Source organism: Cyanobium sp. BA5m-21, from assembly GCF_024346235.1.
In the GTDB taxonomy this organism is placed as follows: domain Bacteria; phylum Cyanobacteriota; class Cyanobacteriia; order PCC-6307; family Cyanobiaceae; genus Cyanobium_A; species Cyanobium_A usitatum.
On the sequence record NZ_JAGQCO010000020.1, the window covers coordinates 1 to 44,360 of the forward strand.

49 protein-coding genes and 1 tRNA gene are annotated in these 44,360 nt (G+C 61.5%); 18 read left to right on the forward strand and 32 right to left on the reverse strand.

Translation table 11 applies throughout. The features are described from left to right. Positions 1-257 precede the first annotated feature (257 nt). A complete protein-coding gene (locus tag KBY72_RS07760) occupies positions 258-692 on the reverse strand; it encodes a MerR family transcriptional regulator (RefSeq protein ID WP_254993347.1) in 435 nt (144 codons plus the stop codon). A 43-nt stretch (positions 693-735) separates the two neighbouring features. Between KBY72_RS07760 and KBY72_RS07765 the strand changes: the two genes are divergently transcribed. The 7 genes from KBY72_RS07765 to chrA all read left to right on the forward strand — a co-directional run bounded on the left by KBY72_RS07765 (position 736) and on the right by chrA (position 6,514). After that, positions 736-1,431: a DUF305 domain-containing protein gene (locus KBY72_RS07765; RefSeq protein ID WP_254932080.1), complete on the forward strand. Its 696-nt coding sequence runs from the start codon at positions 736-738 to the stop codon at positions 1,429-1,431. A 56-nt stretch (positions 1,432-1,487) separates the two neighbouring features. Further along, positions 1,488-1,709, forward strand: coding sequence for a DUF3721 domain-containing protein (locus KBY72_RS07770; RefSeq protein ID WP_254932079.1), 222 nt, complete (start codon positions 1,488-1,490; stop codon positions 1,707-1,709). 6 nt (positions 1,710-1,715) lie between these two features. Beyond that, entirely contained in the window at positions 1,716-1,991 is a 276-nt protein-coding gene (locus KBY72_RS07775; RefSeq protein WP_254932078.1) for a hypothetical protein, read from the forward strand. 233 nt (positions 1,992-2,224) lie between these two features. Next, a complete protein-coding gene (locus KBY72_RS07780; RefSeq protein ID WP_254961150.1) occupies positions 2,225-4,327 on the forward strand; it encodes a copper-translocating P-type ATPase in 2,103 nt (700 codons plus the stop codon). After that, on the forward strand, positions 4,327-4,782 hold the full coding sequence (locus KBY72_RS07785; RefSeq protein ID WP_254932076.1) for a cupredoxin domain-containing protein: 456 nt from the start codon (positions 4,327-4,329) through the stop codon (positions 4,780-4,782). The genes KBY72_RS07780 and KBY72_RS07785 overlap by 1 nt, the downstream gene beginning before the upstream one ends. A gap of 88 nt (positions 4,783-4,870) precedes the next feature. Then, positions 4,871-4,996, forward strand: coding sequence for a DUF433 domain-containing protein (locus tag KBY72_RS07790; RefSeq protein ID WP_254961149.1), 126 nt, complete (start codon positions 4,871-4,873; stop codon positions 4,994-4,996). Positions 4,997-5,167: 171 nt separating this feature from the next. Then, positions 5,168-6,514 (forward strand): chromate efflux transporter, encoded by a 1,347-nt coding sequence (chrA, locus tag KBY72_RS07795; protein ID WP_254961148.1) that lies wholly within the window; start codon positions 5,168-5,170, stop codon positions 6,512-6,514. A gap of 87 nt (positions 6,515-6,601) precedes the next feature. On the opposite strand, the gene KBY72_RS07800 is transcribed toward chrA, so the two are convergent. Beyond that, positions 6,602-8,224: a mechanosensitive ion channel family protein gene (locus KBY72_RS07800; protein ID WP_254993348.1), complete on the reverse strand. Its 1,623-nt coding sequence runs from the start codon at positions 8,222-8,224 to the stop codon at positions 6,602-6,604. 594 nt (positions 8,225-8,818) lie between these two features. Here KBY72_RS07800 and KBY72_RS14520 point away from each other — a divergent pair. Together KBY72_RS14520 and KBY72_RS07810 are read left to right on the forward strand one after the other, a co-directional pair. After that, positions 8,819-9,469, forward strand: coding sequence for an SGNH/GDSL hydrolase family protein (locus KBY72_RS14520; protein ID WP_396121839.1), 651 nt, complete (start codon positions 8,819-8,821; stop codon positions 9,467-9,469). Positions 9,470-10,124: 655 nt separating this feature from the next. Further along, the gene (locus tag KBY72_RS07810) at positions 10,125-10,487 is read left to right on the forward strand and encodes an AbrB family transcriptional regulator (RefSeq protein WP_254930509.1); all 363 of its coding nucleotides are present in this window, start codon (positions 10,125-10,127) and stop codon (positions 10,485-10,487) included. 825 nt (positions 10,488-11,312) lie between these two features. Here the strand turns inward: KBY72_RS07810 and KBY72_RS07815 are convergent. Continuing rightward, a complete protein-coding gene (locus tag KBY72_RS07815; RefSeq protein WP_315859531.1) occupies positions 11,313-11,771 on the reverse strand; it encodes a hypothetical protein in 459 nt (152 codons plus the stop codon). A 299-nt stretch (positions 11,772-12,070) separates the two neighbouring features. On the opposite strand from KBY72_RS07815, the gene KBY72_RS07820 reads away from it, so the two are divergent. Then, positions 12,071-12,769 (forward strand): cupin domain-containing protein, encoded by a 699-nt coding sequence (locus tag KBY72_RS07820; RefSeq protein ID WP_254930508.1) that lies wholly within the window; start codon positions 12,071-12,073, stop codon positions 12,767-12,769. A 120-nt stretch (positions 12,770-12,889) separates the two neighbouring features. Next, the gene (locus tag KBY72_RS07825; RefSeq protein WP_254930507.1) at positions 12,890-13,333 is read left to right on the forward strand and encodes an EamA family transporter; all 444 of its coding nucleotides are present in this window, start codon (positions 12,890-12,892) and stop codon (positions 13,331-13,333) included. 125 nt (positions 13,334-13,458) lie between these two features. On the opposite strand, the gene KBY72_RS07830 is transcribed toward KBY72_RS07825, so the two are convergent. From KBY72_RS07830 to KBY72_RS07885, 13 genes are all read right to left on the reverse strand, one after another. Then, entirely contained in the window at positions 13,459-13,770 is a 312-nt protein-coding gene (locus KBY72_RS07830) for a hypothetical protein (protein ID WP_254961145.1), read from the reverse strand. A gap of 509 nt (positions 13,771-14,279) precedes the next feature. Then, complete coding sequence (locus tag KBY72_RS07835) at positions 14,280-14,786, reverse strand: Coq4 family protein (RefSeq protein WP_315859532.1); 507 nt, start codon at positions 14,784-14,786, stop codon at positions 14,280-14,282. After that, complete coding sequence (locus tag KBY72_RS14430; RefSeq protein ID WP_315859533.1) at positions 14,738-14,959, reverse strand: hypothetical protein; 222 nt, start codon at positions 14,957-14,959, stop codon at positions 14,738-14,740. The genes KBY72_RS07835 and KBY72_RS14430 overlap by 49 nt, the downstream gene beginning before the upstream one ends. A 275-nt stretch (positions 14,960-15,234) precedes the next feature. Then, positions 15,235-15,492, reverse strand: a complete 258-nt coding sequence (locus KBY72_RS07840; protein ID WP_254961144.1) for a hypothetical protein — start codon at positions 15,490-15,492, stop codon at positions 15,235-15,237. Positions 15,493-15,524: 32 nt separating this feature from the next. Next, on the reverse strand, positions 15,525-16,526 hold the full coding sequence (locus KBY72_RS07845) for a sensor histidine kinase (RefSeq protein ID WP_254993349.1): 1,002 nt from the start codon (positions 16,524-16,526) through the stop codon (positions 15,525-15,527). A 157-nt stretch (positions 16,527-16,683) separates the two neighbouring features. Next, a complete protein-coding gene (locus KBY72_RS07850; protein WP_254930511.1) occupies positions 16,684-17,376 on the reverse strand; it encodes a response regulator transcription factor in 693 nt (230 codons plus the stop codon). 43 nt (positions 17,377-17,419) lie between these two features. Continuing rightward, the gene (locus tag KBY72_RS07855) at positions 17,420-18,115 is read right to left on the reverse strand and encodes a winged helix-turn-helix domain-containing protein (protein ID WP_254930503.1); all 696 of its coding nucleotides are present in this window, start codon (positions 18,113-18,115) and stop codon (positions 17,420-17,422) included. Next, entirely contained in the window at positions 18,112-18,759 is a 648-nt protein-coding gene (locus KBY72_RS07860) for a Crp/Fnr family transcriptional regulator (RefSeq protein ID WP_106633013.1), read from the reverse strand. The genes KBY72_RS07855 and KBY72_RS07860 overlap by 4 nt, the downstream gene beginning before the upstream one ends. A 77-nt stretch (positions 18,760-18,836) precedes the next feature. Beyond that, positions 18,837-19,565, reverse strand: a complete 729-nt coding sequence (locus KBY72_RS07865) for a hypothetical protein (RefSeq protein WP_254993350.1) — start codon at positions 19,563-19,565, stop codon at positions 18,837-18,839. Positions 19,566-19,569: 4 nt separating this feature from the next. Next, the gene (locus KBY72_RS07870) at positions 19,570-19,932 is read right to left on the reverse strand and encodes an ExbD/TolR family protein (RefSeq protein WP_106633011.1); all 363 of its coding nucleotides are present in this window, start codon (positions 19,930-19,932) and stop codon (positions 19,570-19,572) included. Continuing rightward, positions 19,929-20,315 carry a hypothetical protein gene (locus KBY72_RS07875; RefSeq protein WP_254961140.1) on the reverse strand — a complete coding sequence of 129 codons (387 nt, stop codon included), beginning with the start codon at positions 20,313-20,315 and terminating at the stop codon, positions 19,929-19,931. Before KBY72_RS07875 ends, KBY72_RS07870 begins: the two co-directional genes overlap by 4 nt. Further along, positions 20,315-20,797, reverse strand: coding sequence for a MotA/TolQ/ExbB proton channel family protein (locus KBY72_RS07880; protein WP_254930500.1), 483 nt, complete (start codon positions 20,795-20,797; stop codon positions 20,315-20,317). Before KBY72_RS07880 ends, KBY72_RS07875 begins: the two co-directional genes overlap by 1 nt. 106 nt (positions 20,798-20,903) lie before the next feature. Further along, on the reverse strand, positions 20,904-22,580 hold the full coding sequence (locus tag KBY72_RS07885; protein WP_254930499.1) for a peptide chain release factor 3: 1,677 nt from the start codon (positions 22,578-22,580) through the stop codon (positions 20,904-20,906). 123 nt (positions 22,581-22,703) lie between these two features. Here KBY72_RS07885 and KBY72_RS07890 point away from each other — a divergent pair, with 123 nt between their 5' ends. Further along, entirely contained in the window at positions 22,704-23,666 is a 963-nt protein-coding gene (locus KBY72_RS07890) for an amino acid ABC transporter substrate-binding protein (RefSeq protein WP_254930498.1), read from the forward strand. A 242-nt stretch (positions 23,667-23,908) separates the two neighbouring features. Here the strand turns inward: KBY72_RS07890 and KBY72_RS07895 are convergent, their stop codons facing one another. Together KBY72_RS07895 and KBY72_RS07900 are read right to left on the reverse strand one after the other, a co-directional pair. Further along, positions 23,909-24,304, reverse strand: coding sequence for a PAS domain-containing protein (locus KBY72_RS07895; protein ID WP_254993351.1), 396 nt, complete (start codon positions 24,302-24,304; stop codon positions 23,909-23,911). A gap of 195 nt (positions 24,305-24,499) precedes the next feature. Next, on the reverse strand, positions 24,500-25,177 hold the full coding sequence (locus KBY72_RS07900) for a class I SAM-dependent methyltransferase (RefSeq protein ID WP_254930496.1): 678 nt from the start codon (positions 25,175-25,177) through the stop codon (positions 24,500-24,502). A gap of 235 nt (positions 25,178-25,412) precedes the next feature. On the opposite strand from KBY72_RS07900, the gene nrdJ reads away from it, so the two are divergent. Next, positions 25,413-27,695: a ribonucleoside-triphosphate reductase, adenosylcobalamin-dependent gene (gene nrdJ, locus KBY72_RS07905; protein ID WP_254930510.1), complete on the forward strand. Its 2,283-nt coding sequence runs from the start codon at positions 25,413-25,415 to the stop codon at positions 27,693-27,695. Positions 27,696-27,741: 46 nt separating this feature from the next. Next, positions 27,742-27,826: transfer RNA gene (locus KBY72_RS07910), tRNA-Ser, on the forward strand. A 56-nt stretch (positions 27,827-27,882) separates the two neighbouring features. Here KBY72_RS07910 and KBY72_RS07915 read toward each other — a convergent pair. The 6 genes from KBY72_RS07915 to KBY72_RS07940 form a co-directional block, all read right to left on the reverse strand. Further along, on the reverse strand, positions 27,883-28,176 hold the full coding sequence (locus KBY72_RS07915) for a hypothetical protein (protein ID WP_254930495.1): 294 nt from the start codon (positions 28,174-28,176) through the stop codon (positions 27,883-27,885). Positions 28,177-28,545: 369 nt separating this feature from the next. Further along, positions 28,546-29,448, reverse strand: a complete 903-nt coding sequence (ppk2, locus tag KBY72_RS07920; RefSeq protein WP_254930494.1) for a polyphosphate kinase 2 — start codon at positions 29,446-29,448, stop codon at positions 28,546-28,548. 18 nt (positions 29,449-29,466) lie between these two features. Then, entirely contained in the window at positions 29,467-29,832 is a 366-nt protein-coding gene (locus KBY72_RS07925) for a hypothetical protein (protein WP_254930493.1), read from the reverse strand. Continuing rightward, entirely contained in the window at positions 29,829-30,077 is a 249-nt protein-coding gene (locus KBY72_RS07930) for a hypothetical protein (protein WP_106633003.1), read from the reverse strand. Before KBY72_RS07930 ends, KBY72_RS07925 begins: the two co-directional genes overlap by 4 nt. A gap of 66 nt (positions 30,078-30,143) precedes the next feature. Further along, positions 30,144-30,740 carry a DUF4335 domain-containing protein gene (locus KBY72_RS07935; protein ID WP_254932306.1) on the reverse strand — a complete coding sequence of 199 codons (597 nt, stop codon included), beginning with the start codon at positions 30,738-30,740 and terminating at the stop codon, positions 30,144-30,146. 19 nt (positions 30,741-30,759) lie between these two features. Next, positions 30,760-31,302 (reverse strand): DUF3038 domain-containing protein, encoded by a 543-nt coding sequence (locus KBY72_RS07940; RefSeq protein WP_254932307.1) that lies wholly within the window; start codon positions 31,300-31,302, stop codon positions 30,760-30,762. 41 nt (positions 31,303-31,343) lie between these two features. Here KBY72_RS07940 and KBY72_RS07945 point away from each other — a divergent pair, with 41 nt between their 5' ends. Beyond that, positions 31,344-31,868, forward strand: coding sequence for an adenine phosphoribosyltransferase (locus KBY72_RS07945; RefSeq protein ID WP_254961134.1), 525 nt, complete (start codon positions 31,344-31,346; stop codon positions 31,866-31,868). Here KBY72_RS07945 and KBY72_RS07950 read toward each other — a convergent pair. The 5 genes from KBY72_RS07950 to dapB all read right to left on the reverse strand — a co-directional run bounded on the left by KBY72_RS07950 (position 31,859) and on the right by dapB (position 35,214). Beyond that, positions 31,859-32,068, reverse strand: a complete 210-nt coding sequence (locus KBY72_RS07950) for a DUF2949 domain-containing protein (RefSeq protein ID WP_106633024.1) — start codon at positions 32,066-32,068, stop codon at positions 31,859-31,861. The two genes, KBY72_RS07945 and KBY72_RS07950, sit on opposite strands and share 10 nt — an antisense overlap. Before the next feature lie 28 nt (positions 32,069-32,096). Continuing rightward, positions 32,097-33,269, reverse strand: coding sequence for an FAD-dependent monooxygenase (locus KBY72_RS07955; protein ID WP_254961133.1), 1,173 nt, complete (start codon positions 33,267-33,269; stop codon positions 32,097-32,099). A 103-nt stretch (positions 33,270-33,372) separates the two neighbouring features. Then, positions 33,373-33,630 carry a high light inducible protein gene (locus tag KBY72_RS07960; RefSeq protein ID WP_106632999.1) on the reverse strand — a complete coding sequence of 86 codons (258 nt, stop codon included), beginning with the start codon at positions 33,628-33,630 and terminating at the stop codon, positions 33,373-33,375. 82 nt (positions 33,631-33,712) lie between these two features. Continuing rightward, positions 33,713-34,360: a hypothetical protein gene (locus tag KBY72_RS07965; RefSeq protein ID WP_106632998.1), complete on the reverse strand. Its 648-nt coding sequence runs from the start codon at positions 34,358-34,360 to the stop codon at positions 33,713-33,715. After that, positions 34,360-35,214, reverse strand: a complete 855-nt coding sequence (dapB, locus tag KBY72_RS07970; RefSeq protein ID WP_254961132.1) for a 4-hydroxy-tetrahydrodipicolinate reductase — start codon at positions 35,212-35,214, stop codon at positions 34,360-34,362. Before dapB ends, KBY72_RS07965 begins: the two co-directional genes overlap by 1 nt. 107 nt (positions 35,215-35,321) lie before the next feature. On the opposite strand from dapB, the gene KBY72_RS07975 reads away from it, so the two are divergent. The 3 genes from KBY72_RS07975 (at position 35,322) to KBY72_RS07980 (ending at position 39,897) form a co-directional block, all read left to right on the forward strand. Then, on the forward strand, positions 35,322-39,338 hold the full coding sequence (locus KBY72_RS07975) for a magnesium chelatase subunit H (protein WP_254961131.1): 4,017 nt from the start codon (positions 35,322-35,324) through the stop codon (positions 39,336-39,338). Between the two features lie 16 nt (positions 39,339-39,354). Continuing rightward, positions 39,355-39,534, forward strand: a complete 180-nt coding sequence (locus tag KBY72_RS14525; protein ID WP_409995484.1) for a DUF2442 domain-containing protein — start codon at positions 39,355-39,357, stop codon at positions 39,532-39,534. A 216-nt stretch (positions 39,535-39,750) separates the two neighbouring features. Continuing rightward, complete coding sequence (locus KBY72_RS07980; RefSeq protein WP_254961130.1) at positions 39,751-39,897, forward strand: hypothetical protein; 147 nt, start codon at positions 39,751-39,753, stop codon at positions 39,895-39,897. Here KBY72_RS07980 and KBY72_RS07985 read toward each other — a convergent pair. Genes KBY72_RS07985 through KBY72_RS07995 form a run of 3 tightly spaced genes read right to left on the reverse strand, consistent with a single transcriptional unit; the run spans position 39,884 to position 44,352 of the window. Beyond that, positions 39,884-40,573 carry a response regulator transcription factor gene (locus KBY72_RS07985; RefSeq protein WP_254961129.1) on the reverse strand — a complete coding sequence of 230 codons (690 nt, stop codon included), beginning with the start codon at positions 40,571-40,573 and terminating at the stop codon, positions 39,884-39,886. The two genes, KBY72_RS07980 and KBY72_RS07985, sit on opposite strands and share 14 nt — an antisense overlap. A 17-nt stretch (positions 40,574-40,590) precedes the next feature. Next, positions 40,591-40,980, reverse strand: coding sequence for a hypothetical protein (locus KBY72_RS07990; protein ID WP_254961128.1), 390 nt, complete (start codon positions 40,978-40,980; stop codon positions 40,591-40,593). Positions 40,981-40,983: 3 nt separating this feature from the next. Further along, a complete protein-coding gene (locus tag KBY72_RS07995; RefSeq protein WP_254993352.1) occupies positions 40,984-44,352 on the reverse strand; it encodes a beta strand repeat-containing protein in 3,369 nt (1,122 codons plus the stop codon). Positions 44,353-44,360: the final 8 nt, after the last annotated feature.

A 44,360-nucleotide genomic window follows, 5' to 3' on the forward strand; every position in this document is an offset into this window, starting at 1 on the left:
CTTGCTGCTGCTACTGCCACCCCCGTGGCACTGACCGCACCTGCAATCGGTTGATAGTCAACAGCCCAGCTACGGCTGGGCAATAACGGAATCCCAAAAGCTCCCTTGAATAAGGGGGCTTTTTTGTTGCCTGGGTGGTTGGGCTTGGCTCCTTCAGTTCTGGCCAGATCGCTGTGGTCCCACCAGGGTGTCGCGCGGTTTAGCTGTGTTGCCGCCCAGCAGCAGATCACCCCTGGCGCCGGCAGCACGTTTCTCCTTCAGATGCCTGCACTTACTTGAGCTGGCCTGCCGCCGCAGCTCTGCCAAGTGCTGAGCAGTCCGTTTAGCTCGGCATGGAGGGATTTCAAATCGACAATCCGCTGCTCGATCTCGCCGGCCTTGCCGCGGATCGTGGCCTGCAGGTTGTCGCAGGTGCACATCCCCGATCGGCGGGCCTCCAGTACGGCTTTGATTGTGGGCAGAGGGAGCTCGAGCCCCCGCAGGGTGCGGATCAGGGCCAGTTCTCCATACACCAACGCATCAAAAAGCCGGTAGTGCCCCTCACTGCGGCCTGATGGTCGCAGCAGTCCCTGATCGCAATAGAAGCGGATCGTTTTTACGGAAACGCCCGAGTGGGCAGCTACCGCTCCGATCTTTTGGGGCTCCTGGGCCGGCAGCTCTGGCGGTTGTAGTGCGGCCACTTGACTCTCCACCAAGAGGAGACCCCATCGTAGGAACACAGCCAACTTCCTACCCATGCGTTCCCTCGCTGCATCGCTATTACTTGCTGGGATCTGGACCGCCCCGGCCCTGGCCCAGGGCGATCCCCACAAGCACCATCACCAGCATCAGGCGGCCCCTGCTGCCGCTTCCCCCAGCCAGGCACACGCCAGCCATAGCCATGACGTCGGCCCAGCCGGTGCCACCTACGACCTGCGCTGGCTCGACGCGATGGTGCAGCACCACACCGGTGCGCTGCGGATGAGTGAGTTTGTGTTCAACATCGGCCACCCCGGGGTGGGCGCCCTAGCCAACAGCATCTGGCGCGAGCAGGCCCGCGAGATCAAGGCGATGGCCCAGTGGCGCAAGGCCTGGTATCCAGAGGCGCCGGTCTATCCAGTGGCCCTCAGGCCGGGCGGTGATCCCAACTCCATGAGCAGCCTGGAGCGCATGGGCGCTGCCCAGATCCAGGCGATGCAGATGATGGGCTCCACCCCCACCAAAGCCAACCGGTTGGTGTGGTTTCTCGAGGGGATGATCGCCCACCACGGCGGTGCCCTGCAGATGGCCCACGACGCCCTCAACAAGAGCAGCGATACCACCGTTCGCCGGCTAGCGCGAGAGATCATAGTGGCCCAGCGCGCTGAAATCATCGAGCTGCGCCGCATGCTGCGCCTGGAGGGATTGATCAAGCCGGAGTACAGCCAATACGACGCACTCTTTCGCTTCTAACTCTTTTAATCTAACTCTTTTAATCTGACTCTTTCGATCTGATCAATTCACCTCTGATGGATCTCTTCTCCATGAATAGCCGCATGGCACTGATCGCCCTGGCGCTGGCGGCAACACCGCTGACCAGCCACGCCCACCCCAAGGGCCTTCATGACACCCAGCAGCAGGCCGAGCAAAGGGCCAAGGAGCTCGGCTGCACAGGCACTCACCAGAACAGCGGTAAGTGGATGCCCTGCAGCAATGAGGCAACCCTGCACCAGCAACTGCGTCACCACTAAACCGCCATGCCTTTTTTGCCTAAAACTCGCTGGCGTCAGCTGCACCGCTGGGTAGTGCCGATCGCGGCGGCACCACTACTGCTCACCGCCGCAACCGGCTCGCTCTACAGCCTGCTGCTCGAGCAGGGAATCGACGCCTTCTGGCTGCTCAAGATTCACTCCGGTCGCTTTGGCCCGCTGAATCTGCAGCCCTATTACTCAGGGCTGCTGGGGCTGTTCACGCTGGTGGTCATTGGTTCCGGCATGGCCCTGCTGATTTCAAGCCGCAGGGCTAGGGCCTGAGTGCTGGAAATCCACACGGACAACTTCGAGGTAATCAACCTGCAGCCCTATTATCCGGAGATTATTTTACTCGGAGACAAGTGTAATCCACTTGCTACATAACTGAGCTCAAAGGAGAAATATCAAGAACCAGAATAGGAAAATCACGGGATATGGCTCTGCATCGAACTGGACATCACTAGCTTGAAGAGATAGCTCCGCGCCAACGCCAGGCCTCTGATGTCACGCACACAATGAGCGCCCCCTCCCTCGGCCCACCCTGCTGCCCTGCCGAGGGACCAGCCGTTTCGGCAGACGGTATGGAGCGGGAGCTGGCCCGGGAGCGCACCCTGCTGCGCCGCAAGGTCAGCGTTGCTGCCGTCCTCACCGTCCTGGTGATGGGCTCGAGCCTGCCCCACATGTTGGGGCTTCACAGCCTTCCGTTACTGCCTTTCTGGTTCACAAGCCCCTGGACCCAGCTGATCCTCACCACACCGGTGTTGTTCTGGTGCGGGCGTGACTTCTTCACCGGCGCCGTCTCGGCCTTCCGGCAGCACTTCGCCGACATGAACACCCTGGTGGCGGCCGGCACCGGCATCGCCTACCTCACCTCGCTGTTCACCACCCTGTTCCCCCAGGTGCTGATCGCGGAAGGCCTGCCCGCCGACGTCTACTACGAAACCGTGGCGGTGATCCTGACCCTGGTGCTGCTGGGCCGGCTGCTGGAGGCCAGGGCTCGCGGCCAAACCTCAGAAGCGATCCGGCGGCTGCTGCAGCTGCAGCCCCCCAGCGCCCGGGTGCTGCGGGATGGACAACCGGTTGAAGTTCCGGTGTCGATGGTGGTGGTCGGTGACCTGGTGCAGGTACGTCCCGGCGAAAAGATCCCGGTGGATGGGGAGGTGAGCGAAGGCAGTTCCTGGGTGGAGGAGTCGATGCTCACCGGTGAACCCACCCCCGTGGCCAAAGCTGCCGGCGATGCCGTGATCGGCGCCTCGATGAACCGCAGCGGCAGTTTCACCTTCCGAGTCAGCCGGGTGGGGGCCAACACGGTGCTGGCCCAGATCGTGGAGCTGGTGCGCCAGGCCCAGAGCTCCCGCACCCAGCTGCAGCGCCTGGCTGATCAGGTGGTGGGCTGGTTCGTGCCGGTGGTGATCGCCCTGGCTATTGCCGCCTTTGTGGTCTGGTTCCTGATCAGCGGCAATCCCGTGCTGGCGATGCTGTTTCTGGTGAGTGTGCTGGTGATCGCCTGCCCTTGTGCCCTGGGCCTGGCCACCCCCACTTCGATCATGGTGGCCTCCGGCAAGGGGGCAGAGAACGGCCTGATCTTCCGCAGCGCCGAAGCCCTGGAAACGGCCGGCAAGCTGCGCACCATCGTGCTCGACAAGACCGGCACCCTCACCCGCGGCCAGCCGGAGGTGACCGATTTTGAACGGCTACCCGGCGGCGTGCTGCCGGCCGACACCCTGCTGGCCCTCACGGCAGCGCTGGAATCCCGCTCGGAGCATCCCCTGGCCGAAGCGATCACGACCTATGCCCGCAGCCAGTTAAATTACGGCGCACTGCCTGCGCTCGAGGGCTTCGAGGCCGTGGCCGGGCGCGGCGTGCAGGGGGTGGTCGCCGGCCAGCAGGTGCGGGTCGGCACCCCCCGCTGGTTCGAGGAACTCGGCATCGACACCGTCGCCCTCCAGCCCCTAGTGGAGCGTCTTGAGGCCGCTGCCTGGAGTGTCGCGGCCGTGGTTGTGGACGGGCGGATCGAGGCCTGCTTCGGCGTGGCCGATCCCCTCAAATCCAGTTCAGCAGCCGCCGTGGCCGCCCTGCGGCGTCTGGGTCTGCAGGTGGTGATGCTCAGCGGCGACGCCAAGCGCACGGCCGAAGTGGTGGCCGCCCAAGTGGGGATCGAGCGGGTGATCGCCGAAGTGCGCCCCGCCGACAAGTCCTCGGTGATTCGCAAGCTGCAGGAGCGGGGTGAGGGCCCGGTGGCGATGGTGGGCGACGGCATCAACGACGCCCCAGCCCTGGCCCAGGCCGATGTGGGCATCGCCATGGGCACCGGCACCGATGTGGCGATCGCCGCCAGCGACATCACCCTGATCTCCGGCAACCTGGCCGGCGTGCCGGCAGCGATCGAGCTCAGCCGCGCCGCGATGGCCAACATCCGCCAGAACCTGTTCTTCGCCTTCGCTTACAACGTGGCCGGCATCCCGATCGCCGCTGGCCTGCTGTTTCCGCTCACCGGCTGGTTGCTGAACCCGATGATCGCTGGCGCCGCCATGGCCTTCAGCTCGGTGTCGGTGGTGAGCAATGCCCTGAGGCTGCGGAACTTCCGCCCCGCGCGCCTACCTCTTCCAACCACCTGATGCTGATCCTTGCTGCCGCAGCGCCCCTCTGGCGCACCATCGATCAACCCGTGGCCCTCAAAGGGCTGGTGGCCATGGTTGGCTTGCTTCTCATCGCCTGGCAGCTCTGGTGGTTCCTGGGTCGCCATGGCGGTGGCGTGGCGGCCCGCCAGAGCGAGGCAGGCTTGCAGGAGATCACCATCGTGGTGGATGGCGGCTATGCACCCTCACGAATCAAGGTGAAGGCCGGCCAGCCGATGCGGCTTGCCTTTCATCGAGTCGATCCGAGCAGCTGCTTGGCCCAGGTGATCTTCCCCGACTTCCACAAAAGCCTCGATCTGCCCCTTGATGCCACCACCAGCCTGGAGTTGCCCCCCACAAAAGCCGGCGTCTATCCCTTCCACTGCGGCATGAACATGGTGCGCGGAGTGCTGGAAGTGGAGTTAGGGACGAGGGTGTCCCAGGTAGCTGGCTAAAAATAGACACGAGCCAATTTGCGCTCATAGGCTGCCAACGCTGAAAAGCAACAGCCCTCGACAGATGGCCTGGGCATGCAAAGCGAGCTTGGATGTTCCGCGGAACCAGGTTCGCGGCACCAGGGTCCCGGTGGCTGCCCTGTTTGAAAACCTGGAAGACGGGGTCTCCATGACCGAATTCGTTGAGTGCTTCCCCGGTGTGCAGTTGGAGTAGGTCCGCTTTGTGCTGGAGTATGCCGCCCGCATTACACCAGCGGCCCTATCTCGATGAGGCGGTGCTGCTCAAGATCCGCAGTCGCCATGGGGTTAGGCCCGCCGCCGCTGCCCAGACTCCTTTGCGTTGAACTGTGCGTTGATATTGATCGTGCCCCCATTGCCCAAGCCCGTGACCACTGGATCCGTCAGCCCTGTCAGCCTCGCTGAGGCCTCGCGCTTCTGGTTCCAGCTGGGCTGGGTGAGCTTCGGCGGGCCGGCCGGGCAGATCGCCCTGCTGCATCGCGAGCTGGTGGACCGGCGCCGCTGGCTCTCGGAACGGCGCTACCTGCACGCCCTCAACTACTGCATGCTGCTGCCGGGGCCGGAGGCCATGCAGCTGGCCACCTACCTGGGCTGGTTGATGCATGGTGTTCCCGGTGGCCTGATCGCCGGGGGGCTGTTCGTGATCCCCTCGGTGTTCGTGCTCACGGCCCTGGCCAGCATCTATGCCCTCTGGGGGCAGCTGCCCCTGCTGGCCTCGGTGTTCGCCGTGGTCAAACCGGCGGTGCTGGCAATTGTGCTGATGGCCGCCTGGCGCATCGGCCGCCGCACCTTGCACACGCCCCTGCTGGTGGCCCTGGCGGTTGCCGGTTTCCTGGCGCTGGCACTGCTGGATCTGCCCTATCCCGTGGTGGTGATCAGCGCTGGCCTGATCGGCCTTGGCGCCGCCCGTTGGCGGCCCAACCTGCTGGTGGCGAGCAAGCCCCACGGGGCTGGATCGAGCGACTCCAAGCAGGATCGGCCTGGCGCTCTTCACGACGATGACTCCGCCTCGCCCGACCATGCGCGCTTTTCAAAGCGGCGGTTGGCGGTGACGCTGCTGGTATGGGCCCTGGTAATGCTTGTGCCCCTGGCCGCTCTGGCGAGCTTTGGCGGCTGGAACGGCACCCTGGCGCTGATGGCCCGCTTTTTCACGCGGGTGGCCCTGCTCAGCTTTGGTGGTGCCTATGCCGTGCTGCCCTACGTGGCACAAGGGGCGGTGGAGCAGTTCAACTGGCTCTCGGCCAGCCAGATGCTCGATGGCCTGGCCCTAGGCGAAACCACCCCGGGGCCACTGATCATGGTGGTGGCCTTCGTGGGCTTCATGGGCGGCTGGAATCAATCGATCGCAGCTGGCTTAAGCCCCTGGCCCCTGGCCCTGGCGGCGGTGCTGGTGACGGTGTGGTTCACCTTCCTGCCCTCCTTCGGTTTCATCCTGGCCGGGGCACCGCTGGTGGAAGCCACGCGCGGCGACCTGCGCTTCGGGGCGCCGCTGAGCGCCATCACCGCCGTCGTGGTGGGCGTGATCGCCAGCCTGGCGCTTTTTTTCGCCGGGCCGGTGCTCTGGTCCGGCGGCATTTTCAACCCTTGGGCGGCAGTGGTGGTGGCGTTGGCTTTATTTGCGCAGCTGCGGCTGCGCTGGAGCGTGCTGCAGGTGATCGGTGCAGCGGCGGCCATCGGTGCAGTGCTGGCAGGGGTGGCAGCGCTATCAATTTGATCGACAGGAGAGACAACAAAGCCCGGAGCGTTGGTCCCGGGCATTTGCCTGCTCAGCCGAAAGCTGAACCAGCCCAGCGGACAGCCTTCAGCCGGCGGCGGGCGGAGTAGGGGTCGGGGTGCCAAAGGACTTGGAAGGCCAGGGAGGCACCGTGCTCCCGTTGCCGTTGCGCATGGCGTGGTAGCCGGGGGAGAGGATCTCAACGCCAGCGCCGGCGAATTGGTCCTGGATGGCCCCCAGCAGATCTGAGAGGGTGCTGCGGTAGGTGTCCACATCCACCACATAGGCGCTGAGCTCGTAGCTGATGTGGAAGTCGTTAAGTGAGGTCTGGAGCACGAACGGAGGGAGCTCCTGGCTGATGCCTGCGGTGGCGCCAGCCGCATCCAGCATCAGCCGGTGAACCTGGCGCCAGGGCACGTCGTACCCGATGGTGACGGTGGTGGCGATCACCACGGGCTGGGCGATCTCGCGACGGGCCAGGCTGTAATTGATGATCGAGGCCCCCAGCACGGTGGCGTTGGGGATGCTCACCACCTCGTTGCGGGGGGTGCGCAGGCGGGTCACAAGCAGGGCGGAGTCGTGAACGATGCCGACGGTGCCGTTGATGCTGACCCGGTCGCCCTCCTGGTAGGCCCGGGTGTAGGTGAGCATCAACCCCCCGATCAGGTTGGCGGCCACCGCACTGGAGCCCAGGGCCGCCAGCACGCCCACGAACAGGCCTGCCCCCTGGAAGGCCTTGCTGTTGGCCCCTGGGATGTAGGGGTAGGCGGCCACCACACCGAATAAAAGGATGCCGATGCCCACCAGCCGGGCTGTGGGCCGGGACCATTCCGGGTAAAACCAGCTCAGGCGAAGGTTCCCTTTCTCCACCGACCGGAACCAGGCGTTGCTCGCCCGCATCAGCAGCACGGCCAGACCCAGGATCACCGCCACGGAGATCAGGTCGGGGATGGCCCTCGAAACGGCCAGGGCACCGCTCACCACGAGGCCAGTGATCTGGCGCCGCAGGGTTTCGGAGAGGGCCTGGGTGGGGGGAAACAGCCCCAGGAAAAGGGGAATGGAGAGGTAGCTGACCAGCAGCAGCAGGGCCCCGTGCACGATTCGGCGCAGGGGATCGAGGAGGCTGCGCTCCTGATCGGCGGTGAGCCACTGGTTACCCCCCACCTGCAGCCCCCGGATCCGGTGGTTGGCGGGGTCGTTGATCCAGCGCTCCAGGCGCCGGTTGAGGGCGATCTGGCCTCGCAGCCACAGGATGTAGAAACCCAGGGCGAGCAGGGCCAGCGAGCTCCCCCGCAACCAGTCCAAACGGCGGTGGGTTTGGCGGTGGCGCACAATCGCCGCGCGGATCTGCTCCAGGTAGCGCTGGGCCAGCTGCTGGCGGCTGAGCTGAAAGCGGGCCGCGTTGCGGTCATCCACTGAAAGGCGGGGCTCAAATATTTCTCCCCGCATCACGCCGATGGTGGTGTACGGCGGGTCCTCTTGCAGGACGATCTGATCAGGCTGGATCGAATCGTTGGCGGCCAGCTCGGCCAGCCGCTGGCTAGCCACCCTCGCCAACTGCGCTGGCGTCTGGGCGCCGGCGGCGACACGGATTTCAAGCACCCGGCGGCCATCCAGTTTGATGAAGGCCGGGCTGGGAGCGTCAGCAGCTCGGGTCAGGGGGGCCGCTACCAGCAACTGCGTCGCCAGCAGGGCGACCAGCAGGGGCAAAAGGAAGCGCGCCCATCTGGGGCGTGGGCGAAGGCCAAAGGGCTCTAAATGACCCACGATGCTTCTACTTGAACGTCAACGGACCCTATCTTCTCCTTCCCGATTGAGTTCCGATCACTTTGGGCCTCGAGCTGGCAAGGCTGCGCCATCTTCCTGGCTGCTCACCTGCCACCGGTCCAGTAAGAACGAATTGAAGCGATGGCCTGCCTGAGCAGCGAAAGGCTCAATGCAAATTCATTTCAGCAACCACTGCGAATGAAGGAACGGCTATGCGATGGGGGATTAACAGTGCAGTCCCTAGGAGGCAACATAAAACCTCCATGGCGACCCCTTCTAGCCCAAAGATTAAGGGCCTGTTTCAACAGCTCTACGTCTTCGGTGACAGCCTGACGTCCCATGGCGATATCGGCGGACCAATGGGCGTTTGCTCTGCTCAGCATCCACGTGACGTGGAACCCAGAAATTGAACCAGGCGGCGATGATCGCCGTGGATGGGGCCTGAGCCAGCCGGAAGCCTGCAACTTTGTCATTTGTGAAGCTGTCGCTGCCAGTTGATGCGGATGCGGCTAAGCAATCGTCAGGCCACGACCTGGAATGATTGTGACAAGAGAAAAATCAGTACTGTGCTTTGGTGACTCGAATACTTGGGGATACATACCGCTCACTGCAGGTCGCCTTCTTCGCAGGGAACGCTGGCCCGGAGTTCTGCAAGAATCCCTAGGAGAGTCGTATTACGTTATTGAAGAGGGTCTCAATGGGAGGTCTACAGTTTTCGATGAACCATTTCGAGACGGTCGAAATGCTCGCAACACAATTCTGGCGGTTCTCGAAAGCCACGCGCCGCTTGATCTGTTAATAATAATGCTTGGCACCAATGATTTAAAGCACCATCTAAATGCATCGGCTCATGAATCAGCGAGGGGCATCAGCGCACTCTTGCAGATAGCTATTAATAGCGCCACCAGTATCGATAAGGGCTCACCAAAAATATTAGTGATTGCGCCACCAAGGTTTGGAAATATGTCCGAACTCATGGCCCATCATTTCAAAGATGCAATGGCTCGCTCCGCTGAGCTGCCTGCTCAATACGAGCAATCATGCACCCAATTCGACTGCAGCTTTATCGACTGCAATCAGGTGGTGACTGTGGCAGAGGATGGCATTCACCTGGATGCCCATGGCCATCGCAAGTTGGCCTTGGCTCTTGCGCCGATAGTGAAAGCCTTGATAGGCGATGCGGCATAACATGGCGATGCTTGTATCGATTGGTTTTTTGCCATAGGGGCTCAAGCAAATGTTATAAGCATTCTTTTCACCGAGATAGCGCAGGATCAGCAAGCCAAACTCAGCTTCCGAAGCTCTCGAGCTGGAAATAGGCAGCTAAGGCATCAACGGCTGTTCAGGCACTAGCTACCTGATGAAAACCAACCCAACAGACAACCAGCCACACTTTTCCTAATGACGCCGCTGGTGTTGCTCCCTTTGCTCGGCACACAGTAGGCGCCAAAGCTGCAGCAACTCAAGCGGGCAACCTCCCACCTTGGGCAGCAGTTGAACCGGCCGCTTAGCCATCTGCGTCCAGGCCATCGTCAGTGCCAACGTTCTCCGCCTCGGGATGCGGAATACCGGGATGCGGAAGCGAGTCTATGGCGCACCGGGGTGTGGCGTGTGCCTCTTATTTCCGAGCTCAAGAGTTGCTAATCCAGGGACACAGCTATCTCGATGGAAGCGGGGACGTAGACGCCTGTGAAACCGAGCTCTGACAGTGGCATTTTGCAATATCGCGAAGCCGCATTGATGGTTGACACTGGAGCCCGTGGAGGCAAAGCCTTGCCTGCCGATGTAGTGGATTGACACAGCATGTGGGCTTGGTATATTCAGGGGACCACGCCAATATCAGATGATTACCGGATCCGACCTGCTCGCCAAGGTCAAGGAACTGGGCGATGTCTCCAAGTCAGAGCTCGTGCGTGAGTGCGGCTATGTGAGCACCAAAAAAGACGGCGGCGAGCGCCTCAACTTCACCGCTTTCTATGAGGCCCTGCTGGGCGCTAAGGGTGTAAGCCTCGGCACCGATACCGCCGGAAGGGGCAAGGGTGGGCGCAGCCTTAGCTATGTGGCAACTGTTCAGGGCAACGGCAATCTGCTGGTGGGCAAGGCCTATACAGCCGTGCTCGACCTACTGCCCGGCGATGAGTTCGAGATCAAGCTTGGCCGTAAGCAGATCAAGCTGATTCCCCTGGGCAGCGCAGATGAGGAGTGAGCAGACACCAGCCGTGATCTCGTGCGCTGTGAAAACCGGCACCCGAAAATAGGTGCCGGCATAACCGCCTGCAATCCCTTGGTGGGGATACAACCACAACGATTGGCGCAGCGGAGTGGTCGCGCAAAAGGCGACGTATCCGCTGGCCTTCGGCGGAACGCTCATCAATGGCCTTGCGGCGTTCATTGGCCAACCGGAACATCAACGTGGGCAAGATATTGTAGGTGTGGACCGCCGTGGCCTCCTCAGAGAACAGGATCCGAGCCGTGGAAGGGAAAAACGGCTGAAGACCAGACCCGTAACCAACGCGGTCACGAACAACCCCAGCAAGGACTCGGCGGTGATGAGCAGATTGCTGTAAAGGCTTGTCGGAAACAATGCCCCCTAGCCGATCGAGCCCAAGGTATGGAGGCTGAAGAAAAAGATCCCCAAAGCTGGTAGCGGTTCCATCCACCCGTGCGATTCCCTGGGGATCGAGTACATAAAGACCCGCGACAAGCAGGCTGAGGAGCAGGTAGCCGGAGGCAACCAAGCCGAAAAAAAACTGGCCAGGGAACAGCCAGCAAAAGGTGATTGGGGTACCGCAAACGCCGGACCCAGTTCGCCGGATTCACGGCCGAAACGATGCCACCGTGCTTCTGAAGCCGCTCCTGCCCTGGTATTGAAGGCTCTCCCTTGATCGGTCCCCGCGGTTTACAAGATCTGCGCCCGTGCCAACCCGCCCCACTCGGCTGGAGCGCACGAAATGAAAACTCAAGCCATAGCGTTCCAGAGCAGGCAACCAGCCCCCGGCTCTGGTGGGCAGGCACCTTTAGCCAGTTGTAGTCAATGCTCGCTAACGCAGCTGTAGTGCTCAGCGTTTCCGCGCAATTGTGCGAATTCCGGGTGATCTGGATCAAGGGCCTGCCACCACCAGCGCCCATCGGAGTAACTGGCAATCCCAGCATTATTGGTACGTGGTAATTGCAGACTCAGTTCGCGCCAGCGCAGCACCATGAAGGCTCCAGGCACTGTGTCGTCGTTGCTATTGGGGATATCTACAGCATCCACAGACCCGTTGAAGGCGATTGCATCCAGCGAGTCGCCCTCACAGAGGAAATGCTGCGCGGCGCCACTGCTGGCATATGCGCTTGGCGCCGTCAACAGCATCAACAGGCTCATGGCAATGGCAACAATCTCTCTGCGCAATTTCCTTTCCCTTATGGCAGTCAGGTGCGATTCACTTTGGCAGTTAATGGGCGCATCGTCATCAGACGTCGGCATGGACCGGCTGGCAAAGGTCACGCCTCTCTAGCCAGAAGCCAGCACAAACAGAATAAGATCCATTTTGGTGAATCAGTGAGCAGAAGTGGGATCCCCTTGTGGGCGCCTCGAAAATTAAGGGATTTGCCAGCCTCAGCAACCGTTGTATTTCAGTCAAGAAGGATTCCAGATAGGGCTGCCGATGTCACCATCACCTGGCTACAGGTGGGCCATGGCAGGACGTAAGCAGGCAGGTCAGTCACGTCACCTGCAGCGCGACTGGACTAGAAGACTGCACCACTAGCGACTAGTTTCAACCTTTAGGGGCCAGAATCCAACTTATGGAGCTCCATGCAGACCTCAGTCAGCGGGCGGTGCTCGACACCAATGCTCTCAATTGGAACCAAACCCCTATGGCGGGGGTGGAGCGGCGCCTACTTGATCGCAATGGCGGCGAGGTAGCCAGGGCAACCTCGATCGTGCGCTATGCCCCAGGCAGCCACTTCGAGCGCCATCTTCATGGCGGCGGCGAAGAGATCCTGGTGCTGGAGGGCACTTTCTCAGATGAACAAGGCGACTACCCAGCCGGCACCTACCTGCGCAACCCCGCTGGCTCCAGCCATGCTCCATTCAGCGAAGCGGGCTGCACCATCCTGGTCAAGCTGCACCAGATGCACCCGGCAGATCAGCAGCAGCTGGTGAAAAACACCAATAAAGAAGCCTGGATTCCAGGACTGGTCAGGGGGTTGGATGTGCTGCCGCTGCACGCCTTTGGCTCTGAACACCTAGCCCTAGTGCGATGGGCCCCGGGAACGGTGTTTCAGACCCACAGCCATCCAGGTGGGGAGGAGATTCTGGTGCTCGCAGGCGTATTCAATGACGAACACAGCACCTATCCGGCTGGCAGCTGGCTGCGCAATCCGCCCGGCAGCGTGCACAGGCCATGGAGCGAAACCGGTTGCACGATCTGGGTTAAAACCGGCCATCTACCGGAGACGATTGCTCCGCAGAGCCCCCTGATGCACGAATCAAAGAGGTGACTTCCTTCCTGAGACAGGGGGAGACACGCTGCATAACATTGCAGGTTTGATAGCTCACAGTTCAACAGAGATACTTGGCTAGAATGAAACCAGCATGACCGATACGGAAAATAAATTCAAATGAGCCCGTTTCCAGCCCTACCCCTTTGGCTTACATGGGCTTTACTTTCAGCAATTTTTGCTAGCGCTTCTGCCGTACTCGGCAAAGTAGGACTTGAAAACATTGAGGCCGACCTAGCCACCCTTATCCGCACAGTGGTCATATCAATATTCTTGCCGTTGCTAATCATTGCAACCGGCAAATGGAGCAATCCATTTGAACTATCACAACAGACTTGGGTATTCATAACCCTGTCCGGCATTGCCAGCGGCCTGTCTTCCTTCTGCTTTTTTAGGGCATTGAAACAGGGAGATGCGTCATTAGTGGTGCCCATTGACCGCCTCAGCTTGCTGTTTGTCGCCCTTATCGGATTCGCCTTTCTTGGCGAACGCCCCTCAGCTACTGGCTGGACAGGACTATTGCTCATCGCCGGAGGAGGATTGCTGTTATCACTAGCCGAATAAATTCCAAAATAGATTATATTATTAGCCGCAGCCAATCATATTAGCCGCCAAGCTGATAAAATTAAATGCATCATTTCCCGATGCCCAAATACGCTGGCAACATCAAAGCCCAAGAGAATGCGACGCTACTCTTCAGTGTTACCCTCAACCTTTCCAAAGACATTACCCCATACATCACCCTTGACATCCCCCCAAACGCTTCCCTCAACATTGCCATTAACATTACCTAAAACATGGCGGCCAACATTTGCACCAACATCACGTCCGACATATCCTTCTACACTTCCTTCAACGTCTCCATGTATATCACCGCGAACACTGCCCTGAATGCTACCGGTAACGTCCCCCCAGACATTTGCATTGACTTGGAGAATACGAAGCTTGCCGTCTACAAGTCCAAAAGTGACAAGCTTATTGATTTCCTCGATCTCAGACATTCTCTTAGATACTAAGTGAGTAGTGCAGCATAGACCATGGAGAGGATTGCCAAAACATTATTCTCCGTGGCTACGATCCCACTGCAGCGTCAAAGTAGGTTGCTCCACGCAAGCTATTACTAGCGGATGACCAACCAGTTCAGAAGAAACGCAGGCTGATATCAAGCTCCTTAGTAGGGGATAGCGCTCCACCATCGCTGCGTATTCAGGTGAATTGCGATAGGAGTGCTCCAGAAGCCGGTAGTCCTGATCTGGCTGCATCGCACCAGCGGGAGCGCCATACAGAATCGAAGAGGGCTCTGCCTTGTCTAGGTCCGCTTCAGGATCGATTGGCCTAAGAATCAATTTTTCGGTTGACATGGACATATTAAGTGGGTGCGCTCGGGGCTGCTTCAGAGGGCTCCTTTACAAAACTGGCGCAGCGGAAAGGCAATTGAGCCTGATGTCAGGGGGATCAAACAGAAGCAGCTGACTCAGTGGTTCCGCTGGAGGGGCCATAAGCCTCATTTCTAGGCAGCCAATCCATAGGCCGCGCCATCAGCCGGATCATTTATTCCCAGCTCCAGGCGCCAATCGCCAACGGACCGCTCCCAGCCCACCTCCCACCGGGCCGCTATCAAGCAGTGGGCCTGATGGCCGATCGCCATGCCGTGAGCCACCGCCTTGGCTAGTTCCTCATAGCGCTGCAGCTGAAGGCGGAAGCTGGCTAGTTGGCCGGCGGTGGTGAGCAGCACATAGGCGGGAAAGCCGATTTGGGCGGCGGTGATCGCCAGCACGCCGCTTTCGCCTGCTGCTGAGGTGCCAAAGCCACCCACCACATGGTGGATGTCGTGGGTGGTGGCTACCCGTTGGGTGAGCCATTGGGCCTCGCTATCAATCGGGCGCGGCCGGAAAAATTCCGGGTCGTAGTTGAGCCGGCGGATCAGCTCGGCGTAGCTGCGGCCCAAGCTCCCCACTGGAAGCTGGATCAGCCGCTCGATGTCGGGCTGCAGCGGCGGATAGCGCTGCTCGAGCATTTCCGCTCCACCAGCCACCGCCTTAAGCGCCTTATCGAATCGACCATCTGGGGACTATCGATCATGTTGTCGAGCAGATCGGCTATCGAGTTCAGATCGCCGCCACTGCGACCTATCGCGGCAAGCAGTTTGAGGTTGTTGGCCGCCCGCAGCAGCGCACCAAACCGCGACATAAACCAATCTCAACTGCCTCCAGTATGACTGATACTTTCCACCTTCACGAGCAAGTGGTGGAGCAGTGGACAAAAGGCTCAAGGATTCATACGAACACGAACCGATCTATTATATTCAAAATTCGAGATCATTCCATCTGGTGAGACGATAACCTCCAGTTTCCAGAGTGGCCGCTTTGCGCTAAGTCGTCCGACCAGGAGGAACACCAAGAGACTGGTAACGATATCCCCTAGAGCTGGACTTGTGGTGGCCTTCGCCATGATCCCTGAGGCGCTCAGGCTTGCTCCCACTCAATCTTCACCACATCTAGCGGACCGCGGCCGCCGCGATTCAGCTCAGTGGCGGCTCGCAGGGCAGCTTCGTGGGTATGAAAAAGAAAGGCATCAGAAGTGCTATCAACATCGACGAGTCGCTGATCCTCGCCGGCAATGGCCAGAAATGTGCCATCGCTAAGACGCTTCAGGGCATATCGCTCAGCCTGGGTGCAGTCCATCGGATGGGATGGATCAATCTCGGGAGCCCAAAAATGCATGGCTTCAAGCCCTTCGCCTATACCTAATAAACCTAGCCAGGGCTGACGCTGTCGACTACGCCCGGCAGGATCATCTCAAGCACGGCGCCGCCTTCAGCCTGGTTGCTCGCCTGGATCCGTCCGCCGTGGGTAACGGCGATCTGCTGCACGATCGACAAGCCCAGGCCACTGCCGATCCGGTTACTTCGGGCCCGAGATGGATCACCTCGGTAAAAGCGTTCAAACAGATGGGCTAGGTCTTCTTCGCTAAGCCCGGGTCCCTGATCAGCCACGCTCAGCTGGCACCACTCACCGCGGCGATCAAGGCTGACCCGCACCACCCCACCATCGGGGCTGTAGCGCAGGGCGTTATCAAAAAGGTTGAGCAGGGCCCGGTGCAGGCGGGAATTGTCGCCGCTCAAACGCAACTGCGCTGGTGCAACTAGCTCAAGAGCTATCTGGCGTTGATCTGCCAGCGGCCGCACGCTGGCCCATACCTGCTCCACCAGCTGGGGCAGATCCACCACCATGGCCCGTGGGCCCGTGCCCGGCAGGGTGTTTTCCAGGCGGGAGAGCTCCAGTAGGTCGCCCACCAGCTCCTGCAGCCGCAGCAATTCCCGCTGCAACCGCTCCACCAGTCGCGCATTCTGGCTAGTTACCTGGGCAGCGAGGCTATCGCCCACCAGCAGCAGGGCGGTGAGGGGGGTTTTCAATTCATGGGCCACATCACTAACCCAGCGCTCCTGCTGCTCGAGCTGGGCATCAAGGGAGCGGCGGCTCTGCAGTTGCACCACCAACCAGCCATCTCGTCCCGGCACCACCATGGCGTCTAGGTCATGGCCGCCGGAGTGCAATTCCAGCCGCTGGGGGCGATCCTGGCGGCGGGCGATGCGGATGCTGCTGGCCAGGCCTGGATCTGGGTAGACATCACCGAAGGGTTGGCTTAGCAATAGGCGGCCGGCATCAAGCTGCAAGATCCGCTCCGCCCTTGGGTTGATATGGCCGATCAGGCCTTGGCGATCCAGCAGGATCCAGCCAATGGCGGCGGAATCCATCCAGCTCAGCAGTTGCCGGGCTGGGGGCAGGGGGCGGTTCAGGCCAGCTCGACGCCGCCAGGAGGCCCCTCCACGCCTGCTAAGGGGGCTGATAAGTGGGCTGGCAAGCAGGCCTAGCCCTATCCCCAGGCTCAACGCAAACAGCAGCTCAAGGGCTCTAGCCAAAGCGATAACCAAAACCCCGCACCGTAATCAGATGCACCGGGGCTGATGGACTCTCCTCCAACTTCTCCCGCAACCAGCGGATGTGCACATCAACGGTTTTGCTATCGCCAATGTAGTCGATACCCCAAAGTTGCTCCAGAAGCTGATCGCGGCTCCAGACCCGCCGTGGATTTTGCATAAACAGCTCCAGTAATCGATATTCCTTCGGCGATAGGTTTACCTCCACTCCGTCCCGCGTCACCCGGCATTCGTCCTGGTAGATGCAGAGGTTGGCGTGCTCCAGCACCTTGGCCCGGCTGGCTTGGCTAGATGAGCGCCGCAGCAGGGCCCGGCACCTGGCCACCAGCTCCCGCATGCCAAAGGGTTTGACCAGGTAGTCGTCGGCACCCACCTCGAGCCCCAGCACCCGGTCGGTTTCGGTATCGCGGGCACTCACCACCAGGATCGGCGTTTGGTTGCTGTGTTGTCGCAGCTGCCGGCAAACATCCAGCCCGCCCAGCCCCGGCAGCATCAAATCCAGCACCACCAGGGAAAATTGTTGGCCATCGGGCGCCTGCTGCAGCATTTGCAGGGCGTCGCGGCCATTGCCACAGGCCTGGACGCTGAACCCCTCCAGCTCCAGGGCTTCGCGAATCGTTTCGCGAATCGTTTCGTCGTCTTCGACTACGAGCAAGGAAGGCTGCATGTCGCCATTCTCGCCGGCCAGCTCAACCCCCCAGAACGTTGCTTCAACCACAGCGATAACCATGGCCACGAACCGTGGTGATCAAGCTGGGTTGGGCGGGATTCTCCTCCAACTTGAGTCGCAGCCAGCGGATGTGCACATCCACGGTCTTGGGATCGAGCTCCACGGCCTCGCTTTCTCCCCACACCCGAGCCAGCAGCTCATCGCGACTCCAGATCCGGCGTGGATGCTTCAAAAAGAAGTGAAGCAGTCGAAATTCCCGTGGTGACAGGCTCACCTCGGCACCATCGCGGCACACTCGGTGTTCCTCCACAAGCATGGAAACCCGGCCGCAGCGCAGGGAAAGCGAGTTTTCCGAGCCGAGTTGGTGGCGGCGCACCAGGGCCCGGCAGCGGGCCAGGCATTCCGCCAGTCCAAAGGGACTGGGCAGCACGTCATCGGCGCCGTCCTCGAGGCCCCGTACCCGGTCGGTCTCGGAGACTCCAGGGCATAGCAGCAGCACAGGAATCGGCGTGCGGGCCGTGCGTACCTGGCGGCACAGCTGTCGGGCAGCTTCGCCCAGGCTGCCATCCAGCACAAGCAAATCCCAGTTGAAACTTGGCCCCAGCTTGGAGGTCGCCTGCTCTGCATCAGTGCAAACGGTTACTTCGTAGCCCTCATCGCCAAGCTTTTGATGCAGGCAGGTGGCTGCGGTGCAGTCGGAGTAAACGAGCAACAGCCGTATGGACGGCTGATTCATCGATGCTGGTTGCGCTGCTGGGGGAGATGGCTCACCACCAGTCGCCGCTGGCTATCGATGTGGAGCCAGCCCTCATCGCGCAGGGCGCCGAGAATCCGGGTAACGGTGACCCGGGTGGTGCTGAGGGTGCTGGCCAGCTCCTGGTGGGTGAGCTTCACCTGAAGGCGCAGACCCTGTTCACAGGGCTGGCCGTAGTCGTTAGCGAGCAACTCAAGGAACCCGCGCACCCGATCTTCGATGCGGCGCAGGCCGAGCAGGGCAAGCAGGGCCTCACTTTGGCGGTAGCGAGAGGCCATGCCCTGAAGCAGGCCCATAGCCAGATTGGGTGAGCGCTGAATTTCTTCGCAGCTGACGCAGAGCAGGTCGCTATCTACCAAGGTGTTGGCCGCATAGGCCTCAACATTGGTGAGGGGATCGCCGAAGGGCTCGTTAGGGCCGGCTAACCCCAGCAGCAACTCATCACCATGGATCGAAATCGCGGTGAGTTTCACCATGCCCCGCACAACCAGCCAAACGCTGCGCTTAAGCAGGGGCACCTGGCTGCCCGCCGCAAGGTGCACCAAACTGCGCTTCTCGTAGCTGGTCTCAAGCAGATCGCGGAAGCTATCGCTGCGACCCGGCTGAAGAGAGGGCGTGAACACCATCGTGGAGCAAGCCAGTGGGCTGGCACAACGCTATGGAGCCAGCTGCGCTGCCAAGCAAAGGCTCGGTAGTCCCGGGTTTAAGACCCGGTTAGGGCGGGTGGAGGTGGCGTTGGTGGCCCCAGCAAAGCCCCCCGCAACAGCCAGAGGCTCTCGCCCTGCTGCCAGAAGAGCCAAAGCCGATATCCATCTATTAAGGAGCGGCCATGGAGCTCAGCGAGGGCCAGGGGCGCGGCGGCGCTCGGGCTGCTGAGGCGCAGGCTGATGTCTTCGGGCAAGGTGCCCAGGCTCGCTGGTAATTCCTGCTCCTTGCCTCCATCCCATAGGGCTAGAAGGGCACGCTCCTGGCCGGGAAGCAGCCACCACTGGCGCCGCTGCAGGGCAACCAAGGCGGCGCCAGCTTCCCTGGGCCGCCCACCCGTAGCCACTTGCCGGGCCAGGCGAAATGCCTCGCTGGGCTGGCGCGGCAGGCCTGCGGGATTGATTTTAGTTGGCGGCCCGCTAGCGGCGGCAAAGGGCTGGCGGCGGCCCTGCTCGCTTTGGGAGTCGCCGGCGAAAGCACCAGCGGGCAGGCTGGAGGGTGGCGGAGGCGGCAGGCCTGCCAGACCTTGCAGCGGAATCGTGGCCAGGGAGCTAGTCGTGCCAAAGCCTGAAGCCGTGCGGCTCCAGCGCAGCAGGGTGGCCGTGTCCTCTTCCAGCACGGCCCGGCGAGCGCGGCGGCCATCGCTTCCGGGCTGGGGCAGGGCCATCAACAGCAGCAACTGGCAAATAAGGGCGGCCAGCAGGGCAGGAGCCCAGCGCCGCACCATCGGCTCAGCCAGCTTTGGGTGTAGGTGCAGGAAGTTGGATTTCAAGGTGCAGTGGCAAGGAATCGAGCTGGCTGAGCAGGCGGCGGACGTCACCCCAGGGGGTGTCGGGATCGGGCACGATCCGCAAGCGATTCGCCCTGCTGCGCAGGGCCGGTGCGGCAAGCAAGCGCCGCAGCTCGGCGGCGGCAATGGGCTGGTTCCAGAGCCTCAGGCCACCGTCGGCAGCGAGGTGCAGGCTGATTACCCCCTGGGCCAACGGGCGCTGCAGCCTCACCTGGGGCAGCAGCAGCAGGCCCAGGGAAAAAGCGCATAGAGCCGTTGCCAGCAGCGCATGGGAGAAGGGTTGCAGCAGCCAGGCTTGCTTCACCGCATTCCTCCCGGCCACTCCACCAGCACCGGCAAGCGGGAGTGGTGCTGCAACCAATCGAGAGAGGCGGCCACCTCAGCGCTGGCCAAGCCAGCCGAGGGCTGGAAACGCACAGCCACCACCGCGGGCGGGCGAGCCTGCAGTTGGCGAAGCAGGCCCTCATCCGCTTGGGGGGCACCGTTGAGAATCCAGCGGCCGGATGCGGCGCGGGCCACAACCAACACATCACCGCCGCCAAGGGCGGGCTCGGGGTGCACTCTCAGGTTGGCTTGCTGCACCAGGCTGGGCAGGGCAGCAACTGCCAGCAACACGGTGATGCTGGTTGCCACCAGGGGCACCAAGGCGGTTAAGAGCCCTGGTTGTGCGGCGCTTGGCTGCTGCATCAGGGGTTGGCGCAATGACGCAACTGCCAGCGGCGCAGCCCCTGGTTGAGCAACAGCAACGCCATCGCCACAAAAGTGATCTGCAGACCAAGCAGGGTGGGAAGCAACACGTCGCCGTAGCCGGCCAAGGGAGCACCGGGCGGCAGCAGCAGCTGGCTGCCTAGTTGCTTCAGCACAGCCATTAAGCCAGCCGTCGTGCCGATCAGGCCCAGCAGCGGAGCCAGCACCACTGCTGCCTGCAGCAAGGGCTCACCCCAAGTCATCTGGTGGTCACAGTCGTCAAGCAACTGAAGGCGGAGCTCCGCAGAAGGTGCCTGCGCCAGCGCCGTACGCAGCTGCCGCCAGGAACGGCGACCACGGGCAAACCAGCGCCACCAAAACGCACAGCGATCAAATCCCACGGTGAATACCGCCACCGATAAAATCAGCAGGGGCACAGCTACCGGACCGCAGGCCTTCCACAGAGACAGGAAGGAAGCCATGGCTCTTGCCGAATGGAGTGAGGATATGGAGCGCTTGGGGGCACCGCCGGTATCGCCCCTGCTTGACATGGGCTCGGGCGCCTGCACGGATTAAAGGGTGATCGGCTTAAAGATTGATCGGCTCCACTCCGCTCACCACCGGCGCCACGGCGCTCAGCTCCAGTTGCGGGTGCTCCTCCGCCAGCTGACCCAGGTTCCAGCTGTTCTTGAACAGCAGCACCGGCCGGTTCCAGGCATCCCGCACCGTCTTGCAATTAAAGATCCGCCCCACCTGCTCCAGCGCTGGCCAGCCGCCGGCCACCCAGCGAGCTACCGCAAAACCGAGCGGTTCAAGCCGCGTCTGCACGCCGTATTCGTGCTCAAGCCGGTATTGCACCACCTCCAGTTGCAGCTGGCCCACCGCCGCCAGGATCGGATCGCGCTTGCTTTCATCTGTGTCGTAGAGGATTTGCACCGCCCCCTCCTCGCGCAGCTCATTGACACCCTTGCGGAAGCTCTTGAACGCCGATGGATTGGGGTTGCGCAACCAGGCAAAGATCTCCGGCGAGAAGCAAGGAATCCCCTCGTATTCCACCTTCTGGCCCAGATAGAGGGTGTCGCCAATGGCGAACATGCCCGGGTTATTGAGGCCGATCACATCGCCGGGGTAGGCGTCCTCCACCACCTCCCTGTCCTGGCCGAACAGCTTCTGGGGGCGCGATAGGCGAATGGCCTTGCCGGTGCGGGCGTGCTGCACCGTCATGTCCTTCTCAAACTTGCCGCTGCACACCCGCACAAAGGCCACCCGGTCGCGGTGACGCGGATCCATGTTGGCCTGCAGCTTGAATACAAAGCCGCTGAAACCGGGGCCGATCGGATCGATCTCACCGGCATTGCTGGCGCGGCCCACCGGCTTCTGGGCCAGCTCCAAAAAGGCATCAAGAAACGGCCGCACGCCGAAGTTGGTCATCGCCGAACCAAAGAAAACAGGGGAGAGCTCACCGGCGTGCACCAGCTCCAGGTCGAGGTCGGCACCAGCCCCCTCCAGCAACTCCAGTTCCTCAAGGGCCTGAGCCAGGAGCTCCGGCTCCACGGCCCCCGTATCGCGGGCTTCCTGCACCGTGAGCAGCTTTTCCTCGCTCTGGCGGCCGCGCTCGGCGCGCTGAAACAGGATCACGTCGTGGCTGCGACGATCGATCACGCCGCGAAAACGATCGCCGCTGCCGATCGGCCAGTTCACCGGCCAGCAGGCCAGACCCAGCTCCTGCTCGATCTCATCGAGCAGCTCAAGGGGCTCGCGCCCTGGCCGATCCATCTTGTTGATGAAGGTGAAAATCGGGATGCGCCGCATGCGGCACACCTCAAACAATTTGCGGGTCTGGGGCTCCAAGCCCTTGGCCGCGTCTTCCAGCATCACCGCGTTGTCGGCGGCGGCCAGCGTGCGATAGGTGTCTTCTGAGAAGTCCTGGTGGCCGGGGGTATCCAGCAGGTTGATCGTGCTGCCCGCATAGTCGAACTGCAGCACCGTTGAAGTGATCGAGATGCCTCGCTGCTTCTCCAGCTCCATCCAGTCGGAGGTCACCTTGCGCTGCTCCCCCTTGGCTTTCACGGCGCCGGCCTGCTGGATCGCGCCCCCGTAGAGCAGCAGCTTCTCTGTGAGGGTGGTCTTGCCCGCGTCGGGGTGGGAGATGATCGCAAAATTGCGGCGGCGACTCACCGCCTCGGCGAGGGCCTGCAGTTCTGGAGTGCTGGTGGCGTGGGGATCGTTCAAACCGCTCTGGGGGGCCGATTCGGTGCTGGGCATCGGCACAGCCTGACAGGCAAGAGCCAGCTCACGCCCACCTGGCTAGCCCCCAGCCTCCTGCTGGCAATGGCCCTCGCCGGCTCAGGCTGCTCCGCTCCGGAAAATCATCGCGGCAGCTCAACGATGGCGCTGATCCGTAACCGGGGGCAGCTGATCTGCGGCGTTGAGGGCACGATGCCAGGCTTCAGTTGGCTGAGCCCCAGCAACCGGGAACAGGGGCTAGATGCGGACCTCTGCCGCGCCGTAGCGGCCTCCCTTCTGGGGGATGGGGAGCGGGTGCGCTTTATTCACCTCAGTGCCGCCGAGCGGTTCACGGCACTGGGGAGCGGCGAGGTGGACCTCTTGGCCCGCAACACCTCGATCAGCCTGAGCCGCGATGCGGCAGGGGGGAACGCCATCAGCTTTGGGCCCATCGTCTATTACGACAGCCAGGGATTGCTGGTGCCGGTGGCCAGCGGTGTCCGTGCCGCCGCCGATCTGGCAGGCCAACCCATCTGCGTGGTGACGGGCACCACGACGGAGCAAAACCTGGCGGACTGGGGACGGCGCAACAGCATCGCCATCACGCCGCTCAAATTCCAAACCCACGACCAGAGCCTCACCGCCTACCTGCAGGGCCGCTGCACAGCCGTGACCAGCAGCAGGGCACTGCTGGCAGCCCGCCGCAGCACCTTCCGCAATCCCCAGGCGCACAGGCTGCTGAAGGAGGAGCTCAGCCAGGAACCCCTAGCTCCAGCCACCCGCCAGGGAGATCCCGGATGGGCCGATGCGGTGCGCTGGATCGTCTACGCCCTTATCCGCGCGGAGGAGTTGGGCCTGACCCAGGCAAACCTGAAGGCGGAAGCGGCGGCAGCACAGCGCGATCCCCGCCGACTGGAGCAGCGCCGGTTTCTGGGAGTGGGGGCCGACCTTGGCCGCCAGCTGGAGCTACCCGCGGATTTCGGCGCCCGAGCGGTGGCTGCGGTTGGAAACTACGGCGAATTGTTTGAGCGCCATCTGGGGCCGAGCACCCGCCTGGGATTACCGCGAGGTCGGCAACGGCTGGTCGACGATGGCGGTTGGATCCAGGCGCCACCCTTCCGCTGAAAACCACGAAGCGTCTTCAGGTGGGAGGGTCAGGTAAGGGGGGCAAAAAGTATCACCGCTAGCGCTGGCCCCCTGGACAACCACGATCCCAAAAGCGTTAAATCATTTTAACTACGCATCAGCACGACAGGATGTCGTGCCCCAGGCGAATGATTAGATAGATATGGAGAACTTGATTGGCGTGCAATAGCAGGTAGACCTTGGCCGAGAGTGCGACACCGGTTTATTTTATGGAGCGATATTCATGGCTTTATGGCGAAGTCGGGCTTGATCTCGTGGCAAACGCCGAGCACGCCTACGACTTTGCCGTCCTTACCTATCCAGGGCGTTTTCAGCGTCTCAACATAAACTTTCTTTCCATTAAGATAAACCAACCATTCATTGTTTCGGGTGGGTTTACCACTAGCCAGCATGGCTTTGTCATACGACTGGAAGGGCTTGGCCATTACTTCTGGGAAGAGATCTAAATCGGACTTGCCAATGAGTTGATCGAGCGGCTTGCCGAGCAAATTGGACCATGCGGTGTTGCCACCGCGACAAATGCCTTGCGTGTCCTTGTAGAAGATTATGTCCGGAATGGAATTCATCGCAGTGGCGATGGTTTCGAGTTGGGCCATAGGGTTGGCGCCGGCGGCCAATATGTATACGTAGGGGAGACCCTGCATTAGGTTTGCCCTCTGTTGCTTATCACAGGGGAACATAGTTAACCCCTGAGCAGGGATATAGCCCCTAAAAGACACACCCACCGTTCGCAAAGTCTTCTCAGTTACCGAAGGCATCTCGAAGTGAAGGATTTAAGCATGCGCCTTGTTTGTCATCGAGCAAGACAACGCCTAAGCCAGCCGGCCCCATACCTCCAAGTAGCGCTCCTGCCGCGGCGCCACCTGGAGCTGGGCGGCCAGCCCGGCCTGCTCCAGCTGCTGCTGCACCTCCTCTGGGGTGAAGGCCGCATGCAGGGAAGCCCGGTAGTCGCGCCGCAGCACCTCGGGCGCTCCTTCCATCTCGGAAGCCACCAGGGCCTCAACTGCCTCGCCGTTATCGGGCCGGCGCAGGTCTTGGACATAAACAAAGGCCCCAGGGGCGCCGAGCTGGGCCACCGTCTGCCAAAGCGCCGCCGGATCATGCAGGTGGTGCAACAGGCTGTTGCTCACCACCGCCGAGAAGTGAGCTTCAAGCTCGCCTGCGGCAGCAAGGGGCAACAGCGCCTGCACAAAGCGCAGCCGAGCCGCCAGATCCGGCGACGCTCCGGCCAGGCGCTCGCGCGCCACCGCAAGCATCCGAGGCGCCCCGTCGAGCCCTAAAACCTTTGCAGCAGGCCAACGGCTGGCCAGAAGCAAGCTGATGTTGCCCGGGCCGCAACCCAGATCCACCAAGGCCGTGCCTGGATCTTCAGCGCAGAGCTGAGCTAGCCGCTCCACCATCGCCGCATCGGAGGCGGCGAAATCGGCCTGGGCATAGGCCAGCACCTGGCCTGCCTCGTCCATCAGCTCCGGCTCCGGAATGCGCAGCATCAAAATTCAAGATTTCCAGATCCACTGTGGCGCAGCCTTGCTGGGCAGTGCACTGTCGCTGGTGTCTACCAGACATTGCACACCCCACCTGTGGCGTTATGGTTCGGCTCAACTTCGGGCCGTACTGCCTGTGACGCTCTCAGCCACGCCCCCTACAGCCGCCAGTCAGAACGCCGAAGCTGCTACGGCGGAAAAGGCTTTTGCCGCCGCCAGCGGCAGTCCGGCGGGCGAGGCTCTGGATTTTCCAGCCACCGCTCCTGCTGCCAACCCGGTGTTTTACCGGACCTACAGCCGCAAGACCGAGACCGGCAGGGAAAGCTGGCACCAGGTGGCTGAGCGCAACCTCGGCGGTCTGAGCAAGCTCGGCAACCTCAGCGAGGCGGAGGTTGAGCTGATGCGCCGCATGCAGCAGCAGCAAAAAGCTCTGCCTTCAGGACGCTGGCTGTGGATCGGCGGCACCGAATGGATCGAGCAACAGCACAACTTCTCTGGCGCCTACAACTGCACCTCCACCAACCTGGTGGACTGGGAAGCCTTCGGTCTAATGATGGACCTGGCGATGATGGGCTGCGGCACCGGCGCCATCATCGAGCCGCACCTGATTGGGCGCTTGCCGGCGGTGCGCAACCGGCTCAGCATCGCCGCTGTGACCGATATCGGTGCCACTCCGGCTGGCCAACGGCAGGAGCACACCAGCCACAGCATCGAGGCCAACCGAGTTGCCATCAAGGTGGGTGACACGCGCCGCGGCTGGGTGGACAGCTATCAGCTGCTGCTCAATCTCTGCAGCGACGAGCGCTTTGACCCCACCAGCCCCATCGAAATCAGCGTCGATCTCTCCGATGTGCGGCCCGTGGGCGAAACCCTCAAGGGCTTCGGTGGCATGGCCAACCCGGTGAAACTCAAGGACCTCTACGGCCGCGTAGCCCAGATCCTCAATAAGGCCCAGGGCCGCCAGCTCACCTCGGTGGAGTGCTGCCTGCTGATCGATGAGGCTGCCGTCACGATCGTGGCCGGCAACATCCGCCGCAGCGCCGGCATGCGCCAGTTCTGCGCTGACGACAACTCCGCCGCCGGAGCTAAGGAGAACCTCTGGCAGCAGGACAGCGAGGGCAACTGGAGCATCGATCCGGAAAGGGATTCCCTGCGCATGGCCAACCACACCCGGGTCTTCCACAACCGGCCCGACCGGGCCACGGTGCTTGATGCTGTTGTTAAGCAGTTCCAGAGCGGCGAAGGCGCGATCCAGTTCGCTCCCGAGGCCATCGCCCGCTCCAACGCCGACCTGCTCAGCACCCCAGAGCTGCGCACAGAGTTCATCGGCATCTACTGCGACCAAGGCCGCGAGCAAGCCGGCCGCTGGCTCACCACCCACCACCCCGAAATCGGCGCCGCGGAGCTGGAGCACCGCCTAGGCCGGTACGGGCTAAACCCCTGCGGCGAGATCCTCGGCGCCGACTTCCACTGCAATCTGGCTGAAATCCACCTCAACCAGATCGACCCCGCCGATCTGGTGTCCCAGGAGGAGGCCTTCCGTGCCGCCGGCCTGGCCGTGGCCTGCCTGCTCAACCATCGCTTCGAGGTGGAGCGCTACCGCCAGAGCCGCGCCTGGGATCCGATCGTAGGCGTGAGCTTCACCGGCCTATTCGACTTCTTTGTGCACGCCTTTGGCACGCCCTGGCTCACCTGGTGGGAAGCGGGGCGGCCCAACACGGCCGAAGGCCTGGCCTTCAAGGCAAAGGAGGCCGAATTCTTGAGCCGCTGGAAGCAGGTCGTCAATACGGCGGTTTGGGACTACTGCGATCGTCACGGCCTGCGCCGCCCCAACCGATGCACCACCGTGCAGCCCGCTGGCACCAAGAGCCTGCTCACCGGAGCATCACCTGGCTGGCACCCCCCCAAAGCCCAGCGCTTCATCCGCCGCATCACCTTCCGCAAGAACGATCCTGTGGCCCTTGCCTGCATGGATTACGGCTACACAATCGTGCCCTCGCAAAGCGATAAGGACGAACAGGGCCGCCTGCTTGATGATCCGTTTGATCCCCGCTGCACCGAGTGGCTGGTGGAAATTCCCACCGAAGTGAGCTGGGCAAATATTCCCGGTGCGGATGCGGTGGAGATCAACAACTTCTCAGCCCTGGCCCAATTCGACTTTTACATGCAGGTGCAGAAGCACTACACAGCCCACAACACCTCAGCCACGGTGGAGTTTCGCGAAAACGAAATAGAAGCCCTGGCAGATGCCATTTATCAGGCAATCGATCAAGGCGAGGGCTACATCTCTGCAGCCCTATTGGCCCGTTTTGACGCCAACGCCACCTTCCCGCGGCTGCCATTTGAACCAATCGACCATGCAACCTACCTGCGTCTCAACGCTGAGGTGGCCGCCCGGCGCAGCACCACCTGCTTCTTTGAAGCTCTTCAGCGCTACGACCGCGGTGAGCTGGTGGAGGCAGGCCCAGCTGGCTGCGATTCAGACAAGTGCCTACTGCCTTTGGCTAAACCGGGCAACAACTGACCAATTAAGATGAAACATCGGTGTGGCAATGCCGCACCGACCCTCTGGAGAGGTGGTCGAGTGGTTGATGGCTCTGGTCTTGAAAACCAGCGAAGTGAAAGCTTCCGCGGGTTCGAATCCCGCCCTCTCCGTTCCAATGACATCAGCAGTTCCCAGCCCCGCAAGTGCTTGCAGGGCTGGTCTGGCATCAGTCATGAAGGTGGCTGAAGCGGCGCATTGCTACGGCGGGCTCCGCGCAGGCGCGGTTGAGCTCCCTTTCGAGATTGATTATGCGCTTCTCCCTTAGGCAGTATTTGCAGCCGCCGGTGGTTTGAAGGTGCTTCTCGGGGGTGATCGAAATCTCTTTGACTGGATGCATATTGCAGCGAATCTTGATTGGGGTCTTGTAGCTCTTGTAGAGGATGGCTGCGTAGTCGTATTGATCGCCAAAACGGGATCGGGCCCTTGCCAAAAACAGTTCACGACTGATTGGGTTGCCCATTTCCAGGCCAGATCGGATCAGTGAAGTTGCGGCATATTACGGGGGTTGCCGCCCCAGGCCAATGCGCCGGCACAGACCGTCACGTTGCGTGATGCGGTTCAAAAGATATGGGTTTGGCTCACTTGATCCCATCTTTTCTAGGCTGCTCTTGAGCGCCATGAAGGGAGTGGTGATCAGGCAGGGAGCAATCCCTGCTTTTTTATGGCCTACAAATTCCTGTGGTGCGAATCTGGGGGCTACCAACCCAGCCTGGCTGTTCATGGCCCCAGAGAGTCCCCAGCGTCCCCCCTGGCTGAATTGGTTGTTTCTATTGGCGTTCCTTTGGAGCTCCTACCAGCTGGCTGGCCTCTGGTTTGCGCGCCTACACAGCTAGGGATATAGGTTGGGCACGAAGAACTGCTCGTTGCGTGGCGGACGAGCCGTGCCCTTGGGTGGCTTGCGGGGCGGCAGCTTGATCGCTGGAGGTGTCATGTCTTCGTAGGGAATCTTGCTGAGCAGGTGGTGAATGCAATTGAGGCGGGCGCGGCGTTTGTCGTCTGCCTCCACGGTGAACCAGGGCGCTTCGGGGATGTTGGTGTGAGCAAACATATGATCTTTAGCGGCTGAAAAGCTTTCCCACTTGTTGCGGGCCTCCAAGTCCATCGGACTGAGCTTCCAGCGGCGGGTGGGATCTTCGATACGGGACTGGAAGCGGCTTTCCTGCTCCGCATCGCTCACTGAAAACCAATACTTGAGGAGCACGATTCCAGAGCGCACCACCATCCGCTCAAATTCCGGGCAGCTCTGCAGAAACTCCTCCGTTTGGGCTGGTGTGCAGAAGCCCATTACCGATTCCACCCCAGCTCGGTTGTACCAGCTGCGATCAAATACGACGATCTCCCCAGCTGAAGGGAAGTGTTCGACGTAGCGCTGGAAGTACCACTGGGTTTTCTGTTGATCAGAGGGGGTGCCCAAGGCCACCACCCGGCAGCCACGGGGGTTTAGCGGTTCGGTGATTCGTTTGATCGTGCCGCCCTTACCGGCCGCATCCCTGCCCTCGAACAGCACGATCAGCCGAAAGCCAGAGGCCTTCAGCCAGTACTGCATTTTTACCAGCTCCACCTGCAGCCTAGTGAGCTCTTTCTCGTAAACCTTGCGATCTAGCCGGCCCCCATTGCTGGCCAGATCTTCCAGCAAAGGTGACGGGTAGTAGCGATCGCTGAGGGACCCCAAAAGGGGTGGCTGGGGCTTGCTCGAGTTGGGGGCTTTATCGCTTTTCTTGTGTTTTCCCATTGCTGAGAGTCTCCATAACTAGCTGCGGCGGCTGGGCTGGGGCCATAAAGCTCGCACCAGACGGATGATCCCAGCAACCACCAAGCCCAGGGCCGCAATGGCCGCCAGCACCAGCAGAACCACCGCCAGCAATTGCACCAGTCCCCAAAGCGCCTGCTGCACCCCGCCGATCAGGTTGGCTAGGGCGGTGCTCAGCACCAAAAAGGTGTCGAAGCGCTCCGGTAACTGCAGCAAGGCCAGCATCAGCCCGGCGCCGGCAGCGCCCAGCAGCAGGGCGATAGCGGCCTGACGCCAGCGGGCCGGGCGGTGGCGGCGGCGAAATACCCGTCCGGTCGACGCGCCTGTGGTGGGCAATTGCAGGGCGCGGCTACGGGGGGAGGTCATACCTCGAGGACGTAACCGGCACCGCGCATCCAGCGCTCGAATTCCATCAGCACCAACTCGTTGGGGCAGTCGATCAAGGAGAGATCTGCCACGGTGCAATCCCCCTGGCCGCCGTGATGCAGGGAGATGCGGAAGTCGTCGCCGCTGAGCCCGCAAACCTCCGGATCACTGCGCACGACCACATCGAGGGAGGCCCCAAGTCGAGCCACCCGAATCCGCAATTCCGACCAGGTCAGCGCCGCCATGGACCCAATTCAAACTCTCTCAGCGATACCCAAGTGTGACCAGCTAACCGGTTACGTCAATAGCTGCTATTTAGCTTGGGCGGCAGCTGGACGCTGCGTTGGCTCTATCCCGGGCTTGGGTTCTGGTATCAGCAGCCCTAGCCCAGAGGCCACGACCACAGCCAGCAGCCCTGCCAGCGGCGCTGCAAGGCGCTGGGCAAGGGGGCGGCGCTCCAGCAGCTCGCGGCCCTTCAGAGGCATGGTCTCAGGCAGCTCCAGGGGCAACTGCAGCCGCGAATCGAGGCGCAATTGATCCAGCACCCGCACCAGATCGGCCAGCTCGGCATCATCGAGATTGAGCTGTAATGGGGGCGTGTCCGGCTGGCTACTGCGCAGCAGCAGGCCATGGCCGCCCTCTGGCCCCGGACCTATCTCCACCGGCTCGGGCTCGGCGCCAAAGCGACGCGGCACACCACTGATCAGGTAGCGGGCGTAGGGCAGCACCACCTTCATCAGGGATAGCAGGTGCTCCTTGCGGCCCTCAAGCTCGGGGCGACCGGCCCAGGCCAAGCTCCAGCCCGTGATGATGCCGAGGTTCTGGCCGCTCTGTCCGACCGACACATCCGGCAGACCCTCCACCTTGAGGCGGCAGCTGAGTTGGTCGAACTGCAGTACTTGCTTCATTGCAGGCTCAGGGGCTGGATCATGGCTGGGCATCCAGCAGGCTGGCGCGCAGCCGCTCAAAACCGCCAACCCCGGAGCCCAGGGCCAGGGCCTGGATCAGCAGCCGCGACTGGCGGGCACCTGACTCGGGATCGAGCAACAGTTGCACGCCACCACGACGGAGGTTCATGCGCTGGCGTACCAGATCGGCCAGGCGGCTGCGGAATAGGTTCCAACGCTCGCTGAGCACTTCAGGCGGCTCGGCGCTGGAGAGCAGACCGCGCAGCAGGGGGTAGAGGCGGTCTGCCAAGGCGCAAAGAATGCGGATTAGGGCGTCGGTTTCAGCTGGCTCCAGACCTTCGCGGCGAGTGGTGCGGCGCAGGGGGTTGGTGCAGCGGCTTTTCCACAGTTCCACCCGGTTTGGGAAGAGGGTGGTGAAGCCCATCTGCTCGCTCATCCACACCATTGCCTCACCGCCGTTGAGGTCGAGGGCCTCGGCGCTGAGCAAGAGCAGGTCGAGGCGTTCGAGGCCGCGGCGGGGAAGCCGGGCGGCCGATTCAGGAGCGAATGAATCAAGGGGCATGGCTGCGATGATGCCAGCAAGTGCACCCAACCGTCACGTTCATGGCCCCAGACCTGCGGGAATTTGTGCGCGATGTGCCTGATTTTCCCAAGCCCGGCATCCTGTTTCGCGACCTCACGCCGCTGATGCGCGACCCGGACGGCTGGCAGGAAGTGATCCGTCAGCTGAGCGCAGTGTGCGAGCGGCTGCAGCCCGACCTGATCGTGGGCATTGAGTCGCGGGGCTTCATCGTGGGCACAGCCCTTGCCACCGCCGTGCGATTGGGTTTTGTGCCAGTGCGCAAGCCCGGCAAGCTGCCCGGGGCAGTTACGGGCGTGGACTACGCCCTCGAATACGGCAGCGACCGTCTGGAAATCCACAGCGATGCCCTGGCCGATGGCTCCAAGGTGCTGATCATCGACGATCTGCTGGCCACCGGCGGCACCGCTGCGGCCTGCGCCGAGCTGGTGGCTGCGGCTGGTGGTGAACTGTGTGGCTTCGGCTTTGTGGCCGAACTGGCGGCCCTGGAAGGGCGCCGCAAGCTGCCTGAAGATCAGCCCGTGGAGTCGCTGATCATCTATTCCTGATCCTGCCAACTCAGCAGGGCATCGAACTGCTCCAGGCTGATCAGCCCGAAGCGCCACAGCACCACCGGCAGGGGCGCTTGCTCCTGCTGGGCCTGGCGCAATCCCAGGGCCAGGGCGCTCTCGCTCAGGCCGAATTGATTGCGCAGCAGACGCAGCAGCGCCGCCGAAGGCGGCGGTTGGGAACTGGTGCTGATCACCATGCATGCGGCCCCGGATAGCCCATGCTGATCAGCGGCGCAGCAGCTGGCAAGGGCCATCGGTCATGGCGGACAGGCTGAGCTGGCGCAGGGGAGCAAGCTTGGCCAGCAGCAGCAGGGCCAGGTGGCGCAGGGGCAGCAGCAGGGGCGAGCGATTCGAGAAAAACCGCACCAGCAGATCGGTAGCCAGCAGGGTGAGCAGCAAATCCGGCCAACGCCGCCTTGCATAGGCCGCCGGCAAGCGGTGCACGGCCAGCCGCCCGGCCGCTGCACGCCGGGCCAGGCAATGCAGGGTGGCCACATCGCGCCAGCAGAGGTTTAGCCCCTGGCCGCCCACTGGATGGCAGCGGTGACCGCTCTCCCCCACCAGCACCGTATGGCCGCGGTGCAGGCGCCGGGCCAGCAGCAGGGCCACCGGGAAGGCGCGCGGATCGTCGAGCAGGGCATCGGGCTGAAGCTGGTCTGGCAGGGCACCTGCCAGGGCATCAAGGAAGGCTGAATCGCCGAGGCTTTCAAGCTGGCGGCAGCGCTGGGCTGGGGCACTCCAAACCAGCTGGAACAGACCATCGCCCAGGGGCAGCACCGCAAAGGGCCCCTCGGGCCGCAGCAGCTCCCAGGCCTGGTCGTCGGCGCTGCCGCGGAGTTGCACCAGTGCCGTGAGGCAGTTTTGGCGATAGGCCCACTGAATCACGCCAATGCCGAGGGCCTCCCGGCTAGGGGAGTGGGGGCCGTCGGCCGCCACGATCAGGTCGTGCTGCGGCTGCTTGGCTGCAGCGTGCGGCGGCGGCGTGCCCAACTCCAGGGTGATGGCGGGATGGGAGCCCAGGCGCTCCAACAGCAGGGTCATCAGCGGCCGGTGCTGTCCCACCCAGCCCACGGCCGCCGCCGGTGCCGCCGCCCGCCGCGAGCCCAGATCCGCCAAGCAGAAAGGCACCTGGCGCTGGGTGGCCAGATCAAGGAGCTGCAGGGAGCGGAAGGGCACCAGCAACTCCTGCACGGCTGACCACAGCCCCAGCTGCTCCAGCAGGCGCTGGCTGGAATGGGTGAAGGCGTAGGCGCGGCTGCGCTCGAGCAGCACAGCGGCGGGCAGGGGATCGCTGATCTGCACCTGCCAGCCAGCGTCCGCCAGGGCAAGGGCCGTGAGGGCACCGGTGGGGCCCGCCCCATTCACCAGGGCCCGCAGAACCGGTTTGGACTCGACCATGGCGATGGAGGATCAGCCCGGGGATCGGGCACAAAAAAGCCGCAGCTGTGTAGCTGCGGCAGTTGGTGTAGCAAAGGCTCAGGCTGTTGCGAGAGCGGGCAGATCAGCCGATGCCAAGCAGGCCGCGGGTGAAGGACTCACCACCCAGGGCGTATTCAGTGGCAAGCAGGGCGATGAAGCCGAGCATGGCCATACGACCATTGAGCTTCTCGGCGCGCTCGTGGAAGCCCCAGCCGCTTTCGGTTGACACCACTTCCATGCGGGGCTCGGTGGCAAAAGCATTGAGGCGGCCGCCGTCTTCGGTGGTAACTGTGGCGCCGCGGATGGTGGCAGCTTCGATCGAGGGGGTGATCTGAGTCATGGAAACCTGACGCGTGCTTTGCGCAACTGTAACGCAATATTGCAGCTTGTAACTGCGGCTTGGGAAAATGCTGCGCCTGGATTCAGCGGAACCGCTTCAGGCAGAGCTCCTCAAAGGCCGGTCGCAGCAGGAAGGGGTATTCACCAACCCAAAGCTTGAGCTGGGGCAGCCAGGCGTCGCTGATCGCCCCTATTTGAGAAAAATCCTTGCGCTCGCTCAGCACCAACACCCGCACCACCATGCCGGCACGAATCTGCTGGTGTTTTTTTTCAAAGGGGAAGCGCACCTTGCCGAGATAGCCCTCCTCGTCCTCAAGCTCGAGGGTGAGCCAGGTGCGGCGGTTTTCCACCAGCTCCAGGCGGCCGTCGTTGTTGGCCTGTTCGCGGCGCTCCTCCACGATTTCGCGGGTATATAGATCGACTATCTGGCCTTCAAACAGGGCTGCAGCCGGATAGCGGCGCAGGGTGGAATTTTTCTGGCCCGCCTCGAGGATCGGTCCCCAGAGCAGGTAGAGGGCAAACACAAAGCCCACCACCAGGAATACCGGGCCAAACTGGCTGGAGAACAGCAGGGTTTGGCTGATCAATAGGGCAATCACCGCGCCGATCACCGAGATCAGCACCCGCTGCAGCACCTTGCGGGGATTGCCGGTGCAGGCGTTGAACTGGGGGCCGGTGGCGACCGCTGGGATCAGGCGCAGCAGCTCGCCGGGGCGCAAGGGAAGCAGCATCAGATCAGCCGCTCCAGGCCATACACCAGGCCAGCCAGCTGGCGCACCTTGCGCACGGTGAGCAGCACGCCGGGCATGTAGGCGGAGCGCTCGATCGTGTCGTGGCGCAGGGTGTACGTCTCGCCGGGAGCACCAAACATCACCTCTTGGTGGGCCACCAGCCCCGGCAAGCGGATCGAGTGCAGGCGCAGGCCGCTATCGCGCTGGCCGCCGCGGCAGCCCGCCAGGGTTTCGTGCTCCTCCACCTGCTGGGGGTTAAAGGATTTACCCAGCTCCTCGATCAGCTCGGCGGTTTTGATGCAGGTGCCGCTGGGGGCATCGGCCTTGCGGTTGTGGTGCAGTTCGGTGAGCTCGGCGAAGTCGTAGAAGCGGGCGGCGGCGGCGGCGGCCTGCTGCAGCAGCACCATGCCAACCGAAAAATTGGGGATCACGGCACCGCCCACACTCGCCTTCTCGGCGAAGCCGGCCAGATCAGCTAGCTGCCTTGGCGAGAGGCCCGTGGTGCCGATCACCGGGTGCACGCCGTAGGCGATCGCGGCGCGGGTGTGCTCGTAGACAACCGAGGGGTGGGTGAAATCCACCAGCACGGCGGCGCCGCCCTGCCGCGCTGCCTGGCTGGCTTGGCACATGGCCCCCTCGAAGTCGCTGGTGATCGCCAGCTCCAATTCGCCTAGGCCGAGCTCCAAGCCCAGGTCAGCACCCTCCTTGTCAGGAGTGGTGTCGATGGCGGCCACCAGGGTGCAATCGGGGGCCGTAAGCACGGACCGCACCACCTCGGCGCCCATGCGGCCCAGGGCACCGGCCACCACCACGGGGATGGGTGCCCCAGAGGCCGGATCGGGTGCAGGAGCCATGGCGGTCTAGAAGCGCTGGCAGCGAGCCTATGCGCGGCATGTGGGGCAAGACCTCGCATCAAGGCGGATACATCCGTAGATTCCCCAATAACCCCTTATTGGCGCTGATGTTCACGCAGGTTCGCTCCACCAACCGCCGCGTTACGCCCGGCGACGTGAACGGCCGTGCCGTGATGAAGGCCGTTTATGTGGTGCTCGAACCCCAGTACCAAAACGCCCTTACCCAGGCCGCCAACTCGCTCAATGCCCAGAACGGCCCCCTGGCGATCGAGCTGAGCGGCTACCTGATCGAGGAATTGCGCGACCCCCAGAACTACGCCGATTTTCAGGCTGACGTGGCCGCGGCGGATGTGTTTATCGCTTCGCTGATCTTCATTGAAGATCTGGCTCAGAAGGTGGTGGAAGCAGTGGCTCCGCACCGCGATCGGCTCAAGGCAGCAGTGGTGTTTCCCTCCATGCCGGAGGTGATGCGACTGAACAAGCTCGGCACCTTCTCGATGGCCCAGCTGGGTCAAAGCAAGAGCGCCATTGCCAGCTTCATGAAAAAGCGCAAGGAAGCGGGCGGCGCTGGCTTCCAAGACGCGATGTTGAAGCTGCTCAATACCTTGCCGACTGTTCTGAAATACCTGCCGGTGGAGAAGGCGCAAGATGCGCGCTCTTTCATGCTGAGCTTCCAGTATTGGCTGGGCGGCACGCCAGACAATCTCCGGAATTTTCTGTTGATGCTGGCCGACAAGTACGTCTTCCCCCGCGGAGGCTCTGGCGAGGCGGCCGACCGGCCCGCGGTGGTTGTGGCTGAGCCGGAGGTATTCCCAGACCTAGGCATCTGGCACCCGCTGGCACCGGGGATGTTTGAAGATCTCAAGGAATATCTAAATTGGAATTCCAGCCGCGGCGATCTCAGCGAGCAGGCCCGCAATGGTCCGGTGATCGGCCTGGTGCTCCAGCGCAGCCACATCGTCACCGGCGATGAAGCTCACTACGTGGCGATCATTCAGGAGCTGGAATATCGCGGCGCCACCGTGATTCCGGTCTTCTGCGGCGGGCTCGATTTCACCAAGCCGGTGAATGCCTTCTTCTACGACCCGCTCAACCCCGACTTCCCATTGGTGGATGGGGTGGTGTCACTGACTGGCTTTGCCCTGGTGGGTGGTCCGGCCAGGCAGGACCACCCCAAGGCAATTGAGGTGCTTAAAAAGCTGAATCGTCCCTACATGGTGGCGTTGCCTTTGGTGTTTCAAACCACCCAGGAGTGGGAGGAGAGCGATCTAGGTCTGCACCCAGTGCAGGTAGCCCTGCAGATCGCCATCCCCGAGCTCGATGGCGCCATTGAGCCAATCGTGCTCAGCGGCCGTGACGACGCCACCGGCAAAGCCCACACCCTGCAAGACCGGGTCGAGGCAATCGCCGAGCGCGCAATCCGCTGGGCCTCCCTGCGGATCAAGCCCCGGGCTGAAAAGAAGCTGGCGATAACCGTTTTCAGCTTCCCCCCTGATAAGGGCAACGTGGGCACGGCGGCCTATCTAGATGTATTTGGCTCGATCTTCCGGGTGCTGGAGGAGATGCAGCTCAAGGGCTACGACGTACAGAACATGCCGCGCACGCCCAAGGCGCTGATGGAGGCGGTAATTAACGACCCAGAAGCCCTCCAGGGTGCACCGGAGCTGGCGATCGCCCACCGCATGAGCGTGGAGGAATACGAGCGCCTCACCCCCTATTCCGAGCGGCTTGAAGAAAATTGGGGCAAGCCCCCCGGCAACCTGAACAGCGACGGCACCAACCTGCTGATCTACGGCCGCCACTTCGGCAACGTGTTTGTGGGTGTGCAGCCCACCTTTGGCTACGAGGGCGACCCGATGCGGCTGCTCTATTCCCGCAGCGCCAGCCCCCACCACGGCTTTGCCGCTTACTACACCTATCTGGAGAAGGTGTGGCAGGCAGATGCGGTGCTGCACTTCGGCACCCACGGCTCGCTGGAATTCATGCCCGGCAAGCAGATGGGCATGAGCGAAACCTGCTACCCCGATTCCCTGATCGGTGCCCTGCCAAATCTTTACTACTACGCCGCCAACAACCCAAGCGAAGCCACCATCGCCAAGCGGCGCGGCTATGCCTCCACGATCAGCTACCTCACACCACCGGCTGAAAATGCCGGCCTCTATCGGGGACTCAAGGAACTCGGCGAGCTGGTGGGCAGCTACCAGCAGCTGCGCGAAGGCAGCCGGGGTGTGCAGATAGTCAACGCGATCGTGGAAACGGCGCGCCAGTGCAACCTTGACAAAGACGTGGTGCTTCCCGAAGCCGATGCCTCGGAGATCGGCCTCGACGGCCGCGATGGCGTGGTGGGTGCGGTGTACCGCCAGCTGATGGAGATCGAAAGCCGGCTGCTGCCCTGCGGCCTGCACACGATCGGTAAGCCACCAACTGCCGAGGAAGCAATCGCCACCCTGGTGAACATTGCCGCGCTCGAGCGCGAGGAAGATGGCCTGCGCTCCCTGCCGGCCCTGCTGGCCGAGAGCCGGGGCCGCACGATTACCGACATCTACAAAGGCAACGACGACGGTGTGCTCGTCGATGTGGAGCTCAACCGCACGATCACCGAGGTGTGTCGCGCGGCGGTGGGCTCGATGGTGAAGGCGGTGACCGGCGCCGATGGCCGGGTAACTATGCGCCAGAACTTCGCTTGGTTGTTTGCCCTGCTGGAGAAATTCGGCTTCCAACTGCCCAGCCCCTGGCTGAGTGCCTGCCGCGCGGCTGGCTTCCCAGGGGTGGATCAAGCCGAGCTCGACAAGTTGTTTGGCTACCTGCGCTTCTGCCTTGAGCAGATCTGCGCCGATATGGAAATGCAGAGCCTGCTCAAGGCCCTCGATGGCGAATACGTGCTGCCGGGCCCCGGCGGCGACCCGATCCGCAACCCGGGCGTGCTGCCCAGCGGCAAGAACATCCACGCCCTAGACCCCCAGTCGATCCCTACTCGGGCAGCCATTGCTGCCGCCAAGGTGGTGGTGGACCGGTTAATCGAGCGCCAAAAGGCCGAGCAGGGCGCCTGGCCCGAAACGATCGCCTGCGTGCTCTGGGGCACCGACAACATCAAGACCTACGGCGAGTCGCTGGCGCAGATCCTCTGGTTTATCGGCGTGCGGCCGGTAGCAGATTCCCTGGGCCGGGTCAACAAGCTGGAGCTGATTTCCCTTGAGGAACTCGGCAGGCCCCGCATCGACGTCGTGGTGAATTGCAGCGGCGTATTCCGCGACCTGTTTATCAACCAGATGGGCTTGATAGATCAGGGCGTGAAGATGGCAGCTGAGGCCGATGAGCCCCTTGATATGAACTACGTGAGGCGCCACGCCCAGGAGCAGGCGGCGGCCCAGGGTGTGTCCCTGCGTGATGCGGCGACGCGGGTGTTTTCCAATGCCAGCGGCAGCTACAGCTCAAACGTAAACCTGGCGGTGGAAAACAGCACTTGGGAGGAGGAGAATGAGCTGCAAGAGATGTATCTTTCTCGCAAGACATTCGCCTTCAACGCCGACAACCCAGGTGAGATGAACCAGAACCGCGAAGTATTCGAATCAGCCATGAAAACCGCTGATGTGACATTCCAGAATCTGGATTCAGCCGAGATTTCTCTCACCGATGTGAGCCACTACTTTGACTCCGACCCCACCAAGCTGATCGCTGGCCTGCGTGATGACGGCAAGGCACCGGCAAGTTATATCGCCGATACCACCACGGCCAACGCCCAGGTGCGCTCCTTGAGTGAAACCATTCGCCTCGATTCGCGCACCAAGCTGCTCAACCCCAAGTGGTATGAGGGCATGTTGAATAGCGGCTACGAGGGCGTGAGGGAGGTGGCCAAACGGCTCAACTTCACCCTGGGCTGGAGCGCCACCAGTGGCTCAGTAGACAACTTTGTGTATGAGGAGGCAAACGAAACCTTCATTAATGATCCTGAGATGCGCAAGCGTCTAATGGAGCTCAATCCCCACAGCTTCCGCCGCATCGTGGGCACCCTGCTGGAAGTAAATGGCCGCGGCTACTGGGAAACCAGCGACGAAAACATCGCCCAGCTGCAGGAGATCTATCAGGAGATCGAAGACCGGATTGAGGGGGTTACGGAGGGGTGATACCTCACATAGATCCATGGCTAATTCCAGCGAACGCGTTGTAGGGGTCACTGATTCTGATAACGCTCTAACTGTCGACCTCGCAGATAGGGGCACCATCAGTAGCCCACTGGCTTGGTATCCCAAGCTTCTCCACGCCACACCAGAACAATGTGCCCATTGGGTGCACACGGGAGCCGGCCACGGGATCCATTGAACGGAGATCGATGAAGACCTCAGCAGCGAAAGCCTGCTTCGCGGAGCTCCTGCATCAAGAATGCATGCGGGTCGGATCTAATCACCCATCCACCAGCTCCTGCTCCAGCTGGCTGCGCAGGGCCCCAATCTGCTCCTGGATGACGGTGCAATCAGCCGTAAGTGGAAGGGCCCTTCTTCATAGCTGGCTTACACCGCAAAGGGCTAAAAGCTAGCCGTGGCCAACCTGCCGCCGTTGCATCGTGATCCCTTTGGTCGCCTGCTAGTGGCTCAGGCCAGTGCCGACGGCTTACTGCTGATCACCTCAAATCGGCAACTCGGGACTAACCCAGGGCCGGTGCAGATGATGCTCACTGCAACATGAAGCCCACACCACGAACGGTGTGAATCAAGGGTTCAAGTTCGGGCCGCTCTAGTTTCTTACGCAGGTAGCGGATGTAGACATCGAGCAGGTTCTCGTCGCCAACCCAGGAGTCCCCCCAGACGGCCAAAAGGATGTCCTGACGGGAGAGCACCTGCTCGCGGTGCTGGAGCAGATGGAGCAGCAGGTCGTATTCCTTGACGGTGAGCTTAATCGGGGTAGCTGCCCGCGATACCTGGCGGCTATCGGTATTGACCGTGAGGTCGCGGTAGTGCAGCTCGGTGCCATCAACATGGTTGAGCCCCATGCGGCTGCGGCGTATTAAGGAACGCAGCCGAGCTATCAGCTCCTCAATTGCAAAGGGGCGCGATAAGACATCATCAGCGCCGGCCTCAAGGGCAGCTACGCGGGAGCTGTAGTGATCAAGAGATAGGAGCAACAGCAGGGGAATGGCATTAGCTGCGGCGCGCAGTTGGCGGGTAAAAACAAGCGCAGCGCTATCAGGCAGAGCATCGCTGATCAAAAGCATCTGCGGCGCAGCAGTTAGAAGCTGCTGCTGGGCGGCATCAGTGCTGGCTACGGCGCTGATGGCAAAGCCATGGACATGGAGGTGCTTGGTGAGCAGATCAGAGGAGCGGGTATCCGGATCAACCAGCAGCAGACGGGCAGTGGGGGGCACAGACAACCGTTGGGAGGTCAGCCTAAGGCGGCCGACCCATCATCACTAAAAGACTCCGAACTGAACAGGGTCTCGAAGTGATGGTCCATAGCGGCCATCACCTCAGCGGGGTCGGCATTACCAGCCGCATCAAAACTGACGTCGAAATCGGCAAGGTCTTCGTGCTGTTCAGCAAGGTCGTGGGCGATGTTGTTGAGCACATCCTGCTGAATGAGCTGGTAGGCATCAGCTGAGAGCTGCTGCTCTTCGAGGTAGGTACTAACTACCTGATCGAGCTCATAAACAAGCTCAGCAGGGCGAGCCTCTTGAGCCGCAAGATCTGGCGAGGATCGCACGGCTTCGAAGAAGGTTTCGATCAAGCCGGCGATTACATCACCGGCTACAAATGAGGCATCCGTATCAGCCATGGCTCAAACGGCGTAGGAGAAGTCGTCGACCACGTCGGTGGCCGTAGCAATGCCATCGCTGGCATCGTCGGGCAGGAGCGCATCAACCTCGTCGAGCGCAGCCAGGGCATCGGCGGTGGGCTCAATCCCTGCTGGATCAGCAGCCAGATCTGCCGCAGCCGGCAGCTCGGTGAGTGCCAGCTCCTGCTGATACACAGCCATCGCCTCATCTGTAACGGCGTTCTCACCCACATACTGCGCCACTAGATCAGCCACGCTAGCGACCTCAGCCTCAACCACCTGCTCATCGGGAATGGCGACATCCTGGATGAAGGTATCGGCAGCTGGAACTGAAGTATCAGCAACCGGGGCATCAACAGGAGCCGCGGCAAAGGCCACGTCTGCGGCCGTTCCCGTACCGCCACCATGGGCAGCATCCCAGGTGAATGTGGAGGTGCCGAGGATCGACACATCACCTTCAGCAACGACGGATGGGCTGCTGGTGTGGTCGTAGGTGAGATTGATGCTTTCGATGCCGGCCTCCTTGAGGTAGATGAACTCGCCGGGCTGGTTCACTCCATCGCTATTGCTGTCGATCCAAACTCCGAACTTAGACCAACCAGCATCGAGTTGGCTGAGCACGTTGTCGTAGTTGCTATCGAAGTAGGCTTGAAGGGCCTGCAGATCGGATGCCATGTGGGGCGCCCAGGTGGTGAAGACGATCTCCTTGGCTTCATTGATCAGCCCATCCTGGTTGTAGTCGTAGGCCAGCAGACCATCGTTAGAGCCAACCCAGGCGGTGGCAACAAGACCAGCACCGTAATCAAACTTGGCACCTTCATTCAGTTGAAGCCAATCAATACCATCTCCGTTCAGGTCGAGGGCAACTGGCGTGATGCTGGCGGGGATCTCCACAACCAACTTGGCCGTATCGTTGTCCCCATCCGGATGGGTGAGCTTGTAGGTGAATTCGTCCGTCCGGAGGGTGTTGGAGAGAACGCTATTCGGTGTATAGGTATACGTGCCGTCGTCTTTGATCAACAGGCTGCCATGGGAGCCATTGACGGTGTCGCCCGCTGATGTGGCCGCCACGTAGCTCGATCCATTGAAGATCGATAGCGAGGCGCCTTCCGAGCCGCGGCTGTCTACGGCATTGGCTGGATCACTGCTACCAATGAGAGTGTTGGGGTTGGTGATCACATTGCCAGTCGTTGCGATTACCTGCACACTTGGTACAGTGAACTTGATGTTGAGGTTATCGATGAAGAGCTGGGAATCAGATGATTCGCCCCCGTCTTGATTGCTGAACACGATTCGATAATCCCCTGTGCTCAATGCGCCGGTGGTGATGGTACTGGGAGGGCCAGGATCGCTATTCAGATTTCCGGTGAAGCCTACACCGCTTTGAGCCGTCCAGCTTGATCCAACAAACTTATACAGTGTCCAAGAGACGTTATCGCCAGAATTCACATTGCCGCGATCATAGTCAAAACTCAAGGTAGAGTTGGCTGTACTGATTGTGAAGACCGGAGCGATCAGTCTGGCAACTCCCGATCCGTCGTCGTCATTATCTTCGAGCCGGAGACTTCCCGATGCGATGCTGGCATCAACCGTGGTCAAACTGATTGAACTAGCAATCCATTTATTCAAGTTGCTCGTATTAGCAATCGCTGTGGCAAGGGAATTGTCGGCGTCGTCGACTATTGAGACCGCCGAGGAGAAGTCGGAAAGCGTAGTCGTAACGATGGAGGTGGATGGCAGTGCTCGAGCCGAACCGTTGAAGTTGTCGTAGGCCACAACTTCACTGGTATCAGTGATGTTGACGGTTAAGGTCGCCGTAGAGACATCACCATCTCCATCCTTCACCGCGTACGTAATGGGTGTAGCAAAGCGAGTATTGGCTACGTCTACATTGGCTGCCGCTGTGAAGCTGTAGGTGCCATTGGCGAAGATCACGACTGTGCCAACCGCCTGGGAGGAGGCGTCGGTCACGTTGAACGTGGCCGAAGTGGTTGAAGGAGAGAATGTGACCGTGGAGGCGCCATAGGTGACGGACACCAGGGTGAGGGGACCGTCGGCTCCAGGAATGTCGTCGGCAAGGAGATCACCAGAAATAGGTGTCGTGGCAACGAGCAGTGCATCGGTAATAGCAGATGCATTTGAATTGGCAATGATCACGTTTGGATCATTGGCTCCAGCATTCGTGCCGGTATAGGTGCCGGCAGTTTCCACGGTGGTGGTTGACCCAACCGTTGACGTCCAAGCAATCGGCTCAAGAAAGTTCTTGTCGGTATCACTAAGCTCACCGAAGCCGATGGCAAAGGATTCATCAAATCCGTTGTCCTTGAGAAAATTGATCCAATGGCTCTCCTCTCCTATTCCACCAAAGCCGGGGTTATTGGTGTCACTTTCAATGATGCCGACAGTATCAGTTCCGTCAGTTTGATTGGGCTCGCCATCGGAAAGGAAGATCGACACAAGTCGATCACCACCGGGAGGGGGGTTGGTGAAGTTGGCTTTGACGACCCTCAAGGCTGAGTCGTAATCAGTACTCCCATCGGCAACAAAACCATTGATTACATTTAGCGCTCCCCCTGAACCGGATCCGAGGTTGGTGTACCACCCACCATTGCTACCAGAGTTGCTGAAATCAGCATCGCTATTGAAGTCAACAATGAACACCGAATTCACGGTTCCGCTGGAAAGCAAGTTGGCAACAGCTGCTTTGGCATCGGCTAAGCGCGCACCAAGCATGCTACCTGAGGTATCGAAGATCAAGACCACGTCAGTCTTGCCGGTGTTCTCTACAAGGGTTGCTGTATTATTGATGGCAGTGTCAACATCATCAACAATATTCACGCTCAACGTGCTGGGGGTGTTATCTCCATCACGGTCCGTGAGCAATACGGCGAGATCTTCAAAGAGTGAATTCGTACCCAATCCAGAAGCGTGCGCTTCGTTGTCGTTGAGCGTATAGGTATAAGTGACCGTTCCCGTCAACGCATCGTAGGCCGTGATCGACAGGGTGTTCCCCAGTGGCGTGCTGCCGTTGACGGCTGCAAAAACACCGTTGGTGATCACATTGAGACCACCGACAGTCAGGCTCTGCACGCCATCGGGTGCCGATATCGTGAACGTACCGCCCTGGGTGGTGGATTCCTTACTCGCATCGGACCCCGCCGATTCACCGCTGCCGCGAGAAGAAAGCAGGTCGTCCTCATTGACGCTGACATCACCACCGTCGGCTTTCGGCGTCAGATCGGTGATCGTGACACTGTCATCCGTTCCGGTGATCGTGATTGTCAGCGTGGTAGTGCTGGTATCACCGTCTTTATCGGTCAGCGTATAGCTGTAGGTTTCCGTCAGCTTGTCGCCAGGTGCCAGCTGCTGCACCAACGGAT

Excerpts from the sequence above, each read along its gene's own strand:
- KBY72_RS07765 (WP_254932080.1), top strand. The coding sequence starts at position 736 with ATGCGTTCCCTCGCTGCATCGCTATTACTTGCTGGGATCTGGACCGCC.
- KBY72_RS07770 (WP_254932079.1), top strand. The coding sequence starts at position 1,488 with ATGGATCTCTTCTCCATGAATAGCCGCATGGCACTGATCGCCCTGGCG.
- KBY72_RS07775 (WP_254932078.1), top strand. The coding sequence starts at position 1,716 with ATGCCTTTTTTGCCTAAAACTCGCTGGCGTCAGCTGCACCGCTGGGTA.
- KBY72_RS07780 (WP_254961150.1), top strand. The coding sequence starts at position 2,225 with ATGAGCGCCCCCTCCCTCGGCCCACCCTGCTGCCCTGCCGAGGGACCA.
- KBY72_RS07785 (WP_254932076.1), top strand. The coding sequence starts at position 4,327 with ATGCTGATCCTTGCTGCCGCAGCGCCCCTCTGGCGCACCATCGATCAA.
- KBY72_RS14520 (WP_396121839.1), top strand. The coding sequence starts at position 8,819 with ATGATTGTGACAAGAGAAAAATCAGTACTGTGCTTTGGTGACTCGAAT.
- KBY72_RS07810 (WP_254930509.1), top strand. The coding sequence starts at position 10,125 with ATGATTACCGGATCCGACCTGCTCGCCAAGGTCAAGGAACTGGGCGAT.
- KBY72_RS07820 (WP_254930508.1), top strand. The coding sequence starts at position 12,071 with ATGGAGCTCCATGCAGACCTCAGTCAGCGGGCGGTGCTCGACACCAAT.
- KBY72_RS07825 (WP_254930507.1), top strand. The coding sequence starts at position 12,890 with ATGAGCCCGTTTCCAGCCCTACCCCTTTGGCTTACATGGGCTTTACTT.
- KBY72_RS07830 (WP_254961145.1), bottom strand. The coding sequence starts at position 13,770 with ATGTCTGAGATCGAGGAAATCAATAAGCTTGTCACTTTTGGACTTGTA.
- KBY72_RS07835 (WP_315859532.1), bottom strand. The coding sequence starts at position 14,786 with ATGCTCGAGCAGCGCTATCCGCCGCTGCAGCCCGACATCGAGCGGCTG.
- KBY72_RS14430 (WP_315859533.1), bottom strand. The coding sequence starts at position 14,959 with ATGTCGCGGTTTGGTGCGCTGCTGCGGGCGGCCAACAACCTCAAACTG.
- KBY72_RS07840 (WP_254961144.1), bottom strand. The coding sequence starts at position 15,492 with ATGCATTTTTGGGCTCCCGAGATTGATCCATCCCATCCGATGGACTGC.
- KBY72_RS07845 (WP_254993349.1), bottom strand. The coding sequence starts at position 16,526 with ATGGATTCCGCCGCCATTGGCTGGATCCTGCTGGATCGCCAAGGCCTG.
- KBY72_RS07850 (WP_254930511.1), bottom strand. The coding sequence starts at position 17,376 with ATGCAGCCTTCCTTGCTCGTAGTCGAAGACGACGAAACGATTCGCGAA.
- KBY72_RS07855 (WP_254930503.1), bottom strand. The coding sequence starts at position 18,115 with ATGAATCAGCCGTCCATACGGCTGTTGCTCGTTTACTCCGACTGCACC.
- KBY72_RS07860 (WP_106633013.1), bottom strand. The coding sequence starts at position 18,759 with ATGGTGTTCACGCCCTCTCTTCAGCCGGGTCGCAGCGATAGCTTCCGC.
- KBY72_RS07865 (WP_254993350.1), bottom strand. The coding sequence starts at position 19,565 with ATGGTGCGGCGCTGGGCTCCTGCCCTGCTGGCCGCCCTTATTTGCCAG.
- KBY72_RS07875 (WP_254961140.1), bottom strand. The coding sequence starts at position 20,315 with ATGCAGCAGCCAAGCGCCGCACAACCAGGGCTCTTAACCGCCTTGGTG.
- KBY72_RS07880 (WP_254930500.1), bottom strand. The coding sequence starts at position 20,797 with ATGGCTTCCTTCCTGTCTCTGTGGAAGGCCTGCGGTCCGGTAGCTGTG.
- KBY72_RS07885 (WP_254930499.1), bottom strand. The coding sequence starts at position 22,580 with ATGCCCAGCACCGAATCGGCCCCCCAGAGCGGTTTGAACGATCCCCAC.
- KBY72_RS07890 (WP_254930498.1), top strand. The coding sequence starts at position 22,704 with ATGGCGCTGATCCGTAACCGGGGGCAGCTGATCTGCGGCGTTGAGGGC.
- KBY72_RS07900 (WP_254930496.1), bottom strand. The coding sequence starts at position 25,177 with ATGCTGCGCATTCCGGAGCCGGAGCTGATGGACGAGGCAGGCCAGGTG.
- KBY72_RS07915 (WP_254930495.1), bottom strand. The coding sequence starts at position 28,176 with ATGGGCAACCCAATCAGTCGTGAACTGTTTTTGGCAAGGGCCCGATCC.
- ppk2 (WP_254930494.1), bottom strand. The coding sequence starts at position 29,448 with ATGGGAAAACACAAGAAAAGCGATAAAGCCCCCAACTCGAGCAAGCCC.
- KBY72_RS07925 (WP_254930493.1), bottom strand. The coding sequence starts at position 29,832 with ATGACCTCCCCCCGTAGCCGCGCCCTGCAATTGCCCACCACAGGCGCG.
- KBY72_RS07930 (WP_106633003.1), bottom strand. The coding sequence starts at position 30,077 with ATGGCGGCGCTGACCTGGTCGGAATTGCGGATTCGGGTGGCTCGACTT.
- KBY72_RS07935 (WP_254932306.1), bottom strand. The coding sequence starts at position 30,740 with ATGAAGCAAGTACTGCAGTTCGACCAACTCAGCTGCCGCCTCAAGGTG.
- KBY72_RS07940 (WP_254932307.1), bottom strand. The coding sequence starts at position 31,302 with ATGCCCCTTGATTCATTCGCTCCTGAATCGGCCGCCCGGCTTCCCCGC.
- KBY72_RS07945 (WP_254961134.1), top strand. The coding sequence starts at position 31,344 with ATGGCCCCAGACCTGCGGGAATTTGTGCGCGATGTGCCTGATTTTCCC.
- KBY72_RS07950 (WP_106633024.1), bottom strand. The coding sequence starts at position 32,068 with ATGGTGATCAGCACCAGTTCCCAACCGCCGCCTTCGGCGGCGCTGCTG.
- KBY72_RS07955 (WP_254961133.1), bottom strand. The coding sequence starts at position 33,269 with ATGGTCGAGTCCAAACCGGTTCTGCGGGCCCTGGTGAATGGGGCGGGC.
- KBY72_RS07960 (WP_106632999.1), bottom strand. The coding sequence starts at position 33,630 with ATGACTCAGATCACCCCCTCGATCGAAGCTGCCACCATCCGCGGCGCC.
- KBY72_RS07965 (WP_106632998.1), bottom strand. The coding sequence starts at position 34,360 with ATGCTGCTTCCCTTGCGCCCCGGCGAGCTGCTGCGCCTGATCCCAGCG.
- dapB (WP_254961132.1), bottom strand. The coding sequence starts at position 35,214 with ATGGCTCCTGCACCCGATCCGGCCTCTGGGGCACCCATCCCCGTGGTG.
- KBY72_RS07975 (WP_254961131.1), top strand. The coding sequence starts at position 35,322 with ATGTTCACGCAGGTTCGCTCCACCAACCGCCGCGTTACGCCCGGCGAC.
- KBY72_RS14525 (WP_409995484.1), top strand. The coding sequence starts at position 39,355 with ATGGCTAATTCCAGCGAACGCGTTGTAGGGGTCACTGATTCTGATAAC.
- KBY72_RS07990 (WP_254961128.1), bottom strand. The coding sequence starts at position 40,980 with ATGGCTGATACGGATGCCTCATTTGTAGCCGGTGATGTAATCGCCGGC.